Source organism: Alteromonas aestuariivivens, from assembly GCF_003367475.1.
GTDB classification, from domain to species: domain Bacteria; phylum Pseudomonadota; class Gammaproteobacteria; order Enterobacterales; family Alteromonadaceae; genus Alteromonas; species Alteromonas aestuariivivens.
Genome location: NZ_QRHA01000010.1, coordinates 1 through 57,671, shown reverse-complemented (window position 1 = coordinate 57,671; position 57,671 = coordinate 1). Strand labels below are relative to the sequence as shown.

The 57,671-nt window shown below is 50.6% G+C and carries 45 protein-coding genes (1 of these 45 running past the window's edge); 18 read left to right on the top strand and 27 right to left on the bottom strand.

Annotation, left to right across the window (positions count from 1 at the left end; all coding sequences use genetic code 11):
- Together DXV75_RS13705 and DXV75_RS13700 are read left to right on the top strand one after the other, a co-directional pair.
- On the top strand, positions 1 to 264 hold the 3' end of the coding sequence (locus tag DXV75_RS13705) for a M14 family metallopeptidase (RefSeq protein ID WP_115594054.1). Its footprint begins 858 nt before the window's first position; only the last 264 of its 1,122 coding nucleotides appear in the window; its start codon lies beyond the left edge, outside the window; it ends in the stop codon at positions 262 to 264.
- A gap of 388 nt (positions 265 to 652) precedes the next feature.
- Positions 653 to 1,552: a hypothetical protein gene (locus DXV75_RS13700; RefSeq protein ID WP_115593994.1), complete on the top strand. Its 900-nt coding sequence runs from the start codon at positions 653 to 655 to the stop codon at positions 1,550 to 1,552.
- 123 nt (positions 1,553 to 1,675) lie between these two features.
- Here DXV75_RS13700 and DXV75_RS13695 read toward each other — a convergent pair whose 3' ends face one another.
- The 5 genes from DXV75_RS13695 to recC all read right to left on the bottom strand — a co-directional run bounded on the left by DXV75_RS13695 (position 1,676) and on the right by recC (position 13,457).
- On the bottom strand, positions 1,676 to 2,035 hold the full coding sequence (locus tag DXV75_RS13695) for a VOC family protein (RefSeq protein WP_115593993.1): 360 nt from the start codon (positions 2,033 to 2,035) through the stop codon (positions 1,676 to 1,678).
- A 100-nt stretch (positions 2,036 to 2,135) separates the two neighbouring features.
- Positions 2,136 to 4,433 carry a zinc-dependent metalloprotease gene (locus tag DXV75_RS13690; RefSeq protein WP_115594053.1) on the bottom strand — a complete coding sequence of 766 codons (2,298 nt, stop codon included), beginning with the start codon at positions 4,431 to 4,433 and terminating at the stop codon, positions 2,136 to 2,138.
- A 218-nt stretch (positions 4,434 to 4,651) separates the two neighbouring features.
- Positions 4,652 to 6,559, bottom strand: a complete 1,908-nt coding sequence (recD, locus tag DXV75_RS13685) for an exodeoxyribonuclease V subunit alpha (RefSeq protein WP_115593992.1) — start codon at positions 6,557 to 6,559, stop codon at positions 4,652 to 4,654.
- Positions 6,556 to 10,179, bottom strand: coding sequence for an exodeoxyribonuclease V subunit beta (gene recB / locus DXV75_RS13680; protein WP_115593991.1), 3,624 nt, complete (start codon positions 10,177 to 10,179; stop codon positions 6,556 to 6,558). Before recB ends, recD begins: the two co-directional genes overlap by 4 nt.
- Positions 10,176 to 13,457 carry an exodeoxyribonuclease V subunit gamma gene (gene recC / locus DXV75_RS13675; RefSeq protein WP_115593990.1) on the bottom strand — a complete coding sequence of 1,094 codons (3,282 nt, stop codon included), beginning with the start codon at positions 13,455 to 13,457 and terminating at the stop codon, positions 10,176 to 10,178. Before recC ends, recB begins: the two co-directional genes overlap by 4 nt.
- Positions 13,458 to 14,009: 552 nt before the next feature.
- Between recC and DXV75_RS13670 the strand changes: the two genes are divergently transcribed.
- The gene (locus DXV75_RS13670) at positions 14,010 to 14,663 is read left to right on the top strand and encodes a dUTP diphosphatase (protein WP_115593989.1); all 654 of its coding nucleotides are present in this window, start codon (positions 14,010 to 14,012) and stop codon (positions 14,661 to 14,663) included.
- A 91-nt stretch (positions 14,664 to 14,754) separates the two neighbouring features.
- On the opposite strand, the gene DXV75_RS13665 is transcribed toward DXV75_RS13670, so the two are convergent.
- Complete coding sequence (locus DXV75_RS13665) at positions 14,755 to 15,144, bottom strand: hypothetical protein (RefSeq protein WP_115593988.1); 390 nt, start codon at positions 15,142 to 15,144, stop codon at positions 14,755 to 14,757.
- 114 nt (positions 15,145 to 15,258) lie between these two features.
- Positions 15,259 to 16,929: an AMP-binding protein gene (locus DXV75_RS13660; RefSeq protein ID WP_115593987.1), complete on the bottom strand. Its 1,671-nt coding sequence runs from the start codon at positions 16,927 to 16,929 to the stop codon at positions 15,259 to 15,261.
- A gap of 282 nt (positions 16,930 to 17,211) precedes the next feature.
- Here DXV75_RS13660 and DXV75_RS13655 point away from each other — a divergent pair, with 282 nt between their 5' ends.
- Both DXV75_RS13655 and DXV75_RS13650 read left to right on the top strand, forming a co-directional pair.
- Positions 17,212 to 17,670, top strand: a complete 459-nt coding sequence (locus tag DXV75_RS13655; RefSeq protein ID WP_115593986.1) for a (2Fe-2S)-binding protein — start codon at positions 17,212 to 17,214, stop codon at positions 17,668 to 17,670.
- Entirely contained in the window at positions 17,667 to 19,910 is a 2,244-nt protein-coding gene (locus tag DXV75_RS13650; protein WP_115593985.1) for a xanthine dehydrogenase family protein molybdopterin-binding subunit, read from the top strand. The genes DXV75_RS13655 and DXV75_RS13650 overlap by 4 nt, the downstream gene beginning before the upstream one ends.
- 15 nt (positions 19,911 to 19,925) lie before the next feature.
- Here the strand turns inward: DXV75_RS13650 and DXV75_RS13645 are convergent, their stop codons facing one another.
- The 4 genes from DXV75_RS13645 to DXV75_RS13635 all read right to left on the bottom strand — a co-directional run bounded on the left by DXV75_RS13645 (position 19,926) and on the right by DXV75_RS13635 (position 26,493).
- Positions 19,926 to 24,236 carry an EAL domain-containing protein gene (locus DXV75_RS13645; RefSeq protein ID WP_147291834.1) on the bottom strand — a complete coding sequence of 1,437 codons (4,311 nt, stop codon included), beginning with the start codon at positions 24,234 to 24,236 and terminating at the stop codon, positions 19,926 to 19,928.
- A 93-nt stretch (positions 24,237 to 24,329) separates the two neighbouring features.
- Complete coding sequence (locus tag DXV75_RS13640) at positions 24,330 to 24,842, bottom strand: hypothetical protein (protein ID WP_115593983.1); 513 nt, start codon at positions 24,840 to 24,842, stop codon at positions 24,330 to 24,332.
- A gap of 9 nt (positions 24,843 to 24,851) precedes the next feature.
- Positions 24,852 to 25,043: a hypothetical protein gene (locus tag DXV75_RS17060; RefSeq protein WP_147291833.1), complete on the bottom strand. Its 192-nt coding sequence runs from the start codon at positions 25,041 to 25,043 to the stop codon at positions 24,852 to 24,854.
- 133 nt (positions 25,044 to 25,176) lie between these two features.
- A complete protein-coding gene (locus DXV75_RS13635; protein ID WP_115594052.1) occupies positions 25,177 to 26,493 on the bottom strand; it encodes a ribonuclease J in 1,317 nt (438 codons plus the stop codon).
- Positions 26,494 to 26,888: 395 nt separating this feature from the next.
- Between DXV75_RS13635 and DXV75_RS13630 the strand changes: the two genes are divergently transcribed.
- Entirely contained in the window at positions 26,889 to 27,569 is a 681-nt protein-coding gene (locus DXV75_RS13630; protein ID WP_115593982.1) for a YceH family protein, read from the top strand.
- A 118-nt stretch (positions 27,570 to 27,687) separates the two neighbouring features.
- On the opposite strand, the gene DXV75_RS13625 is transcribed toward DXV75_RS13630, so the two are convergent.
- The 4 genes from DXV75_RS13625 to DXV75_RS17125 form a co-directional block, all read right to left on the bottom strand.
- Entirely contained in the window at positions 27,688 to 27,918 is a 231-nt protein-coding gene (locus tag DXV75_RS13625) for a DUF2789 family protein (RefSeq protein ID WP_115593981.1), read from the bottom strand.
- Positions 27,919 to 27,982: 64 nt separating this feature from the next.
- Entirely contained in the window at positions 27,983 to 28,345 is a 363-nt protein-coding gene (locus tag DXV75_RS13620) for a DUF2750 domain-containing protein (RefSeq protein WP_115593980.1), read from the bottom strand.
- 195 nt (positions 28,346 to 28,540) lie between these two features.
- Positions 28,541 to 29,383, bottom strand: a complete 843-nt coding sequence (locus tag DXV75_RS13615) for a LysR family transcriptional regulator (RefSeq protein ID WP_115593979.1) — start codon at positions 29,381 to 29,383, stop codon at positions 28,541 to 28,543.
- A 152-nt stretch (positions 29,384 to 29,535) separates the two neighbouring features.
- Positions 29,536 to 29,709 carry a hypothetical protein gene (locus tag DXV75_RS17125; protein WP_181898430.1) on the bottom strand — a complete coding sequence of 58 codons (174 nt, stop codon included), beginning with the start codon at positions 29,707 to 29,709 and terminating at the stop codon, positions 29,536 to 29,538.
- A gap of 318 nt (positions 29,710 to 30,027) precedes the next feature.
- Between DXV75_RS17125 and DXV75_RS13610 the strand changes: the two genes are divergently transcribed.
- From DXV75_RS13610 to DXV75_RS13600, 3 genes are all read left to right on the top strand, one after another.
- Positions 30,028 to 30,381, top strand: a complete 354-nt coding sequence (locus DXV75_RS13610) for a MaoP family protein (protein WP_115593978.1) — start codon at positions 30,028 to 30,030, stop codon at positions 30,379 to 30,381.
- Positions 30,382 to 30,684: 303 nt separating this feature from the next.
- Positions 30,685 to 31,446, top strand: a complete 762-nt coding sequence (locus tag DXV75_RS13605; protein ID WP_115593977.1) for a PRC-barrel domain-containing protein — start codon at positions 30,685 to 30,687, stop codon at positions 31,444 to 31,446.
- 1 nt (position 31,447) lies between these two features.
- Positions 31,448 to 32,785: a class II fumarate hydratase gene (locus DXV75_RS13600; protein WP_115593976.1), complete on the top strand. Its 1,338-nt coding sequence runs from the start codon at positions 31,448 to 31,450 to the stop codon at positions 32,783 to 32,785.
- 25 nt (positions 32,786 to 32,810) lie between these two features.
- Here DXV75_RS13600 and DXV75_RS13595 read toward each other — a convergent pair whose 3' ends face one another.
- Positions 32,811 to 33,125: an ArsR/SmtB family transcription factor gene (locus tag DXV75_RS13595; protein ID WP_245953236.1), complete on the bottom strand. Its 315-nt coding sequence runs from the start codon at positions 33,123 to 33,125 to the stop codon at positions 32,811 to 32,813.
- Between the two features lie 245 nt (positions 33,126 to 33,370).
- Here DXV75_RS13595 and DXV75_RS13590 point away from each other — a divergent pair, with 245 nt between their 5' ends.
- Together DXV75_RS13590 and DXV75_RS13585 are read left to right on the top strand one after the other, a co-directional pair.
- A complete protein-coding gene (locus DXV75_RS13590) occupies positions 33,371 to 34,294 on the top strand; it encodes a LysR family transcriptional regulator (RefSeq protein WP_115593974.1) in 924 nt (307 codons plus the stop codon).
- Between the two features lie 279 nt (positions 34,295 to 34,573).
- The gene (locus DXV75_RS13585; RefSeq protein WP_181898429.1) at positions 34,574 to 36,481 is read left to right on the top strand and encodes a putative bifunctional diguanylate cyclase/phosphodiesterase; all 1,908 of its coding nucleotides are present in this window, start codon (positions 34,574 to 34,576) and stop codon (positions 36,479 to 36,481) included.
- A 46-nt stretch (positions 36,482 to 36,527) separates the two neighbouring features.
- Here the strand turns inward: DXV75_RS13585 and yfbR are convergent, their stop codons facing one another.
- Positions 36,528 to 37,172, bottom strand: coding sequence for a 5'-deoxynucleotidase (yfbR, locus tag DXV75_RS13580; protein WP_115593972.1), 645 nt, complete (start codon positions 37,170 to 37,172; stop codon positions 36,528 to 36,530).
- 258 nt (positions 37,173 to 37,430) lie between these two features.
- On the opposite strand from yfbR, the gene DXV75_RS13575 reads away from it, so the two are divergent.
- Together DXV75_RS13575 and DXV75_RS13570 are read left to right on the top strand one after the other, a co-directional pair.
- Entirely contained in the window at positions 37,431 to 37,607 is a 177-nt protein-coding gene (locus DXV75_RS13575; protein WP_115593971.1) for a DUF1328 domain-containing protein, read from the top strand.
- A 31-nt stretch (positions 37,608 to 37,638) separates the two neighbouring features.
- Positions 37,639 to 37,992, top strand: coding sequence for a hypothetical protein (locus DXV75_RS13570; protein ID WP_220272535.1), 354 nt, complete (start codon positions 37,639 to 37,641; stop codon positions 37,990 to 37,992).
- A 138-nt stretch (positions 37,993 to 38,130) separates the two neighbouring features.
- On the opposite strand, the gene DXV75_RS13565 is transcribed toward DXV75_RS13570, so the two are convergent.
- From DXV75_RS13565 to DXV75_RS13550, 4 genes are all read right to left on the bottom strand, one after another.
- Positions 38,131 to 38,520: a response regulator transcription factor gene (locus DXV75_RS13565; RefSeq protein ID WP_181898428.1), complete on the bottom strand. Its 390-nt coding sequence runs from the start codon at positions 38,518 to 38,520 to the stop codon at positions 38,131 to 38,133.
- 217 nt (positions 38,521 to 38,737) lie between these two features.
- Positions 38,738 to 41,887 carry a S8 family serine peptidase gene (locus DXV75_RS13560; RefSeq protein WP_115593968.1) on the bottom strand — a complete coding sequence of 1,050 codons (3,150 nt, stop codon included), beginning with the start codon at positions 41,885 to 41,887 and terminating at the stop codon, positions 38,738 to 38,740.
- Between the two features lie 509 nt (positions 41,888 to 42,396).
- Positions 42,397 to 42,951, bottom strand: coding sequence for a hypothetical protein (locus tag DXV75_RS13555; RefSeq protein ID WP_245953233.1), 555 nt, complete (start codon positions 42,949 to 42,951; stop codon positions 42,397 to 42,399).
- Positions 42,952 to 43,081: 130 nt separating this feature from the next.
- Complete coding sequence (locus tag DXV75_RS13550; RefSeq protein WP_115593966.1) at positions 43,082 to 43,600, bottom strand: PepSY domain-containing protein; 519 nt, start codon at positions 43,598 to 43,600, stop codon at positions 43,082 to 43,084.
- A 270-nt stretch (positions 43,601 to 43,870) separates the two neighbouring features.
- On the opposite strand from DXV75_RS13550, the gene DXV75_RS13545 reads away from it, so the two are divergent.
- Positions 43,871 to 45,064: a DUF418 domain-containing protein gene (locus DXV75_RS13545; RefSeq protein WP_115593965.1), complete on the top strand. Its 1,194-nt coding sequence runs from the start codon at positions 43,871 to 43,873 to the stop codon at positions 45,062 to 45,064.
- A 341-nt stretch (positions 45,065 to 45,405) separates the two neighbouring features.
- Positions 45,406 to 46,290, top strand: a complete 885-nt coding sequence (locus tag DXV75_RS13540; RefSeq protein WP_115593964.1) for a type 2 periplasmic-binding domain-containing protein — start codon at positions 45,406 to 45,408, stop codon at positions 46,288 to 46,290.
- Between the two features lie 43 nt (positions 46,291 to 46,333).
- Here the strand turns inward: DXV75_RS13540 and DXV75_RS13535 are convergent, their stop codons facing one another.
- The 4 genes from DXV75_RS13535 to DXV75_RS13520 all read right to left on the bottom strand — a co-directional run bounded on the left by DXV75_RS13535 (position 46,334) and on the right by DXV75_RS13520 (position 50,635).
- Positions 46,334 to 47,086, bottom strand: a complete 753-nt coding sequence (locus DXV75_RS13535; RefSeq protein WP_115593963.1) for a hypothetical protein — start codon at positions 47,084 to 47,086, stop codon at positions 46,334 to 46,336.
- Positions 47,087 to 47,383: 297 nt separating this feature from the next.
- On the bottom strand, positions 47,384 to 47,779 hold the full coding sequence (locus DXV75_RS13530; RefSeq protein WP_181898427.1) for a YfeK family protein: 396 nt from the start codon (positions 47,777 to 47,779) through the stop codon (positions 47,384 to 47,386).
- Positions 47,769 to 48,650 carry an endonuclease/exonuclease/phosphatase family protein gene (locus tag DXV75_RS13525; protein ID WP_115593962.1) on the bottom strand — a complete coding sequence of 294 codons (882 nt, stop codon included), beginning with the start codon at positions 48,648 to 48,650 and terminating at the stop codon, positions 47,769 to 47,771. Before DXV75_RS13525 ends, DXV75_RS13530 begins: the two co-directional genes overlap by 11 nt.
- 140 nt (positions 48,651 to 48,790) lie before the next feature.
- Positions 48,791 to 50,635, bottom strand: a complete 1,845-nt coding sequence (locus DXV75_RS13520) for a winged helix-turn-helix domain-containing tetratricopeptide repeat protein (RefSeq protein WP_181898426.1) — start codon at positions 50,633 to 50,635, stop codon at positions 48,791 to 48,793.
- A 203-nt stretch (positions 50,636 to 50,838) separates the two neighbouring features.
- Between DXV75_RS13520 and DXV75_RS13515 the strand changes: the two genes are divergently transcribed.
- From DXV75_RS13515 to DXV75_RS13505, 3 genes are all read left to right on the top strand, one after another.
- Positions 50,839 to 51,177 carry a DUF4242 domain-containing protein gene (locus DXV75_RS13515; RefSeq protein ID WP_220272534.1) on the top strand — a complete coding sequence of 113 codons (339 nt, stop codon included), beginning with the start codon at positions 50,839 to 50,841 and terminating at the stop codon, positions 51,175 to 51,177.
- 122 nt (positions 51,178 to 51,299) lie between these two features.
- Positions 51,300 to 52,094, top strand: coding sequence for an SDR family NAD(P)-dependent oxidoreductase (locus DXV75_RS13510; protein WP_115593960.1), 795 nt, complete (start codon positions 51,300 to 51,302; stop codon positions 52,092 to 52,094).
- Between the two features lie 245 nt (positions 52,095 to 52,339).
- The gene (locus DXV75_RS13505) at positions 52,340 to 52,612 is read left to right on the top strand and encodes a VOC family protein (RefSeq protein WP_147291832.1); all 273 of its coding nucleotides are present in this window, start codon (positions 52,340 to 52,342) and stop codon (positions 52,610 to 52,612) included.
- Positions 52,613 to 52,713: 101 nt separating this feature from the next.
- Here the strand turns inward: DXV75_RS13505 and DXV75_RS13500 are convergent, their stop codons facing one another.
- Complete coding sequence (locus tag DXV75_RS13500; RefSeq protein WP_181898425.1) at positions 52,714 to 53,946, bottom strand: OmpA family protein; 1,233 nt, start codon at positions 53,944 to 53,946, stop codon at positions 52,714 to 52,716.
- A 10-nt stretch (positions 53,947 to 53,956) separates the two neighbouring features.
- The coding region (locus tag DXV75_RS13495; protein WP_115593957.1) for an Ig-like domain-containing protein at positions 53,957 to 57,671 on the bottom strand (3,715 nt) is incomplete at its 5' end.

The following is a 57,671-nucleotide window of genomic DNA, read 5'->3' as shown; positions in this document are numbered from 1 at the left end:
GTGGCGGTGCGGCTGTCGCAGTACAAAACGCTGTTCACTAGCTTTGGTGGAATGGTTGAATATTGCGCCAAACCCGGCCAGAGAGTGACCAGCGGCGAGGTCCTGGCACGGGTGCTGAATATTGATGAACTGGATAACGAGCGGGCCACCCACGAGATTACGGCCCCCTGCGACCTGATTCCCATCCTGCACTTTCCCTCTGCTTCGGTGCTAAGCGGCACCCAGTTGTACAAAGTGTTTACCGAGTTTGAGCAACTAACCTGAAATTAACCTCATAAAGACTGGGCTGACAACAAGTGGGGGTATAAGAGCCCCCGGCAGGAACATTTTTTACCTTTGTATTTACTCTCTGCTTCGCAGACAACCCAGCCTCGCAAGTCAATGCAATACCATTTTGCGTTCCAACAGCAGCCCAGATTAATTTTGTGATTGCTGCCCCCTCACTGGGCGCGATTTCCCGCATGGAGTCCGGAACCTCTTCGTTGTCGGTGAGCATAGTGTATGCAGGTGTGAGCCTCCGCCCACAACTGTTTACATTTTGACACATTATGATTACTATTGACCAATATTGGTCGACAGTAATCACTCTTCCTTGGTTCAAATTTTGTTGTTGACAAATTTTATCTGTTGGCGGAATGTTTTTGGGGAATACATGAAATCAGTTTTACAGCTTATTCTGGTGAGTACCGCTTTATCGGCGTGTACTTCAATACCAAACAAACAGCATAAAGAAGCCCCTTCCAAACCAGAGTCGATTGCATACGAACACATAAGCTTGCCGCCAGGCAATCTCGCCGTAGTGATAGACGGAAATTCACCGGACCCAGATGATATTGGCGCTACGCCAGTACTCTTGGCACTGTTGCAAAAAGCACAGGCATCCGGGCGACTGGTGCATATTTCTCATTCCTGCGATCTGGATCCGTTTCGCAATAAAGCCCGTTACCAGATAGATGCCGAGAACGAGAGCAGGCGTCAGCGTGTTCTCGACAGTTCCATACACAAGGCATTGGAGATATTTGGACCGTTTGAAGAAGTCCGGCAATTGTACAACTGCAGAACCGCACAACAAAATGCAATCGATGATCTGGTAGCAGCGATCAATAATGCGTCTGCCCAAGAACCGCTGTGGATCATTGAAGCCGGCGAACCAGACCTCATTGGTTACGCGCTTCAAGCGGCAAATGCAGAAAATCGAATGTTTGTAAAAGTCGTGTCTCACCACCCAGCCAATGATAACAGTGGAGACTACTTTACCTGGCAACAGATTCTCGACTTTGGCGTACAGGAGTACCAAATAGGTGACCAGAATGTAGGATTACAAACACCTGTTGATGCCTGGGATTGGGCTAAAGACAGCGAGGATGAAGGCATATCACTTATTTGGGATATGATGGCTTACGCAGAGCAGGATGGCATTGTTCCGTTTCAGACTGGAAAATTTGACTGCTCAGACGCAGGCATGATCTATTGGTGGATAACTGGCGCTGATAAGGGTGGAAACAAAAATGCGACGCCTGAAGATATAAAAATGATCCTAACCTCGGAATAATAATGACAAGGCACAGCGGTTCATATCATTGATACGCCTGGCCGGGGCTGCGCCAGTCAGGGCAGAAACGCTAGCGGAGGAGCCATCATTGACTTATTCCAACGAAAGGTATTTAAAAATAGGTCAAGTTTGTGTTTCAGACCACACGGCAAATTCGTTGCCGCTTGGCTCCAGAAAGTGAAAACGACAGCCACCAGGAAATTCAAAGATGGGGCGTACTATCTGGCCACCACTTTGCACAACTTTATCTAAAGTTGCTTTAATGTCTTTGCTGTAGAACACCAACAACGCACCTCCTTTAGCTGTTTGGCTGCAGCAGTCGGCGTTAAAGAACCCTCCGTCCAAGCCCTGATTTGTGAACGCGGTATAGTCAGGGCCGTAATCGACAAATTCCCAGCCAAATACAGATGTAAAGAACGATTTGGTGGTGTCTAAATCTCTTGCGCCAAACTCAACATAATTGAGTTTTTCATGTTGATTCATGCCTTAGCTCCTCTTGGCTGTTTTAAACCGCGCGAAAAGGCCCCACAACAGGGGCCAAGAGTGCCGGCTCAATATTCGCTATGGCAAAATAACCGCCAACTCAGATCGGTGAACCGGGTGGCAATGGTTTGACCTCAAAATCTCCGGGCCACTGACCGGTTTGCCAGTAAACTGACAAATGTCGCAGCAACACGCCTTTGCCTGTAACCTTGGCGTCATCTTTCAGCCATGTTTCAAACGACATTAATTCATTCTGAATCGCCAACCGGGCTTCCGGAGCCAGACCCGGATTGGCAACGGCCTGCATCACCGCGTTCAGGGCAACCAGCTGCAACCGGGCTGAAACCCCTTTATTGTTGGCACTGTTGCTGTACCAGTGGGCATCGAAAATACGCTCAACCAGTTCTCCTACTCCCGGTAGCCCACGTGTCCGGCTGCTTTGCCAGGACAAGCGATTCAGCCGTTCGGGCTGCAGTACCAGTGACAGGCTGAAATAAGCAGCAGATTCCGCCGCGCTAACCGGATCAAACGGCCGCCCCATTCGGCCCTGAAAATGCTCACGGGTCACATCATCACCAAACGCGGTGGGGGTTAGCAGGGTCAATAGCGTATCCGGCAAAGTCAGAAAAGGAGCACTACTGGCATCAATCATAAGCGCCATCGCCTTTTTCTGAATTTCAGCCTGCACAACACTCTGCCCCTGAGGCGCAGTATAATCACCTTTGCGCTCGTACTCGTAGTTCAAACCACCCACCTGCTTGACCACGGCTTCCAGCTGATACCGGTGCAACAGGTAGATGGGCACCAGCACGTCCTCCAGCGAGGACAGACTGGCTCCAGCCGGAATGGAATTCAAACCCATTTGTTCCAGCGCCCGCTTGCGCACACTTGCAATTTGCTCAAAAGCCTTCAGCGGGTCGTCGCCGTTATCCCACATGTGACCGTCACTGGAAGCATGAAACGAAGCCCGGGTGTCCACGTCGGTTTTAAATTTAAGCCCCCGGGAACGGGTTTGACTTATTTGACGGGCCAGGCCCGCCGCTTCCGCCTCACCGCTCAAATAGTCCTGATAACCATAGGCTACCGCGTGTTTGTCCCATTCGCCCATTCCGGTGGCGTAAGCATCATCCAGAACAATTTCACCATTTTTCAGCGTGATCTTCGGGTGGGGGTAATCCATTACCGATTCGCGGCCGTTTTCGCTGGCAGCAAAATTGTGTGCAATGCCCAAGGTGTGGCCAACCTCATGGGCAGACAGCTGACGTATGCGCGCCAGCGCCATTTGCTTTTGAGCATCTGTAGTATTGGCCTGGCCGTTGAAGGGGCTGGTCAACCCCAGTGCAATCAGGTAATCCTGACGAACCCGCAAGGACCCAAGAGTAACTTTGCCTTTAATAATTTCTCCGGTTCTGGGGTCAACCACTGAACTGCCATACGACCAGCCCCGGGTCGCCCTGTGAACCCACTGTATGATGTTGTAGCGCAGGTCCATTGGGTCAGCCCCCTCTGGCAACATTTTTACCTGAAACGCATCCTCATAGCCGATGGCTTCGAACGCCTGGTTCCACCACAGTGCACCTTCCATCAGTGCACTTCGAATCGGCTCGGGGGTGCCCGGATCAAGGTAGTAAATTATTGGCTCAACCGGTTCGCTGATCGCCGCTTCCGGGTCTTTTTTCAGTAACCGGTGGCGGGAGATGAATTTTTGTTCGGTGGGCTCCGTAATTGGGGTAGCGTAATCAAAATAATTCACTTTCCAGTAACCCGAATAGGGGTGATATGCGCGGGGTTGGTAGCCACTCTCGGGCAAGGCCACGAACGAATGGTGCAAATGCACGCTGATGCTCGTTGGGTCCGGTGTCACCTGGTAGACAAAATCCCCGGCGCCCGAACCACCAAATGTGACCAGCGCTTCCAGCTCTGTATTAAGCTCAAAGCCTTTGGTACGCGCAAGGTAGACGCCACTGCGCTCCGGGTCTGGCCTAAAGCTGCCCTGTTTGGTTGCTGACAGCCGCTCAGCCATGCCGTGAACATCGCTTAACAGATAACCGGTGTAATCAATCAAACCACCATTTGCATCACCAGCCACCAGCGCAAAACCTGCGATCACGGAATCGGCGAAGGCTTCCTGAATACTGTCACGTTCGGCCTGATTGTCAGTCGTAGCCCGGTAGGTGGTGTTGAGTTGCTTGAGCAGAATCTTATTGCCGAAGCGTTCAAATTGCACCAGGCGGGTTTCGCCCAGTTGACCTCGATCCAGGCCAATGTCATTCGACCCCATGCCCTGCGCCAGACTGGTCTGAAAAATCAGTGGCTGATTAAATTGTGTGATGTGCAGGTAAACTTTGTCCGATTCACTGTCATAGTAAAACGGAATAAAACCTTCGGATGCCTGCATGGACTGGGTAAATTCATCAACGGCAGGTAAAGCTGCCCATAATCGGGCGCTAAAGCCCAACAGTATAATCAGTAACCACGTACGCAAAATGCATTCTCCCTCTTGTGCTGATGGCGGTCGCTGCGGACCAGTTGCTTGCCGAAACAACCACCCTACCTTAATAATAAAGAATTTGTATAGTAAAATCGGGGGCTTACAATTTTCGACCCAAGGCCTTTTTACTCTTGGGTGCCCGCCAGATTTTGCAGCAGAATATCGCGAAGGCCGGAAAACCTGTGGTGCCGGGTATGTATAACCTGGCTAAACCGGGTTTTGTCACTCAGAAGCAGACAACCTTTTCGGGCGCGGGTAAGGCCGGTATACAGCAATTCCTTGCTGCACAGGCTCTCAGCCTGCCTGCTCGCTGCTGGCGGCACCAGCAACACCACCTGTTCAAATTCCGACCCCTGGGATTTATGCACGGTCATGGCAAACACGGTTTCCACTTTTGGCAGGCGAGCCAGGCTGAACGCGCGATAGCCTCCCTGCGGAACTTCAAACCAGGCTTTAAGGCGGCCGCTTGCGTCCGGCCACACCAGACCAACATCGCCATTAAACAAACCCAGCGCATAGTGGTTTTCAAGTACCATCACCGGGCGCCCGGCGTAATGCCCTGCCGGGCCGGCCCGGGCAGACAACCCCAATGCCTGCTCAATTTGCCCGTTGAGAGCCTGACTGCCGAACTGGCCCCGCCGCAGTGGTGTAAGCCAGCGGCAATCATTCAGGTTCTGCATGGCCGTATTAAGATCCCGGGCCGTAATGAGCCTGTTAAAACTGGCCTGGGCCAGAGCTTTGATTTCGGCCACTGCCATTGTCAAAGGCAATTGCGCAACACCTTCGAGTGACAGCGAACCGTACCAGTCTGTTGGGCCCGCTTTTGTCATCATTTCCCACGCCACTTCAGCCTGTTGCGCCTGGATTGCCGCCGCCACATCGGCAAGTGCACCCGAAAACCGTTGGCTGGTTCGCAGAGTGTGAACCCGATCCGATAGAATCGCAGCGGCTTCGGACGGGCTAACCGCCATTTCCGGTAAATGAGGGCAAAGTCGGGCAATATGGTTTTTCAGCGCTGCACTTACTCGCGAACTGTGAACTTCTGAGCCAACCAGAGCTTCCAGCACATTACCGGACTCCACAGCCGGCAATTGTTCCGCGTCCCCTACCAGCACCAGCCGGGCATGAACCGGTAACGCCCTGACCGTGCGGGCCATTAAAGCCAGGTCGACCATCGAAACCTCGTCGACTATCAGCACATCACAGTTTAAAGGGTTCTGTGCGTCACGCCGACAGTCAACACCGTAACGGGACATTCCAAGCAGCCGATGCAAGGTGGTGGCTTCTTTGGGTAACCGGGCAACCAGTGGTTCCACCGCTTCGCCTTCAATTCGTTGCAGGCTGGCGCTGACCGATTCCGTCAGGCGCTGGGCTGCTTTACCTGTTGGTGCTGCCAACTGAATAGTGAGTGAATTTGCGTGAGCGGCCTGTAATGCCAGCATCAGTCGGGTAACCGTGTAGGTTTTGCCGGTTCCCGGCCCGCCATTGATGATGCTGAATCGCTGACCGAGACTGCCTGCAGTGGCTACCTGCTGCCAGTCCTGGCTGTTGTCTGGTAGCGCAGAAAACAGTAACGGCCATATTTTCTGCACCTGAGTAACCTGAGCATCAGTGAATGATTCCGGTTTACAACGTTCAGCCAACGCCCGAGCCACTTCCTGTTCGAAATTCCAGAATCGTCGGGAGTACAGCCGGCCATTGTCCAGAACCAGTGGATTGGGCGTAGTTAGCTGTGCCAAAGCCAGTTCAACGGCCTTCTGCACTAACGGCAATTCCGGAAAACTGTACCCCTTAACCTCGGATTCACTGTCATAAAACCAGTGCTGACCGGCGATTTCCGATAAAACCAGGCAGGTATGCCCCTGACGCTGGGCAACTGACAAGGCCAGTAAACAGTGAAACCACACCTCGATGTGCTCCAGGCCCTCCCCATGAGCCAGGGAAAATTCCCGTGCAAAGTAAAAGTCAATGGCTTCCGGGCCAGCGAGTTGACGTTGCAGGGCTTCCAGAGAGCCAGGTAAGGAAACGCTCATACCTGCCCCTCCGGGATTTTACCGGCAAATACTGCATCCAACTGTTCAAGTAAGCTGGTTGTCAGTTCGGTGAAAAACACCCCGTGAGGCTCAGGATTGTCCGGATGCATGCCACGAAGATACAAATAGAATACACCACCAAAGTGCTCGTCCGCGCTGTAGTGCTCCAGTGACACAGACAGGTAACGATGCAAAGCCAGCGCATAAATCAGATACTGCAAATCGTACTGGTGAGCCTGATTGTTCTGAACCAGTGCCGGGTAGTTATAATCGCTGCGGTTATCGCCAAGGTACGTGGATTTATAATCCGCCACGTAAAAGCGCCCGTTGAATTCAAAAATCAAATCAATGAAACCGTGCATCATGCCCTCAAGGGCCTGGGAAGATAAAGCTGGCACAGTCTGGGCATCGGCCCCCACTTCAAGCCGGTGATGTTGTAAAATATTTGCCAACTGGCTCCAGTCCACCGATTGCAGGGGGAAATAAAATTCGGCTTCGCGCAAAGTTTTGCCTCGCGGTAATGCTCCCAGAGTCAAATCCGCATGAGTGGAGTGACCAAGCGGAGTCGCCAGCACTTCGTTGAGCCAACCGTAAAGTGCAGGCTGGCTCTCTTCAGCCAAGCCAAACCGGCGACAATGCTCAGTACCGCTGGCGACCCAGTCCGGCGCGTCAAAATCGGCATCTTCCAGCAAATCATGTAACAGGTTACCGGCACTGGCACCCTTTTCGAAAACAAACCGGAACTCGGCTGGAGCAACCGCAGATAGTGGCTGAATGGGTTCCGCTTCAGGCACCACCGGCAGTTCCGCTTCGCGTCGGTTCTGCTTCACAACGGTTTGCAACCGGGTTAGCGCGGTAAACGAATAGAGCCGCCAGTTCTCTTCCACGCTGCCTGTAAAACTGGCCAGTGACAAGGTAAACGAATTAGCCTGAGGAGACCTGACCGCTCCCCCAATTTGCACCTCATCCACAGAAATAACACCACTGTGCTGCCCCGCTTCTTCGCATACTCGGGCCAGTGTGGCAGACCAGTCGGTTTCACTGCTGACGCCAAGCGCGTGCGCCAGTGCCGACCGATGATGCTGTTTGAAGGGTGCAATGCCCAGATAACAACGATGCGCAGCTCGGGTGACAGCCACATACAGCAGCCTGACGGCTTCTGCCTCACCTTCCTGGCGGGTGTTCTGTATCGCCAGATGGCCGGGCCCCAGTTGAAGGGTTAGTGAATTGCGATGCGGATCATAGTATTTGTAATGGTGTAGCCACTGATTTCCAGCCTTGGCTGGGTCTCGATAATCACTGGCGAAGGGAACAAACACAATTGGGTATTCCAACCCCTTGGACCCATGCTGGGTAATCAGCTGAATCAGTCGGGCATCGCTCTCCAGCCGTTGAATTTGTTCCTCCCCCTGAGCCGGATCCTGCATTTGCTGATTAAGCCATACCAGTAACTGCTGCGGTTGTGGCTGCCCCTCGGCAAAACGCTGCAGTACCTCCGCCAAATGAAGATAATTGGTCAGTTGGCGCTCAACCTCACCACCAGTAGCGGAATAATGGCGCTGTAACAGCTGCAGCATCAGGGTCATCGGCCCTTTTTGCAGCCAAATCTGGCGCAAATCGTAAATTTGCCCCATGGTAGCTTCCCACTGCCCGTCATCCTCGTGATGCAACAAGTCCACCAGCTGCTGATGACTCAAACCAAGTAACGGGCTGCTCAGGCAGGCAGACAGGCGACGGCGTTCCTCCCAGTGCCAGATTCCGTCCAGTACCCGAAATACGTCTTCAGCCTCCGGGCTGCTGAACAGATTGCTTTTGTTGCTGAGAAATACTGCCCCCAGCCCAGCGCGGGCGAGTTGCTGCTGCAAAAGCATGGCTTCCGGCGCACTGCGCACCAGAATCGCGATGTCTGCCGGTTGCACCGGTTTGTCCCCCAGCGTTGCTTCGCTGAGCAAACGCTGAATTTCATTGCACAACCACTGCCCCAACGCCCGCTGCATTTGATCCTTAGCCGCGTCAGCCGCCTCCCCCTCAAACGGCAGGCAAACATAATTCAGCGCTCGGCGGCTAACGTCAGGGTCCTTCAATGGCGTGTTGGCGGCTTTGGCAGATGCGGTCGACAAAACCGGTTCATAACCAATACCAAATCCGAATACATCCCTGGGTGGCGCTTCAGGCGCTGTACCATAAAACAGACGATTGTACGCCTCTACCATTGGCGCAACCGAGCGCCAGTTGGTGTCCATAACCCAACGGTAATCAGCCTGACGGGAGGCTTCAAGGTAGGTAAAAATGTCACCACCACGAAAACCATATATGGCCTGCTTCGGATCCCCAATCATCATCAGCACCAGTTCCTGGTTATCCTTGGGGTAAAGGTGGCTTAAAATCTCGTACTGGTGGTTGTCTGTGTCCTGAAATTCGTCTATCAGTGCCACCGGATAGAGCGCCTGAAGTTGCTCGCGCAATTGCGGTTCCCCTGATGACAGCTGGTGCGCCAGGGAAGAAATCAGGTCGTCAAAGTCCATCACGCCCTGACGCTGCTTGTTGCGGCTGACGTGTTCGCGAATGTATTCAAAACCATTCGCTACCAGTTGATAGGCGTTCAGGCTGTCTAGTCGCTGCAGCATACTTTGCTGAGCGCTCTCAAGCTGCTTTTTCACCTCTGCCATCAGGCCTTTGAGCGGCGCGAACAGCGCCTTCAGTTCCTCATTTCCACGATACCGGTTGCCGTTGATAAAGCGCCCTATTTCAGCCGGCGGCAGTGACAAAGCGGATTCATTCAGCCATTGCAACAGAATTTCCCATTCCTGCTGCCGCTGGGCCGCTTCCTTGGGTTTTTTGTGCACCAGCGCGGCCAGCACCTGCGTTTCAGCATTCAGCAGTTGGTCCCGAATGGTACGAAACTCCCCGCCAAATTCAGACTCGGCAGCAGCTATCTGCGCCTGGGCATCGGCTTCAATCTCCTGATGGTCTGGCACTCGCGGCACAAGGGGGCTGCGGATGGCGGCACCAAACTGCCTGAGCAATGCCTCCGGATCGTGCCAACCCCGGGTATACAGGGCTTCAAAATCCTGCTCGCTCTGGCCAACAAGGCGCACCCAATCCTGTGCTGCCTGCAAATACAGTGGCTGTATGTCAGTTGCCAGACTGCGCTCCATGGGGGACCCGCTGGCAAACGCCAGCTGACTGAGCACTTTGTTGCAAAAGCCGTGAATGGTAAACACCGCAGCATCGTCCAGCTCCAGTAACGCCACCTGCAGGTTCGCTATCGCCTCCTGCGGTTCCAGTTGCTCATAAAGACTTCGGTATACCGGCTCTGCGGCAGCCAAAATCTCTTGTTCACCGTTAACCACAGCCTGCCAGAATGACAGAGCATGACGCAGGGTTTCGGCAATACGGCCACGTATTTCTTCGGTTGCGGCTTTGGTAAAAGTCATCACCAGTATTTGCTGAACGTTAAGCTTTTTTTCCAGCAGAAGCCTGAGGTACAAACGGGTAATGTTGTAGGTTTTCCCGGTTCCGGCGCTGGCTTCAATCAGATGACGCCCTCGCAATGGCATTCCCGCAACATCCAGGGGTTTTGGGACATCATTCTGTAGCAGAGAAGATTCCGTCGTCATAGTTTGCTGTCCTTCACGCCTTGGACCATAGGCAAAAACAAAGCGTAAAGCGCCTCTGTAGGCACCTGCCCTAGCGACAAACCGTCGGGATAAAACCAGCGCATGTAGGGGTCGTGTCTGAGACCGTTATTCTGACCGCGCTGGCCTTCCCAAAGGGACTGCCAGCTGGCCTGTGCCCCATAGCCTTCCAGCCAGTCAGACCAGGTTTCTTTACCCGCATCCTTGATGAGCTTCATACCGGCCTCGACAGAGTAAAGCAAGGGGGCCTGACACAACCGGAGGTAAGCCTGTTCAAACTCAGCCAGCAGTGCACTTGCCTGGGTGGCAGAGATGGCATTAAACCGGGTTACGCGCAATTGGTACTCCTGTTTGCTCCAGTTTAGATAATACGCTTCCAGCCCGGAAGCATAGCCCTGGGCGTTAAAACACAACAGAGTTAAAAACTGGCTCAGTATACGGTAACCGGACTGCTTACCAGTGTGCATCATGCTCAGGTTATCACCACCAGACCAGGCACTCCCCACCAGCCGAATATGATGGCCTTGCCAACATGATGCCTGCGTCGTCATTTGAGACAGGCCGGCTGCCGACGCAAGGGCGGTTGCGGCATCAGACCAGAGCTGCAGTTTATCCTCTGTAACCGGGTTATCAGGCAATGCGCCGCTGCACTGCAATTGCCTCAGTACATTGTCGTTTGGCTGTTGAGCCGCAGCGTTTAACGCCAGACTGTCCAGCGCCTGATAACGGGTCAGCGCATTCTCGGTAAAGGGTTCTGCATCCTGCAACAGGGGGGCACTCTGCTGCAGATAGACCCCCAACGTCTGGTTAGCGAAATACTCCAGTGGCGAACGAAAAGCCCGGCTGAATTCGCTAACCTTAAGTTCTTCAGCAAGCTTTACTTCCGAAACTGGCTCAATTCGGCTATCCAGCTGCTCCTGCTGCCCCTGGATAGCTTCGGCAAGCCGATGCCATCCGCGCTCAAAACTGGGCAGAGGCCCACTAAAACAGCCGGTGCTGAAAGGATGCAACCCCAGTTGTCGTTGGCTCAGGTGTTCGCCGTCGTACCCCTGTCCGATAACATTCAGCAACTCAGCAAGCACCAGGCTGGGCTGACGGGGTGAGTTGTCCTGGGCACTATTGGCCTGATAACTCAGGTACAAACGCTGGCGGGCAGAAATCAGCGCTTCCAGAAACAGATAGCGATCTTCTAGACGGCGGGATCTGTCGCCACGAAGTCGCGCCGTGCGGGCCATTAAATCAATGCTAATGGGCTGGGACTGGCGGGGAAACTCCCCATCATTCAGGCCCAGAATGCACACCACTTTAAACGGTATGCTTCGCATTGGCAGCATGGAACAGAAAGTGACCTGACCGGTCATAAAATGGTTGCCCGCATCCGGGGATGAAAAGCGTTTGATGAGCACATCCCGTACCTGTCGCAACGACAGAGTTTCGTCAAAACCCGCCTCTTCACAGTGCGCTGCCAGATCGGCGGTAGCACGGGCAATGCTCTCCCAGCTGTCCAGCGCATCCGGCTGGGGGGCAAAGCAGGCATCACGCAACTCAATCAGAAATTCATGCCACTGCGCTGCACTTCTCGGTGTTTTCAGACGCTCGGCAAAACGGCCAAGCTGTTCAACCAAATCAATAAGTTTGCCCAGCACCACTGTATTCTGGCCTTCAACGTCCGGAACGGTGAGCAGATCATCAGCCAAAACAGCACTGTCCTCATACACCATGCCAACCAGCAAGCGCTTCAGCCCCCACGCCCAGGAATGCATGGCCGAAGTAGCCGCCCCGTCTGTAATATTCGCTTTGTGCTCGGCATTTCTTCCCCAGTGGACATGTGCCTTCTGCAGCCAGTCGGTCATCAGCAGCAAGTCGTCGCTGGTCAGTGAAAACCGGCTTTGTGTTGCTTCCAGGCGCAGGTAATCGAGGATCTTGCTGACTTCAAAACGGCTGTCGGGCAGGCTTAGCAAACTGATAAAGGCGGCCACCAGGGGTTCTGAATCCATTGGCGCCCGGTCGGCAATTGAACAGGGAATTCGGGGCGGCACTGCATGTTCTGGGCGGGGTGTACCTATACGATGAAAAACCGCGTCCACCAACGGAGCATATTCTTCAATGGCTGGGCACATCACCACAACATCAGACGGATGAATATCAGGGTCGTCCTGCATCATCTGCAAGAGCGCATCGTGCAGGCCCTGCACTTCACGCAATGCACTGTGTGCACGGGTAATTAAAATACTGTTGTCGGTGCCTTTTGCCATAAAACCTGCAGACGGCGCGCAGGCATGAAGAATGTCGTTCTGAAGGGCATGCAGGCGGTTGAGTGGTTCATCCGGCTCTTCAAATTCTGCACTGTCAAAAGCACTGATTTCATAACTTTGCAATTCTGTTAACTGATTGAACAGTTCCCGCCCCTGTTTGCCAAGATTCCCCAGCAAAGGGTTGGCCTGCTGCTCTGCCACAAACTGTTCAATACCGTGGGTCCGCAAAGTCAATGCCAGTTCGCGATCACTTTTACTGTCGCCCCAATAATTAACGCTGGGATTAAGATGAAAGAGATGAATATCAATGTGCCTGGCCAGGGCGTCAAAGAACTGCACCACCTGCGGTGCAAGCGCATTTATGGCGAACACAATGACCCTATTGGGCAACCCCTTGGGTCCGTGTTGCTGCAATGCCTCAACCGACAATTTGTGCAGCCGGGCAGGATGCAACGGCTGCTGTTCAACCAGAAGCCGCCAAATCAAGGCCTGCCATTCTTCATCGCCCTGCTCACCGATTGCTGACTCATTGTTCTCCCAGGCAAACAACCAATGGGGGCGATACAACAGATACTGCTCGAATACGTCTGCCAGCGCTGCTGCAAGTTGCAGACGCTGGGCACTTCTGGCCTCTTCGTCTTGCAGGGCATTCCAATACTGACAAACCTTGCGGCTCTGCTGAAATGTCTGAAAACGGCTGCTGCGCAAAATACCCTCTATCCGCCATATCAGCACTTCGCGGCGGTAAGATGATTTCCTGGGTACGCTATCGGGCCCCAACAGTGCCCGGGCTGTATCCCACATGAAACGGGTAGGCAGTGGAAACTGCAAATTCATTGCAATGCCCTGCTGCCTGGCCAGTTGCATGTTCAGCCAGTGTTGCATGCCTGGGCTTTCGACCAGTATGGTTTCAGGGCTGAACGGATCGCCGGGCTGACGGGACAGCAACTCACCGAGCAGGTAGCTGAGATGTTCCAGTTTGTTGGAGGGATAAAGTACAAGCAAGAGCTAGGGCACAACGAAGACAAATACTTACGCGCATGTTACGGCATCCGGTGGTTTTCATCCACCGTATTAAAACCGCTGACTTTTGTCATAACCAAAACCACCTGACAATTGAAAAACGGCAACACCGACACAGGCAATTAGTAGCGGGCAAAAAAAAACCCACACAGACCTCAGGACACGAAAAATCTGTATGGGCAAGGTTACGGGCTTTGTATTGACAACCTGAAAGCGGCGTTGCCTGGCACCGAATCAAGTTAGCGCCAATAAAAAGCACAGTTAACAACTCTCCCAATGCATTCATAATGCCAGCTTGAAAATTAAATAAAAATCAACAGCTTAAATTAAGTTGCTTTATTTATTTTCGCCTCTTCAAAATGTAATTTTGGTGCAGATGCACCAAACGAGCTCATTGGTGCGGCGCATCATATTGCTAAACGATTTCGCGCTTGGTGAAAGCTGCCGCTTTCGCTACAATTTGGCCATCTCGTTACAAACGGCGGCACTGTTCTGCCACCGTTTCACGCCTATTCGTATTACAGGAACTGTTTCATGCTAACTCAACAACAACTGGCTACCATGCTTTCACTGCAAGACAAAATGAACACCAAAGTTAATGCAGAATGGTTAACTGCCGGTTACGGCTATCTTCGCGCAGCCATGGTGGAGTCCGTCGAGGCGATTGAGCATCACGGCTGGAAATGGTGGAAAGCCCAGAAAATGGACCTGCCCCAGTTGCAAATGGAAATGGTAGACATCTGGCACTTTGCCCTGTCTGCCTGCATCATTGATTACCGGGGTGACGTGCACGCCGCCGCCAATGCCCTGTCTGCACAGCTGGCACAAGCCCATTCACACGTTAAATTTGACAGCAAGGACTACTATCCTGAGCACATGGATCTGCTCGATAATCTAGAGTTGATGGCCGGTTTATGTGCCGCCAAGCGCTTCAGCGTGCCTCTGTTCATGCACATCATCACATTGTGTGAAATGAGCAGTGACGATTTATACCAGCAGTACGTGGGCAAAAATATCCTTAACTTTTTCCGCCAGGATCATGGCTACAAAGACGGTACCTACATCAAAGTGTGGAGCGACCGTGAGGATAATGAGCATTTGGTGGAAGTGCTGGCAGAACTGGACATGGACGCAGCGGATTATGACGAGCAGGTTTACGCCGGTTTAAAAGCCCGCTACCCCCAGTAACCCCCTCAGTGTAGTACCAGCCTGGCAACCAGATTTCAGAGTATTGCCAGGCTGAAGTTGCTTGAGTTGACCCAATGAAGCTTTCCACTCTTCACTGAACCGGGTTTTTATATTTCTCAGCTTCGGCTTCAAACGCCTTACATTCAGCCGTCACGGCCCTGTCTTCGAGGAGCTTGCTACACGGAAGTTCTGTCATGGAGTTCATACAGCTTGCTGCCGGCCGAGCCAGTTCCTGATACTGCTCAACGTCACTTTCCGTGAACTTCATCATATTTTCACACATGGCAGAGAGCATTCCGTCTACCATGCTGCGCATTTCCTGCGAGACGCCCTGCTCTTCCTGCATGTGTTCGAAGGCACACTGTTTGATTTTTTGGCATAACCCGTTGTAAGCCGACTCAAACTCATCAAGTTCCGAACTTGCTGCAGAACCGGCCTGCAACAGGCCGGCCACTATCACCAACGCCGATTTTCGCATCATAAAGCCCCCGGCAACTCAAAGCCCAAACACTAAGTAAAGCAAAGCTGAATTAAATCGCCAGTAGCGGGGCCTGACGGTCTTCCTGTTAGCTCCAAAGTTATTGCAACACCCGGTTTAGAGCCAAACCAGCTTGTCTGAATAATCCGCCTGAATAATGTCATTGAAACGGGCTTCCAGAATATGGCGTTTCACTTTGAGCGTTGGTGTCAGCAGATCATTTTCCACCGTCCAGGGCTCATCCAGAACAATAACCCTGTCGAGCTTTTGGTGGCTTTCCAGAGTAAGATTCACTTCGTTGAGGGTTTTGTTCAGCGACCGACCCAGTGCATCACGGCCCATACTGCGACTGTCCTCACTGAGCACCAGCAAAGCAATGGGCTGTGGCAAATTGCTGCCTGTCACACACACCTGCTCGATCAGGGAATTTTGCATCAGTTTGGCTTCGATTGGTGAGGGTGTGACGTATTTGCCCTTGGCGGTCTTAAAAATGTCCTTCAAGCGCCCGGTGATGCGAATGTAGCCTTCCTCGTCAATCACCCCTTTATCGCCGGTTTTCAGGTAGCCATCTTCGGTGAAGACTTCCGCGGTTTTTTCAGGGTCCAGATAGTATTCGGTCATGTTACAGGGCGATTTAACCTGAATCTCCCCTTCATCCGATATGCGAATGCTCACGCCTTTGTAGGGCCGGCCAATAGTCCCAATTTTGTCCAGCCTGAAAGGAACCACGGCTGAACCGTAAGCGCTGTTTTCAGTCATGCCCCAGCCTTCGGAGATGCATATGCCCAGACGGGCAAACCAGCGAATCACCGCAGGCGCCAGAGGTGCAGAGCCGCTGGCCCACAAACGGGTGCGGTCCAGACCAAGTCCTTTGCGGACTTTCTTGGCAATCAGATTTTTGACCAGCGGGATCCGCAAGAGTATATCCAGCTTATTTTGAGGGATTTTACTCAGAATGCCCATCTGGAATTTGGTCCACAATCTTGGCACAGACACAAACAACGTTGGCTCGCAGGCCTGGACATCGCGCTGAAAAGTTTCCAGAGACTCAACAAAATAAATTTGTTCACCAGCATAAAAGCTGGCCAGTTCCACCAGTACCCGTTCCGTAATGTGGGCAAGTGGAAGATAGCTCACCATACGGTCCTGTTGACTCAGTGTGAGGGATTCCAGCGCATGCTGCGCAGCCCAGCAAATGGTTTCATACGTGTGCACCACGCCCTTGGGCTGCCCGGTACTGCCGGATGTGTAAATAATGGTCATTATCTTTGCCAAATCCGGCAACGGCGATGTTTCAATGGGCGGGCAGTCAATAAACTCCGGCCAGTACTGATCGGCAGTGGTTCCCGGATAAGGAAAAGCCACTGTGGGAATTGCAGGGTCGATAGCGGCGATCTGCTTTTCCGGTTCGTCCAGCTTGCCGACAAAAACCAGTTTTGCGTCTGAATGGCGCAGTACGTAATCAATGGTTTGTGCACCCGCAGTCGAAAAAATGGGCACAGAAACATGACCGGCCATCATAATGCCCAGGTCAACCACAAACCATTCAACACAGTTTTTGGACAGGATAGAAATTCGGCTGCCTTCAGGAAGGGCCATCTGTTGCAGGCGGCGGGCAACTCTGCGGGCCAGATTCCCCACCTCACTCCAGGTGTATTTCTGTAATTCACCGTTGACGGGCTGAAACAGGTAAGGCTCATCACCCCGGGTTGCTTCCCAGTAGTAGAGCATGGACAACGGTGTGACAGTCTGCCCGTTAGTCATAGGATTAGTAAGATCGGATGGCATAAGGTACTCAGCTGACTAAGTTCTGTACGATGATTTTACAAATTGTTCACAGGCGAATAATAAGCCCTATTCTGCCCGAATAAGCAAGTCATCCGAGGACCAAAAGCCCAAATTTGTTCGTAAAAGTTCAATTGTTGCCCTATATCCTTTGTTGCGTTCATTTTTTCGGCAGTCGCATCCTCAGGGAAATTCGTCGAATTTGAATTGACCTGACCGGAATTTGATAGAAGCTGATTCAATTGGTAAACACATTGTAGACAGAGTTAAAACACGGGGCACTGTATCATGAAGATCACCATCAATGGCCAGACCGAGGAATACCAGGGCGACCCACAAATGCCGCTGTTGTGGTATTTGCGGGATGAATTACACATGACCGGAACCAAATACGGATGCGGTATGGCGCTGTGTGGTGCCTGTACCGTGCATGTTGATGGCCAGCCTGTTCGCTCCTGCCGCCTGCCCATGGCCGGGGTTGATGGCAAGTCGGTCACCACCATTGAAGGCCTTTCTTCACATAACGATCATCCCTTACAGGTTGCGTGGGCACAGCACAATGTCCCCCAGTGTGGGTACTGCCAAAGTGGTCAAATCATGCAAGCCGCAGCCTTGCTGGAGAAAAATCAAGCTCCGACTGACAGTGACATCGATTCCGCCATGGCAGGCAACATATGCCGATGTGGCACTTACCCGCGGATACGCGCCGCAATCAAAAGTGCCGCCAGAGGAGATGCCAAATGAGCAACCAGTTTCAACCTCAGCGTCGCCAGTTTCTCAAACAGGTCTCCGGCACAGCCGGGCTGACCCTAGGCGTGGCAATGTTACCTGCCAGCCGGGTTGTCGGTGCATCCGACGTTGTCGGTGAAGCGTTATCCCCCAATTTGTTTGTGACTCTGGAACCCAACGGTGACGTCAATATTACCTGCCACCGCTCGGAAATGGGACAGCAAATCCGCACGGCAGTGGCGCAGATCATTGCCGACGAACTGGAAGCAGACTGGCAGCGGGTTACAGTTTTGCAGGCGAAGGGGGACCCTGCCTATGGCGATCAGAACACCGATGGTTCCCGAAGTGTTCGCCGCAATATGGAACGCCTGCGACAGGCCGGAGCCACCGCAGCATTGATGTTGCGCCGGGCAGCGGCCGAAGGCTGGCAGGTAAGCGCTGATGAATGCGTCTGTGATAATCATAAAGTCATACATTCGGCCAGTGGTCGAAGCGTGGATTACTCTGAACTGGTTGCCGTTGCCGCCGGTCTGCCTGTGCCCGACAGCGACCAGGTCAGCCTGAAGCCAAGGAACCAGTGGCGATACATCGGCAAAGCCATTGCCAGTGTGGATTTAACCAGCGTAGTTTCGGGTAACGCTGTTTATGGGCAGGATGTGCAACTTGACGGTATGCTGGTGGCAGTTATTCAACGCCCGCCGGTTCTGTATACCCGGCCGAAAAGTATCGATGACAAGGCTGCTCGCAAAATACCGGGTGTGGTTGACATCATAGAAATGCCCGGCGCGTCAGCGCCAGCCCTCTTTGCGCCGCTTGGCGGCGTGGCTGTGGTGGCCAAAAATACCTGGTCGGCACTTCAGGGGGTACAGGCACTAAAAATCACCTGGTCTACCAACGAACACAGCACTTACCACTCCGAGAGTGAGAAACAGCGCCTGATTGATACGGCACAGCAGGCAGGAGAAACGGTTCGACAGCGCGGCGATGCTCAAGCAGTGCTCGCCGCTTCCGAGCATACTCACAGTGCCACATATTATGCTCCCCTGTTAGCCCAGGCCCCGATGGAGCCTCCCGCTGCAACGGCGTGGGTTGAGGATAACCGCGTACAGATATGGGCCTGCACCCAAACACCACAGGCAACACGTAAGTTTGTTTCAGAAGCTCTGGGCCTTAGCCCGGAGGTGGTCGAAGTCAATGTCACCCTGCTCGGTGGTGGGTTTGGGCGTAAATCCAAACCCGACTTTTCCGTGGAAGCTGCACTGCTGTCGAAACAAACCGGTACTCCGGTCAAAGTGGTCTGGCGCCGGGAAGACGACATCCAGAATGGCTATTACCACACCGTCAGCGCCCAGTATCTGCAGGCTGCGCTGGATAGCGATGGCACCACTGTCGCCTGGCGTCACAACACCGTATTTCCGTCCATTTCGTCGACATTTAGCCCCGATGCTGTATCACCAAGCAGCGGGGAACTTGATTTGGGTTTTATCGACAACCCTTTCAGTATCGACAACATGCTGTTGGAAAAAGGCCAGGCAAAACCGCACGTCAGAATTGGCTGGCTGCGCAGCGTTGCCAATGTCTACCACGCCTTTGCCATCCAGTCATTTGCTGACGAACTGGCACACAAAGCCAAACAGGACAGTAAAGCATACCTGCTCAAACTTATCGGCCCCGCACGGATGATTGACCTGACTGAGGACGGCGCTGAATACGGCAATTACGGCGATCCCATAGACAAATACCCCATAGATACCGGGCGTCTGCGTAACGTAATTGAACGGGTCTGTAAACTCGCGAACTGGGACCAGCGCGGGCAACAGGGGCGATATCTTGGCCTCGCCGCCCATCGCTCATTTCTGACCTACGTGGCAACCGTGGTGGAAGTTACCGTCAATGACTCAGGAGAATGGCGTATTCCCAATGTGTACATGAGTATTGATGCGGGTACGGTTGTTAATGAAGGCAACGTAAAGGCGCAGTGTGAAGGCGGTGCTATTTACGGGCTCAGTTGCGCGATTGGCGAATTATCGGCCGCCAAGGGGGCAATCACCCAGAGTAATTTCCATAATTATCAGGTTGCCCGCATGCAGCATAGCCCGGCCAACATTGAGGTAGATATTGTCGACAGCGTTGCACCTCCCGGCGGTGTAGGCGAGCCCCCTACTCCCCCGTTTACTCCGGCACTGGCAAATGCCCTGTTTGCCGCAACCGGTAAACGCATCCGGGAACTGCCCATCCCCTTAACCATCCGTTAAGGATTGTGGTTATATTCAGGCCTCTGCCCAGCGGTGTGCAACCACACTGCTGAAACGGGGCCACTGGCGTTGTAACAACCCGGGGACTTTGGCGGCAGGAACCGGCTTGGAATAATAATACCCCTGATGATGATAGCACCCCATACCAGCCAGCAACTCAGCCTGATGCTGACTTTCCACACCTTCCGCCACGCTTTGCATGGATAAGCTGCTTGCCAGATGTATGGTGGTAAGAACCAGCGCATCATTGCCGGTTGTGCAGTTAATGTCATCAACAAAACTTTTGTCTATTTTCAGTACCTGCAATGAGAAGCGACGCAGATAACTGAGTGAGGAATACCCGGTACCAAAATCATCCAGCGCCAGTTTGTAACCGGCATCAATCAAGCGGTTGATCTCACGACCGGCATTTTCCGCATCATCCACCAATACACTTTCGGTGATTTCAAATCGCAGTGCATCCGGAGTGAGCCCACGCTCTGCCAGTAATGTGTCAAGCCAGCCGATATCTATTTCTGTTTTGAAATGCAATGCCGAAAGGTTTACTGAAACGTACCCTGTAAACCCCTGGGTCCGCCACCCGGCCAAATCATCAACTGCCCGGCCGATTGCCAGACGGGTTACATCCAGAATCAGACGCAATTGCTCAAGCACGGGAATAAACTGTGAAGGCCCCAGAGCGGAGCGCCCTTGTGACATGCGCAGCAATAACTCAAGCCCTTCAACCCGACCGGTTTTAACATTCACTATGGGCTGATAAAAATTGTGGAACGCCCCTTCATCGAAGGCCAGCTTTACTTGGTTTTCGAGCGTAAGCCTGAGTTTGGCTCTATCGTTCATTTCCTGGGTGAAGAAGGTAAAACGATTGATGGTGTCTTTTTTCGCGCTGTACATGGCGATATCAGACTGATTCAGCAACGAAGCGGCATCAACGGCGTCGTCCGGGTAGAAAGAAACCCCCACACTGCACCCTACCCGTAATGCCTTGCGATTGAGTTTAATTGGCAGTTCAATGCTTTCTATCAGTTTACCGATAAAATCGCTGACATCCTGGGTCCCCTGCACTTCCTCAATCACAATGACAAACTCATCACCTCCGAGCCTGGCGACCGTATCGGTACTGGAAGCCAGGTTCAGCATTCGGTTGGCCACTACTTTCAGGAGTTTGTCGCCATAATCGTGTCCAAGGGAATCATTGATCCCCTTAAACCGGTCCAGATCCACGAACAAAACTGCCAGTCGGGTATCGTGGCGTTTTGCATTGGCTATCGCGTGCTCAAGACGGTCCAGCAACAATGTCCGGTTTACCAGACCGGTCAGGCTGTCATAGCTGGCCATTTTGAGCAGCTTGCGTTCGGCGTTTTTCTGTTCTGTGATATCTGATATGACGATAAGATAGTGGTCTGTCTGGCTGGGGTCACGATCATTCTGAATGGCGGTAACATCAAACAGCACGTCATAATGTTTTCCGTTATCCCCTTCAATCACATCTTCGTCTTTCCAGTATTCGCCGGGCAATAAGGTAGCAATTCGGCCCCTGAGTTTGCGTTTCAGGTTGGGGTAACGGACATAAAGATGCTGAAGCTGCTCATCAAGACTTTCATTACTGTTGATGTTGAAAACCTGCTGAAACGCAGGATTGACCGCAACGGGCTGGCGCTGGGAATCAAAGATGACTACCCAGTCCCGGGTCTGCTGAAAAGCTTCGCCAAACAATTTCATCTGTTGCTGGGTCATCTGCCAATGACGCTTTCTCTGCTTCAGACGAATCATCAAAATCAGACTGACAACAACTACAATCATGCTGTACAGCGCATAATACAAGGGTGAACGAAATGGGGGATACGGCACTGAGAATGTGAGTTGAGCCGGGAGCAAAGTGTATTCCACCGGCTGAAATTTTGGAGAAACCTCAAAGCGGTACTCCCCTGCGGGTAAGTATCCAAAGGTCACTTTAGGATCTCTGGATTCTCCCATACTGAGTAATTCCCGCCCCCGATAAAGCTGATATTTGTACAGCGGGCGATTTGACTTACCCGTGAGCATGGAAGAGAAATGAATTGCCAGCCCAAAATCGTCGTAATTCAGGGCGAAATGACGGCCAGACAAATTCTTCATCGGCAAGTCAAGCTCGCGCGACTCAAGGCTCAGATTGGTGATCACGATCGGTCGGATCATCAGGCTTTGATTGTTCACCTGCCCCAGTTTCAGTGGGTCGAATATGACCACTCCCTGGGTTGACCCATAGGCAAAGCGGCCATCCAGTAATTGAATGCTGGCTCCCTGGTTAAATTCCGCCATACGAATTTCCTGACCATACTCAAAGTTCTTCAGCGAGCGGCGTACCGGTGAATACAGGTGCAGACCGTTGTGTGAACTGAACCAGAAATTACCCTTATCATCCAGTTGTAAACCGTAAGCAATGTTTGTCGGCAAAACGTTGTCCTTGCTCAGGAAACGCTCAGGTAGCGGTGAAAAGTCTTCGCTGTCTACGGCAATCAGACCGTACCTGGGAAATGACAACCACAAGATTCCCTGATGATCGAGAACCAAAGAAGTAACAGCGACAGAATAATTAATCTGCTTTTCGGTATACTGATAGACCAGTTCCAACGCCAGTGTATCCGGGTCCATCATCCATAGGCCATCGTAGGTGGCAAGAAACAGCTTATCCGGATAGCCATTGGCGGCGCGGATAAAACCGTTGAATGAGAACGGAGAAAAACGCTCTTTGGGTAAGTTCAGGGATTCCAGCACCTGTGTAACCGGATCGTAGCGATAAAAGTCATCCGCCACAAAATACAGACGCCCCATGTTGTCAACCTGTGCACCCCAGTTCCAGTCGGTAAACACTTTATGATGCTCTGGGTCTTGAGTAGGAGGCACCAAAGCTTCACCGGTAGCAGGGTCGAATAACTTAATTCCATCCAGGGTTTGCAAGAACATTTTGCCATTCGGGGCAGGCAGAATTTGTTCTATTGAGCTTTCTATCACATAGGACAGTTGCTCGGTATGATTGTGCAAATAGAATTCACTCTGGTCAGCAGCAAAGTCGTAGTGCGTCAGGCCATTTTCGGTTCCTATCCAAAGTTTGTCCGGTTCTGACTGGTAGAATGACCACACCGAACCGTTACTGAGTCGTGGCTGCTTGTCAACTCTGCTGTTCTGAATACTGGTTATTGCAACACTTTTTGGCGACCAGTACAGCGCTCCACCGTAAATCGTGCCCAGCCAAAGGTTTTCTTCATCATCCTGAGCTATCGTAAGCACCGAAGTTCGAGACAGCTTGGTATCACCATTGTGCGGTTCAAGAATATGCCGGGTTTGCCAGCTCCCATCATTAGCCGGCGTCAGTTTCATCAGGCCCACATTTGTCGCCAGCCAAAAGTCATTACCCTTGGTTTCTTCCACCTGCCAAATATTGTGACCCGCGACAATTTGTTCAAATGGAGATGGCGTTTCAGGAGCCCGTAACCAGTTTTGAATTTCCTGATAAGGAGCCATAAACAGCCCTTGGGTGGTGCCCACCCAAAGGCGGCGTTTTCTGTCCATTAAGAGGTATTTGGAATTTGAGTTTCGCTCGTTGGGTGTTGCGGAGCCCCAGTAATCAATTTCAACGGCTGCAGAAGATGGTTGCGCCAGGTCCACCATGCTCAGGCCATAACTATTAGCGATAAACAGCTGACTGCCTTCCAGCAATAGATAGCGAACCCCCTCGTTAGCCTGAAGGTAATTTTCACTCACCGAGTACAATACATTCGTGCTTCGGGTACGGGGATCGTATTGCACAACTTCTTCCCAAAGCCCGATTATCACGGTGCCATCCGGCCCCTGAATCATCGATTCAGCGTCCTGAAACAATTCCGGGCTTAACATGCGACCGCGTTCAATGACTTTTTCTATCTGATTGGCTTCCAGGTCATAGCGGTAAATGCCAGATGTATAAGTACTAATCCAGAGATTTTCATCGTCGTCGATGAATAGCTCTCTGATGCTGGCATTAACAAACTTGCTGTCCGGACCGGGAATATTGACGACTGAGTGCCCGTCCCATCGGTCCAGACCGCCTTCAGAGGCAATCCAAACAAAACCGGACGGATCTATTTTTATGTCGTTGATATAATTTTGGCTCAGGCCAATTTTAGACGATACAACCTGAAAGTAAGGATTGGGGAGCTGCGGAGCTGCAACGGCAAACAGCGGGAACAAAAGCAATATCGAAGTAACAAAAGCCTTGATATTCATGCTGTTCGGGCACTTCATTGACGATTTTTGAATTCTGTTTTTCAGGTCCTGCAATACCACTGCGTATTCCCTTTTCGTCAAACCACACTTCCTGATTGCATATTCGGGCGAAACATCACCGAAACTACACTATAGCGTATTGTGAAGTGAAAACGCACATTTTTGTAAAGGATGTTAAGAGGTACGCCAATATCGCACACTGCTCCTGAGCGCAGTCACAACAACATGTCCCATTAAAATGATAAAAATCAGATAATTAATAACCGGTATTGAATTTGTGTAAATAAACGCTACCCAATCCGTGCCATCAAAAAACAACCCGTCTACGTAACCCACGATTTGTAAACACCCCAGGATTAAAAAGGCTGCGGCTATCAGTTGACAGGTTAGCCCCAGGTTTACGTTGAGCCAGCGACTTAACAGATAGATAAGCGAGACGAATATAAAATCGGTAAGCGCAAAACCGATGTACCAGGCATGGAATACCAAAACCTGGGTAACGTGGTCCTCGGTCTTCATACTGCTGTTCAGAAAAAGGGTGAGCCCCTGATGCAGGACTTCCAGAAACATGACGCCCACGATAACAAAAGAAAAAGGTGTTATGGTGCGAACACTGAAAATGTAGGCCAGAAACGCTACCAGATACAGCAGCATTTCTGGACGAACTAGAAGCAAAAATTCATTCATTTATTATTGTTATTTGGTACCTGGTAGCCGAGGCATACCACCACTGCCATTTCCCTGCGTTGAAACACCACACAACAGCGGTGCAGAATTACAGACTTCATCAACAAAGCCAGGCGCGGACTGTTCTGACATTTGCGCGACTGCTGTTCCAGATAGTAACCCAACAAAAGAGACGACTGCAATTTTTACGATTTTTTTCATTTCTAATCTCCAAGCTTTATTGTGAAATCCGCTGCTAAAACCTTTTTTATTCAGCGTGCTACTAGCTTATCGACCGAAAAAAAATTCCTTTAACCTTTATTTTCAAAGAGTTAATTTACAACAAATTAACAAGCTAATTATCCCTGGAGCCCTGCTGAACCGGCAAGCGCCCGACTTTTACCTGTTGCCGGCGGATGCCTGCCTGTGGAGCCAGACGATACAAATCACCGTTTTGACCGATGAAATGCCTCTTTACCCCAGAGGCTTTTGCAATTTGAGCATGAGCCGCCAGGTGTTCCGCCTCTCCGTGCACCGGTATGGCAATCTTTGGCCTGACCCACGAATACATCAGTTTGAGCTCTTCCGCACAAGGGTGACCACTGGCGTGAATGGGCAAATGCCAGGATTCACTGTGAATAACCTCAATCTGCTTTTTCCCGAATCTTTCTTTCAACGCCTCCACCGCCTTTTCATTACCGGGTATAACAATACTGCTGAACACCACTGTATCCCCTTTTTCCAATTCCAGGTTCGGATGCGCATCCATTGATAAGCGATGAAGTGCTGCGCGTGACTCTCCCTGGCTGCCTGTGGCTACGACAAGAACTTCCCGGGGGAGTAAATACCCGATGTGGGCAGCATCAATCACTGCCAGCTCTGTCGGCCAGAGCAATTGCTGCCTGGCTATGGAATACATATTTTGCAGTGCCCGACCAAACAGGGCTAAATATCTGCCTGTCTCATGGGCAATACGGGCAAGGGAGATGAGCCGGGCAATGTTACTGCCAAAACAGCCAACAACCACTCGCCCGGACAATGGCTTAATGGTTGCCAGCAAACCGTCATAACAGGTGCGCTCAGACACCGAAAAACCGGATTTGGTGGCATTGGTGGAGTCCCCCACCAGTGCCAGCACCGATTGATTTGCCAGCTGCTTGTAGGTTGAGGGGTTAAACCCTTTTCCGGTAATTGGCTGAGCATCAATCTTCCAGTCTGCCGTATGTAACACATTTCCGGCAGACGTCTGTATAAACAGCGCGAAGGGTTCAGGCAAAGAATGAGTGATAGCCAGCCACTGCACGGCAAACGGCCCGATTTTCAGGTTCGCACCTTCCCTAACTTCTACAATGGGAATTCGTCCTGCCAGCCCTTCCCTTGCCAATTTGCGACGCAGAACCTCCGCGGTAAAAGGTGTTGTATAAACCGGGCACCCCAACTTTCGCCACAAATAAGGCACGGCACCAACGTGATCTTCATGAGCGTGTGTAATAACCAGCCCAGCCAGCCGCTCCTTGTGCTGCACAATAAACTGAGGGTCCGGCGCCACTACCCGGAATTTCTGTGCTCCACAGGATCCGCCCCTGTAAGCCGGGATCAGGGGTTCGTCGAATGAAACTCCACAGTCAACCATCAGCCATTTACCATCGTGGCCATACAGGTTGAGATTCATGCCAATTTCACCGGTACCTCCCAATGGCAGAAACCAGAGATCCTGACCAGAAGGGATCAATGAATTAATGCTAACCTCCTCAGGTAATATTTCGGAGCTATCTCCACACCAGGCCGAAGCTGCTTCAGATAAAGCAACGCTCCGGCCACCATCGTCAGTATACCGAACCCAAACAGATGTCAGAACTGCGATTTTTCCCAATGGATTCGGAAAATAAAGGCTAAAAGAATGCAAGCCAATTGACTACAATAGCGTTGAGCACACTACCTGCTCTGCATGGTTATTTGGTTTTTATGGGCAATCCAGCAGCAGGCAGACAATTAAAATCGTTTTATGATCAAAACCTTCAAATCTTGATATCAGGCTGAAAACGTCCAAAAGAGGACCCGTTAGCAATGGCAATAACCCTTACAGACAAAGAATGCCGAGTGATTGGCGTTTTGTTGGAAAAGTCTATTACAACACCGGAACAATACCCGCTCACCATTAACGCCTTAACCAACGGCTGCAATCAAAAAAGCAATCGCGCTCCGCTAATGAATTTAACCGAAGAGGAAGTCAAAACCATTTTGGCAGCGCTGAACACCAAACGGCTCATTCAGGTTTCAACCGGATTTGGCAGCCGGGTAGATAAAATCACCCAGCGATTTTGCAATACGGAGTTTGGTGAACTCAAACTCACTGAACAGCAAACCGCCATCATGACCGAGTTGTTGTTGCGGGGCCCACAGACACCCGGGGAATTGCGCGGGCGATGCCAGAGAATGGCAAGATTCTCAGACATGGCCGATGTTGAAAGTTCCCTGGCGAGTTTGCAGGCCTATCAGCCTGACCCGTTAGTGGAGCAGTTACCCAGAGAGCCCGGCAAGCGGGAAGCACGATACGCACATCTTTTCACCGAATTTAACAGCGTCAGATCTGCCGTGAACATCAGTAGCACCGATAGCGAACAGCATATCCAGGCACCTGAGGAAGATACGCAACTCAATCACTTGCTAAACAAAGTGGAACAACTTTCTACCCAAGTGTGTGAGTTGACTGCCCGCCTGGAAATTCTGGAGCGCAAAAACCACTGACGCCGGGATACCGTCAATTCAGGGGCGGTCTCCGGAAGGAGCACCAAAATCATTAAATCAGGGTTAAAAACATTTACGTTGCCGGGAGTTGAAGAAGCCAGCACGCCCGGCCGCAATGTTACTGGTGATGTAACTCAGCGTTGAGCTGGTCAATAACCTCCGCCCATTCCGCGTCTTCTGCCAGGGCGCCTTTAATGAATTCGGCCTGCGCCTGGGTCCAGAACGGGGCTTCCTCGATGTGACCGCTCATGCCTTTGTGCTTATCGATGAAAGCCTGGATAGCATCCTGCGAAGAGTCCAGACCAAGCTGAACGAACAATTCCTGCATTGTAGGTTGTTGGGTAAACATTTTGGGAGCGCCCCCTTAGCAGCGTATTGGTAGTTGATCACGTCCCTGCAGCCCCGCGATCGCTTCAGGCCTTTTGCAATGCTGCGGCAAAATCTTCAGGTGCCATAACTTCGCCCTCTTCCCCGGGAACAGGGCAAACCATAATGACCAAAGCATCCTGCATCAGACCGGGAGTCCATTTAGACATCCACTTATCCAGGGAGATCGCCATAGGTTGACAGTCCGCCCAGTCATCAGTAGCCCACAACCTGGCTAATGCCTCATCCGGCCAGACGGGTACACCGTCCTCATCTTCCGACGTCAGCATAACGCAGCCATCGTTGTCTGTGAGGATCCAGATCTGTGCGCCAGACGCGATCATCTCGACAGTTTGCTGCGCTCTGTTTTGCGGTGAAACCGCGAGTAATGGGTGAGATATGGAAGTCATTGCAACGGCCTTTTAAAAAAATCAGAAACGGCAATACACCATTGCGTTCTGCGCAGATCCGAGCCGGATTAACTCGACAACCCAGCACCGCACAACCGTGATGCACTACCATGTATTCTTAGCTTTAATGTTAACAGGGTCCCCGCCATTAACCAGTTCTATCTGAACGGATAGCACATCATTGTACGCAAGAATTCAAAAAAAGATTCCATCCGGCCAGGAAAAACTGTCTATGACCTCCTTGAGGCCCATACGGCGCACCGCTTTCATGGTGTTGAGGTAAATCTGAAGTTTTACATCGTGAAGGGGAGCAACAAGCCTGACTTCCATTCCCAACTGTGCGCTCATGTCTTCCTCCACTGGCAGAACAGCGAAGCCGCCCTCGGTTCTCAGAGTTGCCAGTGCCAGGTGCAGTGAGTTGGTGCGCAATTTTGCATCACGTAACTGCGGATACTGAGCCAACAGCGCGTCTTTGGCTTTGCTTCCCCAATCCACCGATACAAACTGTTTTGCGTCCACCTGCTCAAACGGCAGGTTCACGCAATAAACACCAAGCGTCAACCTGCGCAATTCCTGGCTGACCACCTCTTCCGATTTGAGCGGCTCGGTAGAGAATGCCAAATCAATCACACGTTCGTGCAGTTGTCTGGACAAATTGTCCATCGACAACACCTCAGCCTTGACCGACCACTGGGGAAAATTAGAGTGCAAATGTCCCAGAACGCCGGAAAGGCTGACCTCCGCTGATAACTGAGTCGCGCCACAGACCAGATATTCCGCAGACTGAGCCTGAAGTTCCTGCTTGGCCTGGTTGAGCGTCTGACAAAGCTGACGCGCATAGGGCAATAGCTTTTCCCCCGCCGGAGTCAACTGAATACTATTGCGGTGTCGAATAAACAGTGTGGTCTGAAAGTACTCTTCAAGTAACTTTATTCGCGCGCTAACGGCGGATTGGGTGAGATAGAGGTTTTCTGCGGCCTTACCAAAATGTCGGGTATTGACCACTTCAATGAATGTGGTTAGGAAGCGGGTATCCATGCTTGTTTCAACGCAACACTACAATGGGGTAACGCTGTCACAGAATAACGCCTGTGTAAACAAAAAAGCACAGGGTGCTGGCTCCAAACCAGTAGGCGGAGCCATTTGGCAACCCTGTGACTTTGATGCGAAGGAAAACGCTCTAACCCTGGCTAGAAGCTTTCCTGATGCAGCCTGCGCTGTTTTTCGCGTCTTTGCAGATCTCTCTGCTGTTTTGTTTTTGTTTCAGGATTACGACGACTGCGCCCTTTTTTACCGCTGTCGTTGGAATCTTCATCTACCGAGTCCCATTCATCCTGGTGTTGGTAACGATAGTCTTTACTCATTGTTTTCTCATGGTTGTTGCCTCACTGGCATTTTTTAGTCTGGCGTGAAAAATAGGAAATGAAATTTAATTATCGTTACGACAAAAAATTCAACATTTTTTTACAGCGCACGTATCCAGTTAAAAACTCTGCTCCAACCCGTGAATATCAGACATTCTGGCAAGAATTTAGTGCATCAAACTGAGTGTCAAAATTTGGACGCAGGGCAGACACCATGCAAAAAAATTTTTTATGGATAGGGTAAAAAGTTTTTGTTTCATTTTTTTCCGGATATATCATAAAAGTCTCGTGGAAATCACCACTTACACGAGAACTACCATGAAAGCTCCTGATATTCGCGTGCCAGTAAAGCCGTTTATCGACCGACAGCACTTTCCTTATGGTTTTCGTAAATCCGGCGACTTCAGTATCAGTGAAGCGGATTTGCTGACCAAGTACGGTAAAACACTGTTGGCCCTTGAGTCGGGTGAAATGCAACCCGAATCAGATGAAGAATCACACTTTGTCGATTTTATCCGTGGTCAACATGATGCAGAGTCAAATGTTGAAAAAGCCTGGGCAAAATACGTCAGGCTGGCCCGGGGCAAACGACATTTTTATACCTTACACAGTTCAGCAAGTAACCAGTCTGATTATGACGACGATTTCGACGACGAATTCGACGTTGCATGACGACAAGGCTTCAAGCGCCCAGGGGAAACTGCGGGCGCTGGCTTTGTTTTTCATGTGACAAAACTCGGCCAAAAGCTGCTTTTGTAAAAAGTTCCCCGTATCAGCCCCTTATAAAATAAACTACCCAGCCTTCAACTCGCCAAAAGTTGGCAAAACCGGCCACCCAAATACCGGTGACACAAAACGCTCGCAAAACTGGTAATAATGCCCTTTCAGCATCTACGCTTTAGTCATGGCCAATTTGGCATCGAAATCGAATGTTAAATGATTCGAAGTGAAAATGCGTATCAGGAGGGAAGCAGTATGATGATTACCTACCGGCAACTGGATCACTGTGCGATCCATGCCACAGATGGCGACATAGGCGGTTGCAGGGACGTATTGTTTGACGATCAGGATTTCGTTGTGCGCTACCTGGTAGCAGACACCAATACCTGGCTTCCACTCAGCCGCAAGGTAGTTCTTTCTCCCATATCCATCACCGAGTTGAACAAAGAAGAACACAAAGTTCATGTTGCCATGACCCGGCAGGAACTCAAGGACAGCCCCTCCATTGAAGAACACAAACCCGTGTCCAGGGAATATGAAGAGATGCTGTTCAAATATTTTGGTTACGGGTATTACTGGATTGGCCCCGGCGCCTGGGGTGATTTTGCGCATCCCACTGAGTTGGTCGACGCTGAACTGGATAAAAGCCGGGAACAGTCCGAGCCACAAAAACCTGAAAATCACATGCGTTCCTGCAGTGAAATAATCGGCTACGACCTGGCCACACTGGATGGTGAAATCGGCCACATCAGCGACTTCCTTGTTGAAGAAAGCGGCTGGCAAATCAAGGCCCTGGTCGTGGACACTCACAACTGGCTACCAGGCGGTAAAAAGCTTTTACTGATGCCTGCGGATATCCTGTCGTTCGACTGGTCTACCCACAAAGTAAACGTAAACCTTGCCCGGGAAGCTCTGTTGGCCAGACCGGAAATAGAAACAGATCGGCTGGATGATCCGGCTTACAGGAAGCACCTTTTGGAACAGCTGGGCAAATCACAAACTCCGCCCCAAAACTGATATGAGTCAACAGGAGCCGCCGCACCCTCCGGTTTTGTATCAAACACAAACCAAGCTCGCGCTCGACAATTTCCAGTTCAGCGGAGTGCCCTTGCCCCCGCCGTTTATTCATGCACTGGGGTTCGTAAAAGCAGCTTGTGCCACCGCCAATCGGGAACTGGGGCTCCTTGCCCCAGACAAAAGCGAAGCCATCTGGGAAGCCGCTATGGAAATTGCCCACGGTGAGCATGACATGCAGTTTCCAATCGATGTATTTCAGACTGGCTCGGGAACCAGCACCAACATGAATGCCAATGAGGTGATAGCAACCCTTGCATGCAGGCGACTTGGCAGCCCGCTGCACCCCAATGACGATGTGAATCTGGGGCAAAGCTCCAATGACGTGATCCCAACCACAATCCACGTCAGCGCATTGTGCGAGTGCAACCGGCACTTGATCCCAGCCATTGAGGCACTCATTAACGCAATAGCGCACCACGCAAAAAACTGCAAAGACACCGTCAAAACAGGGCGAACCCACCTGATGGATGCCATGCCAATTACACTCGGGCAGGAAATGTCTGGCTGGAGTGCGCAACTGTCTCAGTCCGTCGCCAGAATTAAAGATACCCTGGTGCGCGTAAGCCAACTCGCCATCGGAGGAACTGCGGTAGGCACCGGAGTAAACAGTCACCCGGGGTTCGGTGCGCGGGTCGCCAGTGCCCTCACCCAGCAGCTGGGAATTACCTTTATGGTCACCGACAACCACTTTGCTGCGCTGTCGGCCCAGGACACTGCCGTGGAACTTTCCGGTCAGCTTAATACCCTTGCAGTTGCGCTGATGAAAATAAGTAACGACTTGCGCTGGATGAACAGCGGCCCGCTGGCAGGTTTGGGCGAAATAACCCTGCCAAAACTGCAAGCTGGAAGCAGTATCATGCCGGGAAAGGTTAATCCGGTCATTCCCGAGGCAGTTACCATGGTCTGTGCACAGGTAATGGGAAATCACCAGACCATTGTGGTTGCCGGCCAATCGGGTAATTTTCAGTTAAACGTAATGCTGCCCCTGATTGCGACCAATTTGCTGAATACCATTGAACTGCTTACTCAGAGTTGCAGGCACCTATCAGAAAAAGTTTTCAGTACACTGACTGTAAATTCAGAACGGCTTGCAGAAGTGCTGGCGCAAAACCCTATTCTCGTCACTGCACTCAACCGGAAAATCGGCTACGAGAAAGGGGCACAGATCGCACAGATTGCATATCAGCAAAAACGCCCAATATTGGACGTCGCACTGGAGATGACAGACCTTGATGAAGCACAACTCAGGGAGCTACTCAACCCCAAAAACTTGGTTTGATGACTGGTTCGCACCGAACTGGAGATTAATCCGCCTGGCAGAAAAGCTGGTGCAACAGTTCAATGGTGCGGGCGACGCGCTCATCCGCCAGACGATACCAGATGACTTGCCCTTCGCGGCGGGTGTCAACCAGGCCTGCTTCCCGAAGGACTGCAAGATGCTGTGATAAAACCGGTTGGGTAACGGGTGTTTTCACAAGTAAGTCGGTCACCGACATTTCCTTGTCCAACAAACAACACAAAACCATTAGCCGGGTTTTGTTGGCCAACTGTTTAAGGTAACGCTCAGCATCGGCGGCATGAGCCAGAAGGTCGTTTGTCTGCATTGTGCTCGATGTCATTGTAAGTGCCATTAATTGAATCAAACCCTAATGTCTGATTGCCCTTTTCACTTTAGGGAGGTGATATTTTATACATTAGAATTTCCTAATACAACGACAAATCCAGCCGGAGCCCCAATGCCTGCCGCCCCAGGATAGGGCCGGACTCCGGTTACTTCGTTCAACAACCACAAAAAACATTCTATGAATCAGGATGCATTGGGGGTTAAACTGCTGCCATTCAATCATTGTGACGAATAATTCCCATGTTAAAGGCCACTTTGGAACAATGGCGCATGTTCAAAGCCGTCGTTGACGCCGGCGGATTCAATCAGGCGGCTCAGCAGGTGCATAAAAGCCAGTCCAGCATCCATCATGCGGTACAAAAGCTTGAGCAGGCATTGGGGCTGAGCCTGTTTGAAAACGACGGCCGAAAAGTCAAACTGACCGAGACTGGCGAGCTTATGCTCCGCAGAGCCAGCTTTCTGCTCGACGAAGCACAGAAAATTGAAGCCGTAGCAAGCACTCTGAACACTGGGGTCGAAACGCAGTTACGGCTGGCAGTAGACATTATTTTTCCTCCGGAACTGCTTTACAGAGTATTGAGTAAGGTTTCCCAGGATTTTCCATTACTGCGCATTGAGATCATGGAGACCGTACTTAATGGTGCCAACGCCATGCTCAAATCGGATGAAGTGGACATAGCAATCTCACCTTTCGCCTACCCAAATGGCTTCAGCGAAGACCTGTGCGCCATAGAGTTTGTCGCCGTGGCACATCCGGAACACCCCCTTCATACACAGCAACGCCCCATCAGTCGCGAAGATCTTAAATCCCACCGCCAGATTGTTGTAAGGGATTCATCTTCGGAACGAAAAGGGGAAGCCGGATGGCTGGGAGCAGAACAGCGCTGGACAGTCAGTCACGTCAGAACTTCCATAGATATGATTTGCCAGGGGCTGGGTTTCGCCTGGTTACCGGTTGCAATTATTCAGAAACAATTGCAAAACAACCAGTTGAAACCCCTTGAACTGGACCACGGCGGGCTGCGCAAAGCCATGCTCTACCTTAACTTTGACGACGGAGACAAACTTGGCCCTGCGGCGAGAACTTTCATTGGCGAACTGCGTTATCAATCCATGCAAATGCCCTGTGCAAGTCACGTTTTCGAAAACAACGATTGCACATGAAAAGCTAACGGGTTATAAATTAAGCGTATCGCCATCATAATAAAACAAACAATAGGCAAGGATCAGCGCCATGTTCATCTGGAGTTACGGTGAGGGAATCTGGTCAGCAGGCAAAACTGCTGAATGTACTCCACTTCCTCAAAAGAACACTCGCAAACCATTCCCTTTTTCTCAGTTTCTGGCTTCTGCATCTGGGTGCTTGGTAGTAAAAATCACTGCGAGTATTACACTTTATCGCGTCTCCCATCAGCGTTACCCTGTTCTGGGAACCCTGTAAAAATGCCGAGCAAACTTGAGATCATTAAAAACGACACCCAATTGAGAAAGCGACTTCTGGTGGGATGCATTGCGCTTTCTCTGGTAGTGATTGCGGTATTTTTTATGGTTGGTCTGAACCTGGTGATTGACGTCGAAAAGCGGCTTTCGGAGGAGGCCTACACCGACCAACTGACCGTTTTGCGGACCAAAATCCAGCAACATTTGGCGGATGACCCAAACCATATCCAGGACATTAAAAACGAGTTACCGGCATACCTGAAACCGCTGTCAAAAGACATCGTTTATATCAGTATCAATGGTGAAATGCCAATTTACAGCAGTGAGATGAAACACGATTACGAATGGATGTCCAAACCCTTTCCTGGCAGCCTCGCACCCGGTTTCTTTTATTGCGAGCATGCAACGTTTTATTACAATCACATTGCTGTAGATGATAGCGGCAACAAGATATACGCAATCTGGCACCCCAGTTCTCTCATACTGGCTTCAAAAATCGCCATTAATCGTCTTTCAATAACCGCAATTCTTACTTTCTGGCTAGCTGTGTGGGCCGCACTGGTAATGTCTGCGCTGATCACCAAGCGGTTTGAAAAAGCCAACTTGGAGCTGGAAAATCTGGCTCTGGTGGACTCGCTTACCAAGCTTAAAAATCACAATGCGCTTTATACAGAGCGTGTACTGTCAGGCCAGTCCGGTGCACTGTTTTTCCTGGATATTGATCACTTTAAAGATGTAAACAGCGCGCTGGGGCATGAGACCGGCGACAGGCTATTGGTCGCTTTCGCCCAACGACTTGTTCGCCTGATTGGAGAAAAAGGCACGGTCTATCGCTATCGCAGCGATGAATTCATTATCTGGGCACCCAGTACCGGGCATGAGAATATTCAGACTATGGCGTTCCAGATCCTGTATGAATGCCGGGCCCCTCTGAACGTTGATGATAATGGTTTCGAACTCAGCTGCAGTATTGGCGCTGCTGAGTACCCTGCCCAGGGTAAGTTACTTGAAATTCTGGTCAAAAATGCCGAACACGCTATGTACAGAGCGAAGCGGTTGCGCCTGGGTGTACAGGTTTACCATCATCAGTTGGCGAGCAACCAAACCGTAGAAGTAACACTTCGCAGTCAGTTGCGCTCAGCACTGATGCATAAACAATTTGTGCTTTATTACCAACCTAAGGTGGCCATGGCTACCGAAACCCTGACCGGCTTTGAGGCCATTGTGCGCTGGCATCACCCGGATGAAGGCATATTGCCACCCGGCCAGTTCATCGACCTGATTGAACAAAGCGGTATCGTGCACGTGTTTACCCGATACACCATAGAACAGGCGGTTGAACAAATACTGCGCTGGCAAAAAATGGGCTACCTGGTACCGGTATCGGTTAACCTGTCCGCCTACAATCTGATGGACAATGCCTTTGTTCCCTTCATTCAGGGGTTGTTGCAACGAACAGGTGTCAGTCCGAATATGCTCGAATTTGAACTCACCGAAAGTGCCACAATGGTGGATATCAAAGTCAGCAAAAAGATGATCGAAGCGTTTAACAATTTAGGTATTCGCACCTCCATCGACGACTTCGGCACAGGAATGAGCTCATTTGCCTATCTGAGAGAACTGGACATACACACCGTGAAACTAGACAGGGCATTTATCCGACAGGTACATACCAATAGCAAGGACCAAAAAATTGTCGAGGGAATTGTTTCCCTGTGCCGAAATCTGAATGTAGAGATAGTGGCAGAAGGTGTGGAAGTTAAAGCCCAGGCTGAAGTCCTGCAACGTTTGGACTGCCATTTGGGACAGGGATTTCTGTTTGGAAAACCTGCCCCGGCTGAAAAAGTAGAACGACTACTCAACCGGGAGTTTGCTGCCCAACAGGATTTTGACGCCGTCGCCAACAAATAGCACCTGGGGCTCATCCCGGGTTCCACCAGCTGGCGAGCTGACTGGTTTAGTCCTCCAGATGCAAGGTGTTTGCCCGTTCTATCCAGTCCATGTTTCGGGTCTGCTCATCCAGTGTGCCTTTGGCATCTTGCAAAAATACCTGACAAAAATAGTCCACGCAGGGGAACTGATTACGATAGGTGCCAAGCTGGACTTCCATTTCCTGCATTGCGTTGGCAAACTCGGAATTGGACTTGGATAATTCGTAGTCGCATTTAAGGTAGGCGCATAATACATCTGCCGCTTTTGCCAAGCGGACGTGAATGTCTTCCTTGTCCTGCTCTATAAGGGGCCTATAACGGGCTTGAAGCTGCTGGGGCAATGTCTGAATCAACATGTTTTCAAAACGCTTTTCCAGCTTTTTGATGGCCGAGGTAGTTTCCGGATCATGGTACTTAACCGGGCTGGGGATATCGCTCATACCAGCAATTTCACTGCCTTCGTGAAACAGAGCCATACTCGCCACCCTGTCAGGATTTACCGCTTCCCCAAACACGTCAGCAGCAATTGCGCCCAGCATGTGAGCAACGGTTGCAGCTTCGTAGATATGGGTAGACAGCATTTCTTCCTGAAACTGTGCCATAAGCGGCCATCGTTTCACGTTTCTTGCTCTCTGTGTTAACCCGATAAAGGACGAATGAATTTTAGCCATCGTAAACTTTCTGCTCCGTGATATTTACCGGAATGGTATCAATTATTTGGATGGAAAAGGTGCAAATATGAGCTCTTTTACTAAGATAGTAGTGGCGGTCATGAAAAATAGCTCTGCCCGCCTGGCATTCTGTTTCAATAACTCCGGTTTAATATCACCTCACACCCAAACATTTTCCGAAGACATAAACTGCTATGGTGAGACACAGGGGCGACGTAAAAAATGTGATATTAGACTGAACAACAAGAGGGCTTTCTCATGTTAGGTTGGGCTATAACGTTTTTTATCATTGCCATCATTGCTGCGGTGTTTGGATTCGGAGGCATTGCCGGTGCGGCTTCCGGTATTGCCCAGTTTCTGTTTTTCGTGTTTGTTGCCTTGCTGGTCATTTCGCTCATCGCAAATGCGCTGCGTGGCAAAACACCCAAAGGTTAACCATTAAATCGTTAAAAGGAGATCAGCAATTATGTCGTACAAAGCGTTTTTAAAAGTCCTGTTGGTTGCATGTATCGCATTTTTTATCACTGCGTGCAGTGATAAAGACGCTGAGGATGTAGGTGAAAAAGTTGATGAAATGGTTTCAGACGTGAATGATTCCGCCGAAGAAGCCGGTGATGCCATCGACGAAATGATGTCTGACGCAGAAGATGTAGCGGGAGACATTGGTGATGAAGTTGACGACATGATGTCTGACGCCAGCGACGCGATGGAAGACGCTGGAGACGAGATGGAAGATATGGTGGATGATGCAGGTAATGCGATGGAAGACGCCTGTGAAGAAGCCAAGAAAAAACTGGGAGCTGAGGACGACGACTGTTAAGTACAATCAACTCCTATTAAATAAAAGCCAGGCAAAATCGCCTAGCTTTTATTTATCACGAGTTGGTATTTATTAGGATACATAACGCATACAATTTTCACCAAATCGGTGCACAAATGCCCTGCTCACTACGTTCGCTCATGCACTCAAACTAAGGAATCTCTGACTTGCAACAGCCCGGCATTGATTGACAATTTCCTTGCAATCGGTCTTGGTGGTAAAAACCGCATCAGCACCAATATGACCAATGGCATCAACCAATTCATCGCAGCGGATCAAAAACACCACAGACTGACTGGTTGTATTAAACTTCAACAACCTGCACACTTCTGCCCCATCCATGTCGGGTAGATGGTGATCCATCAATACCACATCATAGGTGTGCTGTTGCCCGAGGCGCAGCGCCAGTTTGCCACTCGCGGCAAAATCAACATTCCAGCCAAGACCCACAAAAACACATCTTAATGTGCTCGCAAGGACTGGGTTGTCTTCCACCACAAGCACAGAGAAAATCGAGTTTACTGCCATGGTTTGCCTCCTTGCTATTCTGGTTCGCATTTCCGGAGAACAGTTTCTTTCTCCGGGCAGAGCAGCGTCCACCCGGCGCCGTTTTAGACGGGAACCGGGTGTACCACTCTGTTTCAGGAACTATGCAGATAACGGACCAGAGACTCCAGAGGAGACAGTTGCCGGCCAACTTGCCCACTCGCCAGGCTCTGGACCACTTCTGCATTGAACACTACTGTCAGGGTTTCACTTTCAGAATTGCGGTTCCTTCGTCCTGCCCTTCGTCGTTAAAAAACGTCACAGTTCCCATGTAGAACTGAGCAGGGTCCAGCCCCCAGGTACGTAACTTAACATCGTTGTTCTGCCCTTCAACGGCCCGCCGTGATGACCACATTTTTGTTCCCCTGGCTTTATCATAGCTTATCCACGCTGGCATGGTGAAATTGGTGCTGTCTGCTCCGGTCAGGTTCCACCCATGCACCCAAACCAGATAGACATCGCCCACACCCACATCAAATCTGGGTTCAGGATCTAACAGCACCACTTCTTCATTTGAGGCTGCGTTGTAGGAAAATCCCACCTGGGTACACAACCATTGGTCACATCGATACACGTACATATCGAGGTCCGCCCCGGGCTGATCGACCAATGCGTTGGTCAGAATAAATCGTGCAACCTTGGTACCTTCGGGTATGTGGAAAAGGGATGTAGACAAACCGGGTTCATTAAACGAGAACGATGAATCAGGATCCTGATACACCAGACTATTCACATACTCAGGCGCAATCAGACCGGTATAGTCAAAACTCACCCGCCCGCTGTATTTCATCCGCACAGGGAAGGAACCTTTTCCATCTACCAGCTTGATAGGGACAACTTCAGGCACATCAATTTTATCGTCCGGAGCGGGTAAAATCGCAATCGGGCTTCTTACCCGGGTTCCGTCTGCAGCAGTGAGAACCACAGCGCCATAGAGCCATTCTCCTATCACAGTCGCATCGGTTTTGGCAAACGTGATCCCCATGAACGCATAACTGCCTGCATCAACAACCAGCGTATCGCTGCCGGTAGGAGTGCCGCTGTTGTCGTACATCATGGTACTGACATCAATACTTTCCAGCCCCTCAAATGAAACCGAATAGCTGCCCCCCACCCCGCTGACATCATTCAGTGTCCGGTAAATGGTTTCGGTATCGGACAGTGCGCCTATAGCAATGGATGCCAGATTAAGCTGTGACGGGTCCAAAGAATAGTTTGCCGCAGAATAGGCGCTGCACGGATAACCTGACTGCTGAATAACAAATTGCTCTTCACCCAACCCACACATGAACGCCATGTAATCAAAAAAGCCGGCATTGTAGGTAAGTCCCGGAGCCATCGCCGGCACCGGAGCCGCATGACCGGCACCAAAATCAAATGGATCGGCCGGTGTCGTGCCATCCTCCTTGGTAACATCCTGTCGGGCGGAAGTCATCAGTGCAGACTTAACCTGGGCGGGGGTCCAGTCGGGGTGCTGGTCAATGAGCAACGCCGCCATACCCGCAATGTGGGGAGATGACATTGAAGTCCCACTCAAATAGGCCACCTGCTGCCCCTGTGCCGAAAACATGGGGGTACTGGAAGTTGCAGCCAGAATTCTTACTCCCGGAGCGGTAATATCGGGCTTAATCACATCCGTCGTTGCGGCATTCGGCCCTCTTGATGAGAAGTCTGCCATCACGTTGCCCACTTCCTGCTGGGCAAGGAATGAACCTGCACTCATACGCACTGTGGTCATTTCACCGGAATTAACCGCTGCAGCAAGCTCAAGACCATCGGTATTGGTCACCATCCCACCAGGAATGTCCGCCTGATAGCCATCCCCTCCCATCGCAGTCGGTGGCCGGTCGTCACTGTAGACCACTACTGCTGAAGCCCCTGCCAGCTGTGCACGCTCAACCTTTTCGATAAAGGCACAGGTCCCCCGTGCAATGAGGGCAATATTGCCGCTTATCTCTCCCGCATTTTCCAGCGGTGAAGGTTCACCATCTTCGTAACAGGCCTCCAGAGGTTCAGCAACCACCAGTGTTCCCTCAACGTCACCGGTTTCAAGTAGTGGTGCCGTGATAGCCCCTTCAATAAAGGTCAGCTGCTCTACCGGGTCACTGGAAATCACATCCAGCGCGTTGGTATAGCTGGTACCGTCATAGGTGGAAGCGCCCACGGTGGTTACCCAAGGGGCAGGAGTACCGATGGTTTCCGGGGTTGGGCCGTCATTGCCCGCCGACACCGCAACGAAAACCCCAGCCTGTGCGGCTCGCAGCATCGCCGCTGTTGAGGGATAGGTCAGATCGGTGCGGCTCCCACCAATTGAAAAGTTCAGCACATCAACCCCATCTGCTATTGCCTGATCGATGGCTGCCATACTGTCACTGGCAAAGCATCCCCGCTCTGGTGCCCCTTCCGGGCTGACATAATCAGAATTCCAGCACACTTTGTACATGGCCACTCTGGCCCTGGGTGCAATCCCAGACATCACGCCAAGAGACGTTCCCGCAACTTCGGCATTGACTCCTTCATTACCGGCTGCCGTGCTTGCCGTATGGCTGCCATGACCGTCAGAATCCCTGGGAGAAATGATCTCGCCAAGCCCGGTTTGCAGTTCGTAATATTGTTCGAATGTTTCCTTAAAATAGCGCGCGCCAATCAACTTGTTGTTGCAATTGAATGTACCCGCTTCCGTTTCTTCACCGGCATCACATATACCCGACCACCCAAGGGTAGCAGGGTCTGAATAGCTTCCATCGTCGGCAAAACTGGGATTTTCAGGTGTGATCCCGGTATCCAGAATCCCAACAATGACATCTTCGCCTTTGATTCCCAATGTATGCTGGCCATCGCTTCCTGTTAGCCCAAGGAACTCTGGCGTGTTGGTAGTGTCAGGTGTTTGCAGCTGATCTTCCCAGACCTGCACCACATCCGGGTTGGCGCGCAATGCCTCAAGCTGCTTGGGCGTTAGCCGGGCTGAAAAGCCATTGAAGGTATGAACGTAATGATGCAGAAGGTGATTCTGGCCAACCGTTGAAGCCAGCGACTGGTGCTTTTGTCTCAGGCTGCTGGTATAGCTTTTAATTCTCGATGAGGCAGAGTTATAGAGATTTCCGCGATTCGCCACAAACTGGTTACTTGGGATCAGTTCCCCATTCTTTTCCGCAAAGGTAACCCCAGGTTCTTCCCTCAGTTGTACAATATACACTGCACTGCTTTTCTTCACTGATGCGGGAGCCTTCGCGGGCTTGAGTTTCGTTGTTTCGGTGCTTACGACTTGCTGGGCGAATGCAGCGGGCCCCATTTGGGATGATATCGCCATTGCGATAACTGACCCCAGCAGGCTTTTCTTAAATGTCATTTGAGTCTCCCATCGACACTTTCGAGCATGATGAAAGGAGTTCGCAGAGAATTTTGTAGGACTGCATTCCCTGCTGACTTCAACTCCATTTTTGTATTTATGAAATCTGAGACAACAGGGACAACCAATCAGAAGTGCGCTTGTACAAACGGCGGGACGCCTGAAAAACTTAGCACAATTAAATGAATGCCCCCAAATGACGATTGATAATCAACGGCGGCTGTATGCAAAAACTTACAGAAGATTAGGGCCTGTTGATCTTTGCTGTTCGAAATTTGTTCTCTCTGAGTGTTTTCAGGGCAAGGCGAGAGCCATGAAGCTTAGTCAGCTAAGTAAATGGCGAACAACGCAGCCCTGGGAGCACTCAGAGTGAGCCCGAAGGGCAGCGCTTGTCGCGTTTTTCTGTTGCGTTAGAGACGATTCATGTAGATGACTACACTTCACACTCTCTGCCTTGCACAAAAGCGCGACAATTCGCTGCAAAATTAAACAATAAAGTTCAACAGGCCCTAATTATTCGTGGCAGAATCGACGTACTTATCCAGCCATTGCTTAAGTTCAGCACAAACCCTTTCACGCGACTTGAAATGGGTAAGCACCAACACTCTGTCAGTTCTCGGCCAGATTGCCTCGCCGAGTACGAGGGTATCATGAGCGGACAATGCATCAGGGTTCAGTACAATTTCAACCGCGCGTTTGTTAGGCTTGATAATTGTCGGACGGACCGCACTGATATAAGAAGGAGGGATGCAAATAAACTCACGGGCCTGAGGATCCCGCACCACGCAGACACGGTTCTGAAACAGCAATAACGAAGGCCAGCCTTCGGAAATCCGGCTTTGCCAAAACATCGCTACGGTGAACAGCATCAGAATTATGAAGGTGATAACCTCAAACTGAATACTGATGTGCGGAGCGAAAGAAACCAGGGCTCCCACTATCACAGCAAACAGCACCCAACCACCAAATACCCGTCGGAGTACATTGGGTGATATACCACTGTAAACCTTAACCTGGCGGAAGGTTTGCTTGTCCAGTTGCTGACAGGTTATTGACGGGGACACGGCACCCAATCCCATTTAGATGAATAACTATATACCATTAAGGTATATCAAAATTTCATTAAAAACAACATTATAAGTTCCATTCCGCCCTGACCGCGCCCACAACTGTACACAAAATACGCTACCCCGTTCAGGAACCAAACATAACAACCAGCCCCGCAAACAGGAAGCCGGTAGCGGCAATTTTCAGCCCGTTTCTGAATATTGGTGCGCGGGGAATAAACATAACGAACGCGGAAATAACAAAAAACAGCAACACTACGCCAAATGTAATGTTGAGAATGTATAAGGGGCTACCAGTTGTGGCTTTGTGCAGTTTTACCATCTTGGCCAGGGGGACTGGATAGTCTTTGGACGTCAAAGACGCCTGCCCTGTTGCCTGATTATACTGCCCTTGTTTAAACACCTGAACCGGCCCGTTTTGATCAGTCAGTGTCAAATCCTTCAGATTAAGCGCCTTTGCCAGTTCCTGTTCGCTTAATCCGGGCTGCAGTTTACGCACTTCCGTGTGAGAATATTTCAGAAAATCGGTTTTGCGAAACACCAGCAATACACCACTGACAGCATAAACCGCCATGATTCCCGCCAGAAAAAAGCCCAGCCAGCGATGATATTTTCGAAAACTGTTATGAAGGTTTACAGAAGCCATAACGACACCAGGGTAAAAATAAAAGCGGCCATTCTAAATACCACAAGCTATTGTTACCAGTGATTTTTATTTAAACAGGCCACTGTTTACAGATAACCACTGAAGACAGGGGCGCAGGTTAAAAGCCGCAGCCCGGCTTCAGACGAAAAACCTTGTTGACACTCCGCCGCTACAAAAAGAAATTTCACAAATCAAAAAATAAAAAAAGTGATACTACTTTCAGCACCTTCTTCGCTACGTTGTTAACGTATCATTAACAGTTGTAGTTAAATGAATCAAGTTGCCTTTGCCCAAAAGCATTCCCGTAGCCCGCTACTGAACGAACTGCGTGGCCTGAGCCTGCTGGGACTTTTTCTGTTACACCTGCAGACAGGCTATCAACTCTACTGGTACCAACCTGCTCCCGTATGGGATTTCACCTCTTATTTCGTTTTGGCGGAGGGCTCTGTCCATGGTCTTATCGCCTTACTGTTCGGCCTGAGCTTCTTTGTTGTGCTCAAGCGCTACCATGAACGTGAAATAGAATACCGCCCCTGCTTCACCAGGCGATTGACAGTAGTGTTTCTGTTGGGCTATCTGCACAGCCTGTGGTTTGCAGGTGACATTTTGCAGGTTCTGGCGGTAAGCAGTATTCTGATGATTTTCTCCTTCAGTTTCAGCAACCGTTGCTGGCTTGCCGTTTCCGCTGGCTTTGTGCTTCAGCTGCCTCAAATAGCAATCATTGGGATCCACTCCTGGTTTCCGGACCCAGGGTACAATTCACCAGTATACTTACAGTATCTGCCTGTGAGCTTTGAACATTATGCGCACAGCACACTACCCGCGCTCATTTCATACAACCTGGGTAACGGGCAGGTTGCAAAATGGGCCATGTATTTCGAGACCGGCCAAATATGGTGTGTGATGGGGCTCATTTTCATTGGAGGCTGGATTGGACGCCGTGGATTATGGCAAGCCCGGTTCCCCCGTAACCTGTACCTAGTATTTACTGCCACCATGGGGTTGGGTATCTATCGTTTACTCGACTGGTTTGCCACCTGGGCCCCAAAAAAGTTTGATGAAAACATGGCGCGTTGGTGTTTTGAACATCTGCTGATCCAATATCAGGCATTATGCATAATCTTGGCAGTAATCTGCCTGATAATGGCGGCGCACAATACTCTTTCCGGAAACAGTTTACTGAAACTCTTCGCACCAGTGGGCAGAATGTCGTTAACATTTTATCTGATGCAAAGCCTGGTGTTTGTGATTTTCTTTTATGGCTTCGGGCTTGACGCGTATCAATCAATAGGCGCTATGCCTTGCCTGGTGCTCGGGGCAAGTTGGTGGGTGCTGCAAATCCACATTGCCAATTTCTGGTTGCCGCGTTTTGGATGTGGCCCGGTAGAATGGATCTGGAACAAGCGGTTGGTTAACAGTTATCGCCCACAAACGAAAAATCCTTTTCCTTTTTATCGCAACTGAGCGGAGTTGATTACCCCGCACCTATTACAAATTCACCAAAACACCTCCCGGCCAAACGACATAACTGCTGATAAATACACCCTAGTGCAACATGAGCCAAAAAATCCTTATTTAAAAGATTGACAGATTTCGGGGATTTTGTGACTGTGAGCGAACTTTCAGTTAAAAGTATCGCAGATTCTGGAAGCTGGTCGGCTCAATTCAATACCACGCTGACCAAGCCATCTGTGCCAGGCGATTTGAAGTCTTTATCTGAGTGCCACTGTTTACAATTATTACAGCTCTCTCTGCGACCTGTTCCGGAGAGTTTGGTATAAACCTGGACGGACTCAAAAGCGGATATGAGAAGCGTTTTATGCAAACTGATGACAGGTCTGGTGATTGGCGCCTGCCTTACCATGCAATCGGTTTTTGCGTGCGAGCTTCGCATACCCGATTGGGATGTTCGCTATAGTATTCGCAACGACTACGCCATAAACCTGCTGCAGGAACTGCTCAAACGCACGGAAACGCAGTTTGAGCCCTGCACCATTGTAAAAGGCCCTTATGCTCCGCCCATTCGTCTCACGCAACAACTGGCAGAAAATCAAAACTACGATGTCGCCTGGATGCCGGTAACCCTGGATAATTCTGCCCGCCTGAAAATGCTACCCTATCCTATTGATAAAGGTAGTCTGGGTTGGCGGGTTCTGCTGATCCGAAAAGCAGACCAATCACATTTCGCGAAGGTAAAAACGTTGGATGATCTTCGTCAATACCGGGCCGGGTTTCACGAATTGTGGTCTGATTACAATGTTTATCAGCACAATCTGGACGAGGTTATCGGATTTCGGGATTACCAGTCCATGTTTACCATGCTGCATCACCAACGCTATGACTATGTATCCAGGGCGCTGCACGAAGCGATCCCGGAATTAACCAGAAGCCATGAGCAAAACGAAGTCCAACTGGAGCAAAGTTTATTATTGCACTATCCAAATGGCGATTTTTTCTTCGTAAACAAAAGTAATACCAGGCTGGCTGAACGACTGGAAAAAGGCTTTCAACTGATCATTGAAGATGGCACATTCGATCGCATGTTCAACGGGTTTTACGGCAGTGCGATGAGTTCCATTAAACTGTCAGGCAGACGGGTTATTAACCTGGAAAATCCTCAGTTCCCTCTCGATATTCTGAACCAGCACCCGGAGCTCTGGCTGCACTACGAAGAAAACAGGCTTCAGTAAGCCCACAAACCACTGCCCTGCCTCAACCTAAAGTTACGCAAGGTTAACGGGTTCCACCGATGCGGACCAGTACCATATTTTTTATGACCGTACGAGAATCATCCAGTTGCTTTCGAATTTTGCCGTCCTCCAGTTCGGGAATTCCATACCATTGCAGAGGTTGCAGATCGAGTAAGTAATCCAGGCTGATGAAATCGTGCATAACGTTTTGTCCGGTGGGATACGCGTGCTCATACAATGCGAAACCTGCACCAACTCCCTGCTCCATTAATCGCTGATGGGCCTGCAGTACGAAATTTTTCTGCAATTCAAGGAAAGACTTTTTATTGGTGCTTCGAACCCAGTTTACAAACATGTAGTTATGTTCGGACATACCACTGCTGAGAGTAAGCTTCCACAACGCCGACGACATCATTTTTCGGGCCGAGAAGGTATTGGCGATCATTTCCGGTTCCGACATGGGATTCACCTCTGAATCGTTACCCGGAGCCACCCCTTTGTATGCTTTATGCACTTGTGAAGGATCGCTGAAACTCTCGATAATCACGTGATCACACGGCGAGCGGTCTCCAAACAGAACACCGTACAATGTCCAGCTTACCATCTCCTGGTTGTCAACTCGCTGCTGGTGATAGGGCAACCAGGAATCCAGCTCAAATACCACGTACTCCGGCGATGTGGACTGCATACAATGCACCACACTCCAGTTTATCGGAGCCTGCTGTGCAAACGTGAGAAACGGCAGGTTGCCAAACAACCAAAGGCCAACCCAACCAGTTTTCAACCAAGGTTTCATCACTATGCCCCTGTAGAAGCTAATCCGGAATCCCAGCTTCATCCTGACACCAGAGCCAACACATGCCTGTATGACTGAACTGCCCAATCCGGCTAGCGGCCTGATTAAAGGGGGTGCTAAAAATACCGAGACTGATGCAGCACCTAAATTATCGACATATACTCAATTTAATGGGTGGCACGACTTTCCCCATTAAAACACTGTGTTTGAGACAATCTGGCCTAAGCGTAGTTGCTGATGTACCAAAAGCAAATATACTCGGTGCCTTCCGTGCACTAACCATGGCAATTAAGGCCGCTAGGGGGCATCTGAAACGTTGAGGTCATCGCGCAACTGACTGAGTTTTCTGTACAGCCAATCATGTGACGTTAGTGTGGGAGCATCCGGACACTGGATCAGATAAGCCTCACCCGACCAGGAACTCTCAGTCGCCAGCCGGTCAATAAAATCTTCCGCACTGTGAACGTATTTGTGCCCCCTGCGCCATTTCAACTTGAGATGTTCTGCGGCCTGGCTGGCAACATGCGCTTCGCCGTTACGAATAAATGTGCAGCCACTTTGCGACACTTCGTCAATGAGATGTTGAATTTCATTCTGAACTTCAAACTCGTCTTCGCCTTTCGCATTCGCCTGGCTGGGAATTCCGAAAATGACTCCCGTAACCAGCACCGCGCACATAAATTTAGGGTACATGATATTCACCTTGTTCGAACATGAGCTCTGCACTCATGGGATTATGATCAGAAGATCGGACTTCTTCCGATTCCGAGTGGATAGCGGTCAATCCTCTGATCCATATATGATCCAAAGCCAGGCCTATGAAACGGCTGCGAAAGTCGCTCTCAAACTTCACACGGTGCATACCATGTTTGCCCATCATGGCTTCCATCAGGCGCATTCTCCCCTCTCGCCAGGTATTGAAATCGCCGGCCACGATTGCGGGCCCGGGAATTGCCCCCAGTAATTGAGCTATTTGCTCCATCTGACGTTCAAAATCATCCAGCCCTATACTGAAGTTTACGCCATGCACATTAATCACCAGCATTCCGAAATCCAATTCACTGATCGGAAACAGGGCCGCCCCTACCGCTTTCGGGCTTCCCAGCCAGGGCTCAAATACTTGCATGGCACACACCACCACAGGAGGTATAACGCTCAGTAACATCAATCCGCTGCGATATTCCTCAGTGGTGTAACCGGGTGCAAAAGACCAGTAACGGTTCTGGCCAAGTGAAGAGCGCATTTGTGACGTTAACAGCGCTTCCTGCAGCAAAACCAGCTGTTTATCGGACCCGAGACGTTTCAGATCTGCAAGCCATTGCGTATTCTCCCCCTTCTGAACGTTCCAGCTGAGTACAGCGAGACTGCGCTGGGCGCTGAATGAGGTCTGCGGCGAGATATTAATGGGCAAAGCACTGTGCATGCCGCCAATGCAAGCCTGGACATTGTCGAACCGCGCAGCGTTGTGATTGGCGTATTCTGCCGGAGTTGCTTCACAGCGCCCTGCCCCCAAAACCCCAAGAGCAATAAACAGCAATATTCGAACGGCATCGAACGGCGTCATACAAAAAGTTCCTCTGGAACAAGACAGGAAATCTTAGCAGGCCAAAGAACCCAATACCTGTTATGACAAGGGCCAAGCTGCCAGCCGGCTTTTGGGTGAAAGAACAGGCCGCCCTCTGAGGCAGTTCATCATAACCTCATTCAGGGCTCAGGGAATACCTCTGCCAACAATTGTTGATAGGCTTGTGTACTTCGGTAGTCCTGAAGCTGCGGATCAACAGCGAGAAATACCATTGAATGTGAACGCTGCTCAACTGCCTTCTGAAACCAGCGCCAGGCCGCATGCGGCTGCCCAAGCGCAAGATAGGCTTTGGCGATTTCATACGCAGGCTGATAGTCACTGGACGAGTCCAGTGCGGTGAGTATTTCCTGAGCCTGCCCCAACTTTCCCTGAAGTGCCAGCACCCTTGCCAGCGAGGCTTGCGAAATGGCACTGCCGCCTGAACGCCGCACACATTCCTGCAGAGATGCTGCGGCAGAGGGTAAATCCCCCAGAGCCTCCAGGCTCCAGCCGCGCCACAGGTAGATCAGTTCAAAGCCCGGGTTCAGTTCTTCGGTGAGCGCCAGTTGCTCCAATGCTTGCACATATTGGCCTCCGTTATAAAGCACCCAGCCCAATGCGGCATTGGCAATCAGCGACAACGGGTCCAGTTCGGTTGCCCGGCGCATTTCACGTTCCGCCTCATCAAATCGCCCGGCAGCAACCAGATAATTGGCATACCACTGATGCGCCTTGGACGAATCCGCTTTGAGCGCTATCGCGCGGTTAAAACGCGCTTCCGCTTCAGGAAAATCCCATTCATAGTACAAGGCGACGTACCCAAGATTGGCTTCTGCAGACGCATTTTTCGGATCCAGCTGCAATGCACGGCGGGCAGCTCCTTTAGCGCGGGAAAACGCCACTGAAGGGGCAAGGTAGTCATAAAAACCCATTACCGCCAGCGCATCCGCCAGGCCAGCCCAGGCCGGCGCGTATTCCGGCGCCAGTTCAATTGCACGTTCAAAATGCGAAACTGCCCCAGTTAAACTTGCTTCAGTGCGTTGATGCCAGAAAAATCGCCCCTTCAGATAACTGTCGTAAGCCTCGGGCACAATAATCTCCGAACTTTTCTGCGGTACCGCGCTGAGCTCTCCGGCCAACGCGCTGGCAATCTGTAAAGCAATCTCTCCCTGCACTTCAACAACGTCCGACAGCTCATGCTGATAGCTTTGCGACCAAAGCTGGTAGCCATTTTGGGTATCAACAAGCCTTACATTGACACGCAACTGCTTCCCGTCTTTCCACACAGTTCCTTCCACCAACGCCTCTGCATTCAACGCTGCCCCAATCTGGCGGGCGTCCATAGAAGATTGCTCCATTGAAAAAGAGGACGTGCGCGAAACTACCCTTAACTGGGCATACTCTGAAAGCCGGTTCAATAAATCGTCCGCCAGCCCGTCGGTAAAGTAATCTCTTTGTCGGCCTTGGTTGGCATTCACAAATGGCATTACTGCCACCGTCTTTATTGCCTGGTGTTGGCTACCGGTTGAGCGATCAATAAACCGGTATTCTATCCATGCGCCACAACCTAATACCAGCACAACCAGTGCCACCATTCTCACAGCAGAAATAATTCGTGGCGAAGAGGAATGTTCGGCCTCTTTAATATTTTCTGTTGCTAAGGGAGTGGCTGCAACAACCGGCGATATAAAGCGATAGCCCTTTTTGGGTATGGTCTCGACAAATCTGGGGGAGCGGGCTGAGTCGTGTAATGCAAGCCGCAATTTGCGAACCACGGTATTCAGATTATCATCCAGCATTCCACTGCGATCATCGGGCCAGAATTGCTGAAACAGCGCTTCTCGACTGATCAGTTCACCCGGCCTGGAAACCAGCAACACCAACAAACGTAGCGGCAAATCCTGCACATAAACCTGGTTTCCCCGCCGGGTCAGACAATGAGGGTTTTCATGAAGCTCATACTCTCCAAAACGCAGTGTCGTCATGCAGTATTCCGCGGGCAATGGTGGCCTGTTCAGCGTAGCCCACCTGTTCATTTATTGAACTAACCAATTGATATTAGGCGATTCTTAAGTTCAGGTAAAGTTCAGCCCCAATTCATTGTGAAGCCCGCTGTGCACTGTTTGAATTAAACCCATGCCAGGGGCAGTTAATGCTGGCTACCCACCATTCACAAGGAGAAACTGAAATGAAAAACCTGTTTATAGCAGCTGCGTTAATGATTGTGACCTTAAGTACCGTTGCCGGCGAAAGCCATCAATACATTATCGAGCGTACTATCCCCGGTGCACAAAATCTCACCTCCGATGAACTGAAGTCCATATCCCAGAAGTCCAGAGCGATCCTTGAATCACTGGGGCCGGAAATTCAATGGCAACAGAGCTACGTGGCAGAAGACAAACTTTATTGTGTGTATTTGTCTCCCAACAAAGAGTTAATCGCCAAACACGCTCGACTGGGCGGATTTCCGGCAGATAAAATCGTCGAAGTCAGTGGCATTATCGGGCCGCAAACGGCAGATGATTAACCCCGTCATATTAGCCTGCGGTACTGTATTATGCAGTGCCGCCCTTGTTTTCCTGCCACCACAGCACTTCCTCCACCTTCAGCTATACTGAACCTTTCAAAACGCCCACATTGGAGCGACAAATGAACCTTCAGTTAAACAACAAGCTGGTATTTATCAGTGGGTCTAGCATGGGAATCGGGCGCGCTATCGCCGAAGCCATGCTGGCCGAGGGCGCCAGGGTTATCGTGAACGGTAGACGGGATATGACGAACCTGCTGGCAGAGCTCTCCAGGCTTGGCACAGTACATGGAGTCCAGGGCGATTTGTCTGATCCTGCGCAGGCCACCAAAATCTGCAGTGATATTGACGCGATTGGTGACCTTGACGTATTGGTAAATAATGTCGGTATTTTTAACCCAAGACCATTTGCCGATATTGAAGACATCGAATGGCAGTCAATGTTCGACGCCAATATCATGAGCACTGTGCGGCTGTGCAGGCATTTCTTTCCAGCCATGCTGAATCGGGATTTTGGCCGCATCATCAATATTTCCAGTGAGGCTGGTATGCGTGGGCTGGAAAGCATGGTGCACTACTCCATGACCAAAGGCGCTCAGATAGTGATCGGGCGAGGGCTGGCCAATTTGACCAAAGGCAGCGGAAAGGATATCACGGTCAATTCTGTGCTCCCCGGCCCTACTTTAACCGAAGGGGTAGAAAAATGGTTAAAAGAAAGTGCCTCGGTAGAAGATAAAACCGAAGCTCAGTTTGTGAGTGAATTTTTTCAGGCAACCGAACCCACCTCTTTACTGCAGCGTTTTATCCGGCCTGAAGAAATTGCCAACATTGTTACATTTCTTGCCTCGCCACTTGCCTCTGCCATCAACGGTGCGAGCGTTCGGGCCGAAGGCGGCCTGATAAAAAGCATTGGTTGATAACCTGCCAACAGCCGGCCCCAGCCTAAAAAATTGATTTTTAGGTGGAGGCTGGCTCTTTCACCGCGTCGTGAGTTCAACAAACGGCAATTTGCAATTAACACAGAATCAGAGTTGAATACTTTAAGAAACCTTAAAAAAATCCAGTATAAGAGCAACTAATGCATTCAGCCCCGAGGTGCGGCGTAATCGTTTATTCTGCAAACATTAAAGAACTATCTGTGTTTTACAGAGATATGTTTGATATGAAATTACTCCGCGAAACCCAGGATTTCGTCAGCCTGGGCAACGGAGAGATGAATGTCGTTGTTCACCTGCCGCCAGTTGCCATACCCGAGCCCCAGTTTAACTGCGTAAAAATGTTTATCACGGTCGAGAATAGCCTGCTGGCGAGAGAAAAAGCCGTATTGCTGGGCGGTGCCGCGTTCGACGGCGAATGGTCAAACCCCGTATTCAAAGTCTGTAACATTGCCGACCCGGAAGGTAACCACATTCAGCTCAGGGAGTTTTTAATTTAGTCAGACTGTTTGCAGATAGCGATGAACGGCTTGGGCGAGCTTAAATTAACGTCAGCACCAAGGCAGGTTTGCCGCCAGCCCTGGTGCTGCTTTCCCCATAGCTATCTTGTGACGGGCATCGATAAAACCTCGTTGATAGTAACTTCAACGCGACGGTTCTGGCGGTCCGCTTCCTCTGACTGAACAGGGTTGAGCAGTTCACTCTCCCCTTTGCCTACCGTTTCTATCATAGACTCATTAATACCGTATTCATCTACAAGGGCCCTGGCAACCGACCTCGCCCGTTGCTCCGACAATTTCTGGTTATAGCGGACGCTTCCGGGTTCAGAAGTATGGCCATAAACCACCAGTTCCCGAACCTGGTATTTCTCAATAAACTCCGCCATTTCACGAATGTCCTTGGCGTATTTCTGATCGATGATGGCGCTGTCGTTGTCATAGTGGATAACAAGTTTAAACGCTACTTGCTGTTCGGCAAACAAGGTACAGCCAACATCATTCACCCGGAACTGGATGTCACTGGCTGGGCAGCTATCCTTGAGATCGACTACACCATCATGATCGGAATCTGCCAGTTCAACCGCCATTTTTTCTAACGGCCGCTCCAAAGGACGTTGAGATTTGCTCGGCACTTCCTCAGTCGTGGTGCCATCAGAAAAATAGTACCTCACTCCTACCGACAGCTGATCATTTTGATCCCGGGCCAAATTAATCCGACTGGCAGCTATGTAGGCCTGCCATTGGCGTGCCAAACGGTAGTTCAGCTCAACACCATACATTAAATCGGTACCACTGGTACTGTGGCTCCCAACAGACTGTGAAAATTCATTAGTAAGGTATCGCCCCTCCCAGTTGAACAACCCCAGCTTGCCAGCTAGAGAGAGGTTGTCCGTAAGCGGGTAAGACGCAACCAGGCTGGAAAATACGCCTTTGCCGGACTCGGGATAAATGGTTTGGGCATGATCGTAAAACACCTGTTGCAGGGCATATTCACCGACAAAGTTTACCTGTCGGGTACCCAAATCCTGATATCCCGCTTCCACACCAATGTATTGATTAAACTGGTAGCCCACAAACGCCTTGTAGCCCAAATCAGTTTTCTCAATCCCCACTGCTTGTGCCGTGATCCCGCTTTGGTTATAAAACTCATTCAGCCGTGATTGACTAATGCCAGTTCGGTTGTACCCCAGTTCTGCTCCCAGATACCATCCAACAACGGAACTCTCTGGCTTGCAATTAGCTTCCTCACCTGAGTTACTGCAATCGTATTGAGCGACTGCGCTGCCAGTAAAAGCAACGGCAAACCAGACTAATAATCGCTTTGTAAAGCCCATAAAATAATTCTTAGATACCGCCACGATTTGCTTTCCAGTTTACTTTTCTTATTACAGACACAAAAACACCCAGCAACAACAAGCCATACAGACTCCCGCCGCCTCGCGTTGATGCCTCGATCCGATGGTACTCAGTAACTGTTACCGACCATTGGCCAAATGACTGATTTCCCCATTCGTCCGAGACTTGATAGTCAATAACCAACACTCCATAAAAATCGCTCTGAGGGGTGAATACCACCTCTCCATTTTCAGAAAAACTGACTCCGGAGTGTTCCACTGAAAGCAATCGCATTTGGTCGCCATCGGGATCACTGTCGTTGGTCAGAAGATTCAGCGTCGCTGTTTCGCCCTGCAAAATTTCACTGCTGTCATTGGTGATAAGCGGCGCTTTGTTGTCTATCAGGTTGATGGTCAGGACAGCATGGTCAGTGCCGCCATTGCTGTCTGTCACACCGTAGTTAATGGTGATTTCCCCGACGTAATCCAGAGCAGCCACATAATGAATGGCGTTGTCGACAATACTCACCTCACCTATGGTGGTGGTGGCGGAAGTCAGTAACAGTGGGTCCCCGTTCTGGTCAGTATCGTTGGCAATAACATCGACTGTGATTTCTTGGTTAACCACCAAAGTTACGCTGTCATCTGACGCCTCGGGTAATGCATTACTGGTGATCATCACACCAACCCCCCCCGGATCAACAATAGTGCCGTTGACCAGATTGTCGTCATCATTAACACCACCATCTTCGATAATCTGCTGAACACACCAGTGGCCTTCAGTAAGCCCGGGGGTCCAGACAGAATTACCGGAATTGACGTCAGGAGGAGGGCAGAAACCTACGTCTCCAGGAGTCGACCACAAACTGTTGTTGGCATCTTCAATAAAGAACCCCCACCCTGAACCGGGTCGGAATTTACGATAAACCGCATCAGCTGGTATGGGCTTGCGCTGGGGCATAACAATCGCAAACTGAGTGCCCTGCTCTGGCATTCCGTAGGCAATATAGTCAAAGATCCCTCCCACATTGATGGCATCCGGATCATCGACAAGTTCATCGAGCTCATCCTGAGCAATATCATCATTCGTGATCTGTGCTCCACCGGTTTCACCGCCGATGGAATGGTCTCCCCGCCGTAAACACACACCAGCCTGCCCTTCAATCAGAAAAGCATCATGCACCTTAGCCACTTCCTGCAGGACATTGCACTCGTCAATTCGGTCCAAGAAGTCAGGAATACCATCACCGTCTGTATCCTGGTAGCCTTCCATGTGATCCGGGATCAAATCCCCGTCACTGTCCAAAGAGTGATCATCAAAAGAAAGCAGTTCCTCAACAACTTCGATGTAGATGGTTTCACTGTCGCTCAGCTGTGGAGCACCGCTATCGGTTACCTCGATACTAACGTGGTAAATTCCGGCCTCCAATAAACTCGGGTCAAAGATGAATGCGGTATCGTTCGTCGCTTCATTCACCAGCCGATGGTCAGAAGTTATCCAGGCATACTGATGTGAATCAGTCAGGTTGGGATCTTCCACCATAGAGATAACACTAATCGCTCCACCACGTCTGGAAACCGTAAGGCGTTTAATGTGGTTTTGTAACACTTGCAAAGTCACATCCGGCTCAATGTTTCTTTCGGTCAGTAAAACATTGTGCTCATCTTTTGCTCCACGATTAAGTGACTCATCCAGCGATACCGTCACCACTCTGTCGCTGCGATTGCTCTCATTAATGAAGGTATCCAGAGCAATATAGGCCGTCGTTCCGGATTCGATAATCAGGTCTCCCGCTTCAAGATTGTGATCTTCTTCAGTTGCATCCCCCGACAAGGTATATGGCACAACCAGCGGGTACACCGGTGATTCACCATTGAGGTACACCCCTATGGTAGTTGAACTGCCTTTAAGAACGGTTTGATCTTTCTGAATGGAGACCAATGGCGCTACGCAAACCAGTTGGGTTGCAATAGCGGTATTTCCTTCTGCATCCGTTGCACTCCAGAACGCCTGATTGATACCCGGCGGATAAAGGGTATTTCCGTCCAGCAAAGACACGGGCAACACATTACCAAAACGGTCTACAGCACTGGCCTGGCCCAAATCCACTTTGGTATACAAGGCATTGGCCATCACCGTCAGTTCGGAGCACAAATCTTCAGGAAGGGTAATAAAAGGGCCTGATTCACTCTCAACATTAACTAACACCTCAGCACTGGCAAAATTCCCGGCCGCATCTCTGATGGAATAGGTAATCAGGTAATCACCGTGTATGTTACTTTGCGGTGTAAATTGGAGCGCTCCATCAACGATGACAACCTCACCAACATCGCCAGACACAGCTACCAGCTCTATGGCGTCATCTTCGGGATCATAATCGTTTGCCAGTACATCAAGCGTAATTGTCTCACCCGTCTGCATGGTTACGGAATCATCTACCGCAATGGGTGGCAGGTTATCCTCAGTTACCACTGTAATATGCACTTCTGCACTGGCAGATTCACCAAACTCATCCTCAATCACGTAAGTAAGCAGGTCATTCTGAGTACTGTCGGTCATAGGCGAGTATACAACTGCTCCATCAGTAGTCACTGAGACCTCACCCAAGTTCGCATAGACTTGTACAACGGTAATTTTATCGCCGTCCGGATCTGAGTCGTTCAGTAATACATCCAATCGGTTTGCGGTACTGTTTTTCAACACCTCAAAGGCATCGTTAACCGCTAATGGCGCCTTGTTATCAAGAACATCCTCAACGGTGATGGATATCACTGCCAGCTCCGAATCCTCAGTTCCATCGTTCGCCCTGAAAGTAAACTCATCCTGGCCAAAAAAATCAGGCGCCGGAGTGTAGACTAATTCAGGTGCGTTGCCGGTCAAAGTGCCGTTCTCTGGCTGAGATACCAGCTCGTAGCTAAGGCTGTCACCATCTATATCGGTGGCTGTCAGCGTAATCCCAGTATTGGTATCTTCATCTAACGTAATGGTTTGCGCATCCGCTTGCGGAGCATCATTTTGCGGATTAATGCTAACAGTTACCGACGCAGTGTCTGTTAAGCCATTAGCATCACTGATTGTATAACGAATGGTTACTGAATCAGTCGCATTTTCTTCAGGGGTGTAACTTAATGTGCCATCCGAATTAATGCTAACCGAACCCTCACTCGCTGTGGCTTGAGTTATGGTCAGTTCATCACCTTCAGGATCAATATCATTATCCAGAACCGGAATAACGTTATCGGTGCTGTCCTCATCCACCGCAACACTATCATCTTTGGCCACTGGGGCATCGTTGTCTGCCGTAATGGAAATGCTGACCGTTACGGTGTTGGAATTGCTACTGCCGTCGTTGGCCTGGTAGGTAAAGCTGTCTGACGTAGTTTCCCCACCGTCGTGCACGTAGGTAAAGGTGCCGTCGCTGTTCAGGGTTAGGCTGCCGTTGGCCGGGCTACTAACCTGAACGGCCGTCAGGCTGTCGCTCTCGGCGTCGGTGTCATTACTCAGTACCGAGGTGCCGTTCAGAGTCCCGCCCTCCGTCACACTGTAACTGTCGGCCACCGCCACTGGGGCATCGTTGTCTGCCGTAATGGAAATGCTGACCGTTACGGTGTTGGAAGTGCTACTGCCGTCGTTGGCCTGGTAGGTAAAGCTGTCAGACGTAGTTTCCCCACCGTCGTGCACGTAAGTAAAGGTGCCGTCGCTGTTCAGGGTTAGGCTGCCGTTG

What these genes read in the sequence shown, in the direction of transcription:
- DXV75_RS13700 (WP_115593994.1), top strand. Translation starts at nt 653, where the DNA reads ATGAAATCAGTTTTACAGCTTATTCTGGTGAGTACCGCTTTATCGGCG.
- DXV75_RS13695 (WP_115593993.1), bottom strand. Translation starts at nt 2,035, where the DNA reads ATGAATCAACATGAAAAACTCAATTATGTTGAGTTTGGCGCAAGAGAT.
- DXV75_RS13690 (WP_115594053.1), bottom strand. Translation starts at nt 4,433, where the DNA reads ATGCAGGCATCCGAAGGTTTTATTCCGTTTTACTATGACAGTGAATCG.
- recD (WP_115593992.1), bottom strand. Translation starts at nt 6,559, where the DNA reads ATGAGCGTTTCCTTACCTGGCTCTCTGGAAGCCCTGCAACGTCAACTC.
- recB (WP_115593991.1), bottom strand. Translation starts at nt 10,179, where the DNA reads ATGACGACGGAATCTTCTCTGCTACAGAATGATGTCCCAAAACCCCTG.
- DXV75_RS13670 (WP_115593989.1), top strand. Translation starts at nt 14,010, where the DNA reads ATGCTAACTCAACAACAACTGGCTACCATGCTTTCACTGCAAGACAAA.
- DXV75_RS13665 (WP_115593988.1), bottom strand. Translation starts at nt 15,144, where the DNA reads ATGATGCGAAAATCGGCGTTGGTGATAGTGGCCGGCCTGTTGCAGGCC.
- DXV75_RS13660 (WP_115593987.1), bottom strand. Translation starts at nt 16,929, where the DNA reads ATGCCATCCGATCTTACTAATCCTATGACTAACGGGCAGACTGTCACA.
- DXV75_RS13650 (WP_115593985.1), top strand. Translation starts at nt 17,667, where the DNA reads ATGAGCAACCAGTTTCAACCTCAGCGTCGCCAGTTTCTCAAACAGGTC.
- DXV75_RS13640 (WP_115593983.1), bottom strand. Translation starts at nt 24,842, where the DNA reads ATGAATGAATTTTTGCTTCTAGTTCGTCCAGAAATGCTGCTGTATCTG.
- DXV75_RS17060 (WP_147291833.1), bottom strand. Translation starts at nt 25,043, where the DNA reads ATGAAAAAAATCGTAAAAATTGCAGTCGTCTCTTTTGTTGGGTTACTA.
- DXV75_RS13635 (WP_115594052.1), bottom strand. Translation starts at nt 26,493, where the DNA reads ATGAATCTCAACCTGTATGGCCACGATGGTAAATGGCTGATGGTTGAC.
- DXV75_RS13630 (WP_115593982.1), top strand. Translation starts at nt 26,889, where the DNA reads ATGGCAATAACCCTTACAGACAAAGAATGCCGAGTGATTGGCGTTTTG.
- DXV75_RS13625 (WP_115593981.1), bottom strand. Translation starts at nt 27,918, where the DNA reads ATGTTTACCCAACAACCTACAATGCAGGAATTGTTCGTTCAGCTTGGT.
- DXV75_RS13620 (WP_115593980.1), bottom strand. Translation starts at nt 28,345, where the DNA reads ATGACTTCCATATCTCACCCATTACTCGCGGTTTCACCGCAAAACAGA.
- DXV75_RS13615 (WP_115593979.1), bottom strand. Translation starts at nt 29,383, where the DNA reads ATGGATACCCGCTTCCTAACCACATTCATTGAAGTGGTCAATACCCGA.
- DXV75_RS17125 (WP_181898430.1), bottom strand. Translation starts at nt 29,709, where the DNA reads ATGAGTAAAGACTATCGTTACCAACACCAGGATGAATGGGACTCGGTA.
- DXV75_RS13610 (WP_115593978.1), top strand. Translation starts at nt 30,028, where the DNA reads ATGAAAGCTCCTGATATTCGCGTGCCAGTAAAGCCGTTTATCGACCGA.
- DXV75_RS13605 (WP_115593977.1), top strand. Translation starts at nt 30,685, where the DNA reads ATGATGATTACCTACCGGCAACTGGATCACTGTGCGATCCATGCCACA.
- DXV75_RS13600 (WP_115593976.1), top strand. Translation starts at nt 31,448, where the DNA reads ATGAGTCAACAGGAGCCGCCGCACCCTCCGGTTTTGTATCAAACACAA.
- DXV75_RS13595 (WP_245953236.1), bottom strand. Translation starts at nt 33,125, where the DNA reads ATGACATCGAGCACAATGCAGACAAACGACCTTCTGGCTCATGCCGCC.
- DXV75_RS13590 (WP_115593974.1), top strand. Translation starts at nt 33,371, where the DNA reads ATGTTAAAGGCCACTTTGGAACAATGGCGCATGTTCAAAGCCGTCGTT.
- DXV75_RS13585 (WP_181898429.1), top strand. Translation starts at nt 34,574, where the DNA reads ATGCCGAGCAAACTTGAGATCATTAAAAACGACACCCAATTGAGAAAG.
- yfbR (WP_115593972.1), bottom strand. Translation starts at nt 37,172, where the DNA reads ATGGCTAAAATTCATTCGTCCTTTATCGGGTTAACACAGAGAGCAAGA.
- DXV75_RS13575 (WP_115593971.1), top strand. Translation starts at nt 37,431, where the DNA reads ATGTTAGGTTGGGCTATAACGTTTTTTATCATTGCCATCATTGCTGCG.
- DXV75_RS13570 (WP_220272535.1), top strand. Translation starts at nt 37,639, where the DNA reads ATGTCGTACAAAGCGTTTTTAAAAGTCCTGTTGGTTGCATGTATCGCA.
- DXV75_RS13565 (WP_181898428.1), bottom strand. Translation starts at nt 38,520, where the DNA reads ATGGCAGTAAACTCGATTTTCTCTGTGCTTGTGGTGGAAGACAACCCA.
- DXV75_RS13560 (WP_115593968.1), bottom strand. Translation starts at nt 41,887, where the DNA reads ATGACATTTAAGAAAAGCCTGCTGGGGTCAGTTATCGCAATGGCGATA.
- DXV75_RS13550 (WP_115593966.1), bottom strand. Translation starts at nt 43,600, where the DNA reads ATGGCTTCTGTAAACCTTCATAACAGTTTTCGAAAATATCATCGCTGG.
- DXV75_RS13545 (WP_115593965.1), top strand. Translation starts at nt 43,871, where the DNA reads ATGAATCAAGTTGCCTTTGCCCAAAAGCATTCCCGTAGCCCGCTACTG.
- DXV75_RS13540 (WP_115593964.1), top strand. Translation starts at nt 45,406, where the DNA reads ATGAGAAGCGTTTTATGCAAACTGATGACAGGTCTGGTGATTGGCGCC.
- DXV75_RS13535 (WP_115593963.1), bottom strand. Translation starts at nt 47,086, where the DNA reads ATGAAACCTTGGTTGAAAACTGGTTGGGTTGGCCTTTGGTTGTTTGGC.
- DXV75_RS13530 (WP_181898427.1), bottom strand. Translation starts at nt 47,779, where the DNA reads ATGTACCCTAAATTTATGTGCGCGGTGCTGGTTACGGGAGTCATTTTC.
- DXV75_RS13525 (WP_115593962.1), bottom strand. Translation starts at nt 48,650, where the DNA reads ATGACGCCGTTCGATGCCGTTCGAATATTGCTGTTTATTGCTCTTGGG.
- DXV75_RS13520 (WP_181898426.1), bottom strand. Translation starts at nt 50,635, where the DNA reads ATGACGACACTGCGTTTTGGAGAGTATGAGCTTCATGAAAACCCTCAT.
- DXV75_RS13515 (WP_220272534.1), top strand. Translation starts at nt 50,839, where the DNA reads ATGAAAAACCTGTTTATAGCAGCTGCGTTAATGATTGTGACCTTAAGT.
- DXV75_RS13510 (WP_115593960.1), top strand. Translation starts at nt 51,300, where the DNA reads ATGAACCTTCAGTTAAACAACAAGCTGGTATTTATCAGTGGGTCTAGC.
- DXV75_RS13505 (WP_147291832.1), top strand. Translation starts at nt 52,340, where the DNA reads ATGAAATTACTCCGCGAAACCCAGGATTTCGTCAGCCTGGGCAACGGA.
- DXV75_RS13500 (WP_181898425.1), bottom strand. Translation starts at nt 53,946, where the DNA reads ATGGGCTTTACAAAGCGATTATTAGTCTGGTTTGCCGTTGCTTTTACT.